The following is a 53,653-nucleotide window of genomic DNA, read 5'->3' on the forward strand; positions in this document are numbered from 1 at the left end:
CCACTTTCGGCTCAGGACGTTGCCCAGGGCCATGCAAGCCGCGCCGGCCAAGCCGGCCGCGATGCCGACCGGGTCAAGCGCGGCGTCCGGTGCCAGCACCAACAACGCCACCCCGCCCATGCCGACGAGCGCGGCGACGACCGACAGCAGGCGAACCGGCGCCCCAAGCAAAGCCGAGGCCAGAAAGACCACGATAAGCGGCTGCACCGACGCCACGGTTGCCGCGACGCCGCCAGGCAGGCGATAGGCGGACACGAACAACAGTGTCAGAAAGATAGAGATATTGAGTGCGCCAAGCACGAAGGCCCGCAGCCACCATATGCCGCGCGGCAGGCGCCTCACCACCGCAAGCAGCAACAGGCCCGCAGGCAAGGCGCGCAGCAGCGCGACTGTCATGGGGGAGAATTCCGGCAAGAACTCGGTGGTGACTATATAGGTGCTCCCCCATACGGCTGGCGCGACCGCCGTGAGCATTAGATCGGAAGCCTTGGTGTTCATGAGATCAGCAGCACCTCGGAGAGCGGCCGGCGGGGCTTGCGAGGCCAGTTTCGGGGCGCGGCACGCCCCACGGGCACCAGCATGGCGGGCACTTCGTCATGGCTCAGCGCGAACTCGCGCGCCACGGCCTGGGCATCGAAGCCTATCATGGGGCCTGAAGCAAGCCCCATTGCCTGCGCCGCATACATGAGCGTGGCGGCGCCAAGCGTTGCCGACCTGATGGCCTCGTCGCGCGCCATCCTGGGATCCGCATAGCGCACGCGCGCATCCTCCTGCCAGCCCGCGACCATGCGCTCGGGCATGTGGCCCGCCTCGACGAAGGGATGCAGGCGCTCCTCGAGCGCCCGATGATCGGGCAACTGTCCACAAATAATGAAAGTGACAGCGGCGTCGGACACCTTTGCCTGATCATAGGCCAGCGCCCGCAGCCGGGCTTTTGATTCCTGTGCACGCACGGCGATGAACCGCCAGTTTTGAAGGTTGTAGGCGCTTGGCGCGCAGGTGGCGAGCCGCACCAGCGCCTCGATGTCGCGGTCTGCCAGTTCGTGCGCGGCGTCGAACCAGTTGGCCGAGAAACGCTGCTCGATCAGGGTAATGGCGGGATTGGTCATTGCTTCCAGTTCCGAATTGAATATGAGTGATGGAGTGATGGGGCATTCGGATGAAAGTGTAGAAAATTTACTAACAGATGATAATATGCCAGTTATTCACATTACTATTTACTTAATAGAAATAATCAATGAGTCGCTACACCGCCTTGCAGATTTTTCGCCATGTGGCGGAGCTGAACAGCTTCGCCCAGGCTGGACGGCTGCTTGGCCTGTCTCCCGCCGCAATCAGCAAGAATATCGCCGAACTGGAGGCCCGCCTTGGCACGCGACTCATCAGTCGCAGCACCCGCCGCATGGCCCTGACCGAGGAAGGCACGCTTTACCTGAGGCATGTAGTGCAGGCGCTGGATGCGCTTTCCGAAGGGGAGCGGGCCTTGTGCGCCATTCGCGGCGGCCCGGCCGGCACCCTGCGGGTGAGCGCCCCCATGACCGTCACCCTGACTCGTCTTTCGACTGCGCTGCCCGGCTTCCTGGCCAGCTATCCGGATCTGAAGCTCGATCTCAATCTTGACGACCGCCGGGTCGATATCGTGCGCGAGGGCTTCGACATGGCCATCCGCGCCAGCGACAATCTGGAGGACTCCAGCCTTGTCGCAAGGAAACTGGCCGTGATGCCGCATATCGTTTGCGCTGCGCCTTCGTACTTCGATGCGCACGGCACGCCGACCACACCATCCGACCTGAAGACGCACAACTGTGTCCGGTTCAGCCTTTCGGGCCACGCGGACTCCTGGCGATTCAGCCAGGGCGGACGCATCGAACACATCGCCATCACTCCCCGATACTCCGTGACGTCGAGCCTGGCTGTTCGCGACGCCTTGCGGGAAGGATTTGGCATCAGCCTGATACCCCGCCCCTATGTCGAAGACGATCTGGCGGCTGGGCGGCTGCTGACGGCGCTGGAAGACTGGCAGACCGTGGATACCACACTCTACGCGGTGTACCCGTCCCGCCAGCACCTCGCACCAAAGATACAGGTCTTTCTGGACTTTCTTGCCGACGCCTTCCGGCGGGCCTGACGCCGACCACACCAGGCGCCCGCGGTCGGCGCGCCTCGAACCCGCCATAACGCGCATTAGGTAAAACCCCCATACCTATCAACGGTCATGCGGCGTACGATTCAAACAAACGTTTGACCCATTCTTAGCCATGGACGCTATCAGCCCCAACCCTCACAAGCCTGCCCGCGCCACCCGAGACATCATCATGGATGCCGCCGAGGCGCTGTTCGCCGAATACGGCCATGACAACACATCCATGCGCCAGATCACCGGCGCGGCCGGCGTCAACCTCTCGGCAGTGAACTACCATTTCGGCTCCAAGGACGGTCTGGTGCAGGCGGTTTTCCAGCGCCGCGTCGCCGCCCTCAACACCGAACGGCTGGCATTGCTCGACGCGCTGGAGGCGCATGCGCAAGGACAGGCGCTCAAGCCCTCCCAAATTGTCGAAGCCTTTTTTGGGCCGTTGGTGCGCCATGCCTGCCGTGTTCCGCCGGGAAGCAGGGCGTTCGTGCCGTTGCTTGAACGCAGCATGTCCGACAACGGCGGCTTTATCCGCGCCGCTATTGTCGATGAGCACTCCGAAGTGCTGGCCCGCTTCAAGGCCGCCCTGCTTCAGGCCCTGCCCGGCGTTCCTGGCAATGAAATCATCTGGCGCTTCCATTTCATGCTGGGCGCCACTTCCTATGCCATCACAGGGTCCGAAGTGCTGCGCGCCGCGCTCGGCATGTGCGATGAAGACCCATTGGGCGTGGAGGCCGATCCGGTCCAGGCGCTTCTCGACCGTCTCATGAGCTTCCTGCTCGGCGGACTGCGCGCGCCCCTGCCGGGCAGGCGCGCAGTAGAACCCTGTGCGCCGCCACATGGCGGTCACGCTGTCTAGGCAACCCTCCAACAAGGTTCCCTCATGCATTCTTTACTTCTTGCTCTCCTCGCCCTCGCCCTGCTGGCCGCCGCCGTGGTCTGCCTTCCTCTCCTGCGCATCGCCTTGCTCAGCCGCCCCCTGTATCGTGTCTACCGGCGCATGCTGCCGCAAATGTCCGACACAGAACGCGATGCACTCGAAGCCGGCACGGTGTGGTGGGAAGGGGAATTGTTTCGAGGCAAGCCCGACTGGTCGCGCCTGCTGGCGCTGCCCAAGCCCACATTGACAGCGGAAGAACAGGCATTTCTGGACAACGAAGTGCAGACTGTATGCGCCATGATCGACGACTGGCGCATCACGCATTCCGACTACGATCTGCCGCCCGAAGTATGGCGGTACATCCGCGACAACCGGTTCCTGAGCCTCATCATCCCGAAGGAGTACGGCGGCCGAGGTTTTTCCGCACTGGCTCACTCCGAGGTGGTCACTCGGCTGTCCACCCGCAATTCGGCCTTGTCGGTGACCGTCATGGTGCCCAACTCCCTGGGGCCGGCGGAGCTATTGCTGCACTATGGCACCGAAGCCCAGAAGAATCACTATCTGCCCCGCCTGGCGCGAGGCGAGGATATCCCCGCATTCGCGCTGACCAGCCCCTGGGCGGGCTCCGATGCCGCCGCCATACCGGATTACGGCGTGGTCTGCAAAGGCAAGTGGGAGGGGCGCGATGTGTTGGGCATGCGCGTCACGTGGGACAAGCGCTACATCACCCTGGCGCCCGTGTGTACGCTGCTCGGGCTGGCCTTCCGGCTGTACGACCCGGATGGCCTGCTGGGCCCAGAGCGCGACGTCGGCATCACCTGCGCGCTCGTGCCGCGCACTCATCCGGGCGTGGAGATCGGGCGGCGGCACCTTCCGCTGGACGCCATGTTCATGAATGGTCCGACGCGGGGCCGCGACGTATTCATGCCGCTCGACTTCATCATCGGGGGCGCCGCCATGGCTGGACAGGGCTGGCGCATGCTCATGGAGTGCCTCGCCGCCGGCCGCTCCATTTCGCTGCCCTCTTCCTATACCGGCATGGCGCAAATGACAATCCGCACCGTCGGCGCATACAGCCGCGTGCGCAGCCAGTTCCGCACACCCATCGGCCGCTTCGAGGGCGTGGAGGAGGCTCTGGCGCGCATGGGCGGCCACGCATATCTGATGAATGCCGCACGCACCATGACCGCCATGGCGGTAGACCAGGGACAGAAGCCTTCAGTCGTGTCGGCCATCGTCAAGTACCATCTCACCGAGCGCGGCCGCAAAGTGGTCAACGACGGCATGGACATTATCGGCGGCAAGGGCATCTGCCTGGGGCCCAGCAATTTCCTGGGCCGCGCCTATCAACAGCTGCCGGTAGGCATTACGGTGGAAGGCGCGAATATCCTCACGCGCAGCCTCATTATTTTTGGCCAAGGCGCCATACGCTGCCACCCCTTTGTTCTTGAAGAAATGCATGCTGCCCAGGATGCCGACAGCCAGCGCGGCCTGCGCAACTTCGATCGCGCCTTCTGGGGCCATGTCCGCTATACGATGGGCAACACGCTAAGGGCATTGGGCCACGGCCTGACGGGTGGACGCCTGGTATCCGCCCCGTCCCAAGCGGCACCCGACATGCAGGTGTACTACCGGCACCTGGGTCGCTATGCCTGCGCATTTTCCGTTCTGGCCGATGCCGCCATGCTGTCCCTGGGCGGTTCGCTGAAAATGCGCGAGCGCCTCTCGGCCCGGCTGGGCGATATTCTGTCCCACCTGTACCTGGCCAGCGCCACGCTGAAACGCTTCGAGGACGAAGGCAGACAAGCCGCCGACGCGCCGCTCGCACACTGGGCCTTGCGTGACGCCCTGGGCACCATACAACTGGCTTTTGACGGCGTGCTGGCCAATCTGCCCCATCGCGGGCTGGCCGTGGCGCTGCGCGTACTGCTTTTCCCGGCCGGCCGGCCCAGGCTGCCCGTCTCCGACAAACTTGACCAGCAGGTCGCCCAACTACTCATCGCACCCAGCGAGACGCGGGACCGGCTTACCGCAAATTGCTACATCCCCGCCGATCCAGGGCAGCCAGTCGCAGTCATCGAGGCGGCCCTGCAAGCGGCCATCGGAGCCGAAGACCTTGACGCCAAGGTGCGGCAGGTGGAAAAAAGCGGCAGGCTGGACGGCAACCCTGACGCCAACGTGCGTGATATCGCCACCGCCGCCCATGCGGCCGGGGCCATCACCGACGCGGAGCTTGCCCGTCTCCAGGCGCGCAATGCGCTACGCGACCGCGTCATTGCCGTCGATGACTTCCCCCGCGACATGTCGCGCCGCAAAAGCGAGACGGACAGCCTAGATCGCCAGGCCGCCTGATACAAAGGATGGAACATGCCATTTGAACCAGTCTATGTCATCGATGGGGCCCGCACCCCATTTCTGAAAGCCCGAAATGCCCCAGGACCATTCCCGGCCTCCGATCTTGCCGTGCAGGCCGGACGCGCCCTGCTGATGCGTCAACGGTTCAATCCGGAGGACCTGAGCGAAGTCATCATAGGCTGCGCCGCTCCGTCTCCCGACGAAACCAATATCGGACGCGTCATTGCCCTGCGGCTTGGCTGCGGCAACCATGTTCCAGGCTGGACGGTCATGCGCAATTGCGCCTCCGGAATGCAAGCGCTCGATTCGGCCATCATGTCCATCCAGACTGGCCGCTCGGATCTTGTTCTGGCTGGCGGCGTGGACGCGCTGTCGCATGCACCGGTCTTGTTCAGCGACGAGATGGTACGCTGGCTCGCCGGATGGAACAGCGCGCGCGGCGTGGGCCAGAAGCTGGCTGCACTTCGGAAACTGCGGCTGAAGCAGTTTGCGCCCGTCATTGGCCTGCTCAAGGGGTTGACCGACCCCATTGCGGGGTTGTCCATGGGCCAGACGGCGGAAAACCTCGCGCATCAGTTCGGCATCAGCCGCTCCGACATGGACGCTTATTCCGCGCGCAGCCACGAACGGGCGCTGGCGGGACGCGCGACGGGCGCATTCGGCGAGATCGTGCCGCTTGTCGACGGAAAGGGCACTCTGTATGCCGAAGACGACGGTGTGCGCGCTGATTCCTCTCCCGAGAAGCTGGCAAAGCTTCGACCCGTCTTCGACAAGCCGTGGGGCAATATCACCGCCGGCAATAGCTCGCAGGTTACAGACGGGGGCGCGCTGCTGGTGCTCGCATCGGCCCGAACCGTGCAGGAGCGGGGGCTCAAGCCCATAGGCCGCATCCTCGACGCCCAATGGGGTGCGCTTGATCCCGCTGTCATGGGACTGGGTCCGGTATTCGCCAGTACGCCCATTCTCGAACGGCACCAGCTCGGCCTGAACGATCTGGATCTTTGGGAGATCAATGAGGCGTTCGCGGCGCAGGTGCTCGGCTGCCTGGCTGCCTGGGAGGATGATGCATGGTGCCGCGAGCATCTGGGCAGGACGGCCATGGGCGCGCTGGATCAGGCCAAGCTGAACGTGGACGGGGGTGCTATCGCACTGGGGCACCCGGTGGGCGCGTCCGGTGCGCGCATCGTACTGCATCTGCTGCAGGCCCTGCGCCAGCGCGATCTCAAGCGCGGCATGGCTGCCATTTGCATCGGTGGCGGCCAGGGCGGCGCCATGCTGGTAGAAACCTGCGAGGAGGCCTGAGGCTATGCAAACACACTTTTCATCACTCGGCCTGGGTAATTTCCTGTGCGAAACCGACGAGCAGGGCATCGCCTGGCTGACGTTCGACTGCCCGGGCATCCCCGTGAACCGCCTGTCCGCACAGGCCCTGCGCGAGTTGAATCTTGTGCTGGACTATTTTGAGCAAACGCCGCCGTCCGCACTGATCATACAGTCCGGCAAAAAGGCCGGTTTCATCGCCGGCGCCGATATCGACGAGTTCTCGCAGCTCGACAGCCGCGACAAGGCGATTGAACTGGTGGAACGGGGCTGGAACACTTTTGGCCGCCTGGCCCGCGTGCGCTATCCCACCCTGGCCCTGATAGACGGGCATTGCATGGGCGGCGGCCTGGAACTGGCACTGGCCTGCCGCTACCGCCTGGCGGTCGATCAGCCCGGCACGGCGCTGTCGCTGCCCGAGGTCATGCTGGGCATTTTTCCCGGCTGGGGCGGCATGCTGCGGCTGCCGCGTCTTATCGGTGCGCCGGCCGCGCTGGACATGATGCTGACGGGCAGGGCCCAGAACGCACGCAAGGCGGCAGCACTGGGGCTGGTCGACGCCCGCGTCCCGCCCAGGCTGTGCCGCCGCGCCGCCGCGATGAAGGTACTCGGCGGCGACAAGCCGCGCCGCGCGGGTGGCCTTCCCGCATTGATGAACCAACCCTTGTTGCGCCCGTTTGTCGCGCGCCAGGCGCAGAAGAAAGTCGACCGCCGCGACCCAGGGCATCATTACCCCGCGCCGCGCGCCATTCTCGAGATCTGGGCTCGCCACGACGGCAATGCGCTCAAGGCGCCAGACCTGATAGACCGTATCATCGGCTCGGACACGGCGCGCAACCTGTTGCGCGTCTTCCGCCTGCAGGAGCGACTCAAGGCGTTCGGAAAGCAGGACAAGGGCGCCAGCGCCTTCCGGCATGTGCATGTCGTGGGCGCGGGTGTCATGGGTGGCGATATCGCAGCCTGGTGCGCACTCAAGGGTTGTACCGTCACGCTCCAGGATCAGGACCGCGAACGCATTGCCGCCGCGCAGGGGCGCGCGGGCGCACTCTTTGGCCGCAAGCTGAAGGACAAGCGCCAGGCGCGTGCGGCCTTCGACCGGCTGATCCCCGATCTGACGGGTGACGGCGTGCGCCACGCCGACGTGGTCATCGAAGCCATCACCGAGAACCCTGACGCCAAGCGGGCACTGTATGCTCAGTTGGAGGAACGCATGAAGAGCGACGCGATCCTGGCCACCAACACATCCAGTCTCTCCCTGGAGACGCTGCGCGAGGGCATGCGCGCGCCGCAGCGTTTCATCGGTCTGCATTTCTTCAATCCGGTCGCCAGCATGCCGCTGGTCGAGATTGTGGAGGCCGACGGCATCGCACCGGAAATCCGGTCGGCCGCCTATGCCTTCGCCGGCTTCATCGGCAAGCTCCCCCTGCCCGTGCAAAGCACGCCGGGTTTCCTGGTCAATGCCGTGCTGGCGCCCTATATGCTCGAAGCGATGCGCTGCGTGGACGAAGGCATCAAGCCCGAAGCCCTGGATGCCGCCATGGAGAAATTCGGTATGCCCATGGGGCCCATCGAGCTTGTGGACACGGTGGGCCTGGATATCGCCCGCGATGCCGGCGCGGCACTGTCCAGCGGGGCGCGGATGCCCGCCTGCCTGGAGTCCCATCTAAGCCGGGGAGAACTTGGCCGCAAGACTGGCCAGGGCTTCTATGCCTGGAAAAACGGCAAGCCCGTCAAGGGCGATCCGGGCACGAGCGCCGCAGGACTGGCACAGCGGCTGGTGACGCCGCTTGTCGACAAGACCCGGGAGCAACTGGAAAAGGGCGTCGTCGCCGATGCGGACCTGGCCGATGCCGGTGTTATCTTCGGCACGGGCTTTGCCCCGTTTACCGGCGGCCCGCTGCACTATGCCGCATCGACTTCTCAGGGCGGCAACGATACCGGCCAGCAAGGCATGGCGTCTTGAATCAATAACTTTATCAATGAACAGCACCGGATCCCGCGCAACCGCTCCAGAGAGGGCGGCAACCTCTGCAGCAAACAACAGGAGATAAGCATGAAAGCAGCACCAGTACGTTCCCTAGGCATCGTTCCGGCGATCATCTTGAGCATGGGGGCCGCGGGGGGAGCCCACGCGGCGGGTTTCCAACTGCTGGAGCAAAGCGCCAGCGGGCTGGGCAACGCCTATGCCGGTTCGGCCGCCATCGCCCAGGATGCCAGTACCATTTTCTACAACCCCGCCGGCATGATCAAGCTCGACGGCATTAACGTGTCTGGCGGCGTCAATGCCATCCGCCCGTCATTCAAGTTCGGCAATGACGGCAGCACGGGACCTGGCGGCCTCTGGCCGGTGGGCACCAACACGGGCGGCGATGCCGGGTCATGGGGCCTGGTACCCAATCTGTACGGCTCTTGGCGCATCAACCCCGACTGGGCGGTCGGATTGGGCATTGGCGCGCCTTTCGGCCTAATGACCGAGTACGACGATGACTGGATTGGCCGGTTTCACTCGACGAAGTTCAGCATTGAAAGCATCAACATCAACCCCTCCGTCGCCTACCGCGTGTCTGACCGGCTATCGATAGGTGCGGGTTTGAACTGGATGCACCTGGATGCCGACTATCGGCGCGCGGCCATGCTCGGGCCCATGGGACCCGAAGGCCGCGCGGGCGTCAAGATGAACGGGGATGGCTGGGGCTGGAACGTGGGTATGTTGTATGACATCACACCGGACACCCGGATCGGGCTGTCGTACCGGTCCGCCGTGAAGATGGATGTAGACGGCGACACCAAGGTCTACGGGCCCGGGCCGGTGGGCGTACTCATGCGGGCCGACGCGGAAACATCGGTAAAACTGCCCGACACCGCCACGCTCAGTTTCACCCATAACCTGAACGACCGCTGGCAACTGCTGGCCGATGTCTCATGGACAGGCTGGAGCAAAATCGAATCGCTCGACATCTACAACAGCGGGCCTGTGCCCGATGATAGCCTGGACCTCAAGTTCCGCGATACCTGGCGCATAGCCCTCGGCGCCAACTATCGCGCCAGCGAAAAATGGACGTTGCGCGGCGGCATTGCGTGGGATCAGTCACCTGTGCGAGATGCCGAGCATCGCCCCACGTCCCTGCCGGACAACGACCGCTACTGGGTGTCGGTGGGCGCGCGCTACAACTTCAGTGAGCGGGCCTCCATCGATGTCGGCTACGCCCATCTGTTTGTGAAGGACACGGACATCAATAACAATGCGGGTCCAAGCAAGGGTACAGTGCGCGGCGACTACAGCTCCAATGCCAACATCGTCGGCGTGCAGGTTTCGTACCGGTTCTGAAGCGCCGAAGCCATGAAGCTGTCCACGCTCAGGCGAATTCCGGTGCGCTGGCGCGCCCGGGCCATGCGCCTGGGCTTCAATATGAACCCGGCCTTCCGTTCCACCGGAGGCCGGGTCGTTCACGTTTCACGCGACCTATGCCACCTGCGCGTGCGGTTGCGGCTCGCGCGGCGCACGCGTAACTTTGTCGGATCACTGTACGGCGGTGCGCTGTTTGCCGTCACCGATGGGCCGCATGTCGCCCTGCTGTTGGCTCGCATGCATCGCGACGTCATTATCTGGGACAAGGCGGCCGCCATCCGCTACCGCCGCCCCGCCTATCGTACGCTCTACGCGGACTTCCATATCAGCGACGAAACGCTGCATGACATCTGCGCCGAACTTGACCGTGACCATGAAACATCACGCAAGTTTCTGGTGGAACTGAAGGATCGTGCGGGCACTGTGTACACTGTGGTCGAGCGCATGGTATATATCGCCGATAAGTCGTACTACAAGCTCAAAAGGGGATAGAAACAATGGAACGCATATGGCTTGAGCACTATCCGCCAGGTGTCCCGGCGGACATCGCCGACGAAGCCGCGCGCTATGAGTCCCTGGTGTCGGTGCTGGAACAAAGCTGCACGGCCTTTGGCGCCAAGACCGCCTATCACAGCATGGGCGCCACCCTTAGCTACGCTGAACTGGACGCGCAATCGATGCGTTTCGCAGCCTGGCTTCAGTCCCGCGGCATAGGCAAGGGCGATAGGGTCGCGCTGATGATGCCCAATCTGCTTCAATATCCCGTATGCCTGTTCGGCATCCTGCGCGCCGGCGCGGTGGCGGTCAACACCAACCCACTGTACACACCCGCGGAGCTTGAGCACCAGATGAACGATTCGGGTGCGCGCTGCATCATCGTCGCGGAGAACTTCGCGCACACTTTGCAGCAGGCGCTGCCCAATATCAAGACACTGGATACCATCGTGGTTACCGCGCTGGGCGACATGCTGGGCCCGGTCAAGGGCATGCTGGCAAATCTGGTGGCGCGCCACGTGAAGAAGGCCGTGCCGCACTATTCGCTTCCCGGCACATTACGCTTTCGGGATGTCATGCGCCAGGCTGAAGACAAGCGCTATGAACGCCCCGTGCTCAACCACGGCGACCTGGCATTTCTCCAGTACACGGGCGGCACCACAGGCGTCGCCAAGGGGTGCATGCTGACCCACGGCAATATGGTGTCCAATGTCTGCCAGGCCCATGCCTGGGTGAAGCCCTACCTCACGGCCGATACCGAGTGCATCATCACGGCCCTGCCGCTCTATCATATCTTCGCACTCACGGCCAACTGCCTGGTCTTCATCGTGCTGGGCGCCACCAACGTGCTCATCCTGAACCCGCGGGATATCAAGTCGGTTATCAAGACCATGAGCCAGCATCGCTTTACGGCGATCACAGGCGTCAACACGCTCTTCAATGCCTTCCTGAATCATCCCGATTTTGCGCGGCTGGACTTTTCCTCGCTCAAGTTGACCCTGGGCGGAGGCATGGCTGTGCAGAAAGTCATTGCCGACCGTTGGCTGGCCGCCACCGGAAAGCCGCTGGCCCAGGCCTATGGCCTGACTGAGACCTCTCCAGCCGTCACCATCAACCCGCTCGACAAAGAGACCTTCACCGGATCCATAGGGCTTCCGGTGCCGTCCACCGATATCGCGTTCCGCGACAACGACGGCAAGGACGTCGCGCGCGGAGAAAGCGGCGAGATCTGCGTCAAGGGACCACAGGTGACGCCAGGCTACTGGAACCGGCCCGAGGAAACCCACAAGACCATAGACGATGACGGTTTCCTGCACACTGGCGACATCGGCTATATGGACGAGCAGGGCTATATTTTCATTCATGACCGCAAGAAGGACATGATTCTGGTATCGGGGTTCAATGTCTATCCGAACGAAGTCGAGGCCGTCGCCATGGAACATCCGGATGTCAAGGAGGTGGCAGCCATTGGCGTACCGGACACCCACTCCGGCGAGGTCGTGAAACTGTTCGTGATACGCAAGAACGATCGCGTAACAGCCGAAGAACTGATTGCCCACTGCCGCAGCGAGCTTACCGGCTACAAGGTACCCAAGTATGTCGAGTTTCGCGACGATTTGCCGCGCAGCAATGTCGGCAAGGTGCTGCGGCGCGAACTCAAGGATGAAGCAAAGCAGGAACAAGGCGGCACGCCGGCCGAGGCCGGGCCGGCATCTGAGGAAGGAGCATCGTCATGAAGGTACCGCGGGCGCTTCATGCCGCTGCCGCGCTGGCTTTTCTTTCGTGTCTGGTCGTAGTATCGCCCGCTCGGGCAGTCACGATTGCGGGCGTGGATGTGCCCGAGAAGGCAGAGGTTGCCGACCAGGCACTCGTGCTGAACGGCGCAGGCCTGCGCCAGCGCTTCGTGTTCGATGTCTATGTGGCTGCCCTTTACGTGCCTGCGCCCAGCCACAATGCCAACGACATCATACGCGGCACGGGCCCGCGCCGCATTGCGCTGACGCTGCTGCGCGACATAGACGGGAGTACGCTCCTGGATGCCCTAAACGAAGGCCTGGGCGAGAACTGCACGCTGGAGGAACTCAACGCGTTGCAGCCGGCGCTGGCTCGCTTTTCCGCCGTCATGGACAAGGCGGGCGACGGCGCAGAGGGCGACACGATCATGCTGGACATCGTACCCGGTGGCGTCGCCGTCTGGGTACGCGGCCAGCCGCTGGGCACTGTGCAAGACCCAGCCTTGGGCCCGGCCCTGCTGCGGGTATGGCTAGGGGAAAAGCCCGCACAGGCTGACCTGAAAGATGCGCTTCTGGGCAAGCTGCAGCCCAACTGAGGCGTCCCGCCAGTTCCGGGGCGGTAGCCACGTAAAAAAGCCCGGAAGCTTGCGCTTTCCGGGCTTTTTTACAGGCGTGCCGTCTTAGATGACGCGAGCCGCTTCGAGCAGGCGCACGACGGTCCAGGACTTGTCGCGGGAGATCGGACGGCCTTCCGCGATTTCCACTGTATCGCCTTCGTTGTACTGGTTGTTTTCATCATGCGCCTTGTAGCGATTGGAACGCACAATGATTTTGCCAAAGATGGGATGCTTGACGCGGCGCTCAACGCGCACGACCACTGTCTTGTCCATCTTGTTGCTGACAACGCGGCCAATCAGCGTACGCTGGCGCTTTGCCGGTTGGGTGGTTTGGGTTTCGCTCATGTTACTTTCCTGCGTTCTCAGTCATGATGGTACGGACACGCGCGATGTCGCGACGCACCTTACCAAGCTGGCTGGTGTTGGAAAGCTGCTGGGTGGCACGCTGCATGCGCAGATTGAAGTGTGCCTTTAGCAGGCTTTCGAGCTCCGTGTTGAGCTCGGCGGCAGATTTGGAACGGAGTTCGCTGGCTTTCATGTCTGGTCTCCTTAAGCGCCGACACGCCGCGACACGAAGGTCGTGGAAATGGGCAGCTTGGCGGCGGCCAGGCGGAAAGCTTCACGTGCAAGCTCTTCGCTTACACCTTCCATTTCGTACAACACCTTGCCGGGTTGGATTTCGGCGACCCAGTATTCGGGATTGCCCTTTCCGTTACCCATACGAACTTCGGCAGGTTTCTGCGAAATGGGTTTGTCCGGAAAGATGCGGATCCAGATACGGCCGCCACGCTTGATGTGACGGTTGATTGCTCGACGGGCGGATTCGATCTGGCGAGCCGTAAGGCGGCCGCGGCCAGTGGCCTTGAGACCGAATTCCCCGAACGATACTTGTGCGCCGCGCGTCGCCAGGCCTGTATTACGGCCTTTTTGCTCCTTGCGGTATTTCCTGCGGGAAGGTTGCAGCATGTTTATTCTCCTTCGGACGCGGCAGGCGCGGCAGCAGCCGGCGCACCTGCGTCTTTGCGCGGGCCGCGGCCACGTCCGCCCGGACGACGGCCTTCAGGGCGATCGCCACGGGGGCGACGCTGGCGACGCTCGTCTTCGCGCGGCGCGGCGGTTTCTGCAGGGTACTCGCCGTTAGGCAGCATGTCGCCCTTGTAGACCCAAACCTTGATGCCAATGATGCCGTAAGTCGTCTGGGCTTCAGAGGTACCGTAGTCGATGTTGGCGCGCAGGGTGTGCAGAGGCACACGGCCTTCGCGATACCATTCGGTACGGGCAATCTCGATGCCGTTCAGACGGCCGGAACTCATGATCTTGATGCCTTGGGCACCAAGACGCATCGCGTTCTGCATGGCGCGCTTCATGGCGCGACGGAACATGATGCGCTTTTCCAGCTGCTGGGCAATTGAATCTGCAATGAGCTGGGCATCGGTTTCCGGCTTGCGGATTTCCTCGATGTTGACGTGCACAGGCACGCCCATGAGGCGCTGCAGGTCGGATTTGAGGTTCTCGATGTCTTCGCCGCGCTTGCCGATCACGACACCAGGGCGGGCCGAGAAAATCGTGATGCGGGCGTTCTTGGCAGGACGTTCGATGACGACGCGGCCAACGGATGCATTCTTGAGCTTCTTCTTGAGATACTCGCGCACACGGATGTCTTCAGTCAGCATGCCGCCGAACTGCTTGTCGTCGGCGTACCAACGCGAGCTCCAGTTACGGTTGACGGCGAGGCGGAACCCAATCGGGTGTATTTTCTGTCCCATTGTGACTCCTTAAGCCCCGACCTTGACCACGATGTGGCAGGTCTGCTTTTCGATACGGTTACCGCGGCCCTTTGCACGGGCGGAGAAACGCTTCATCGACTGCCCCTTGTCCACATAGATGGTCGTGACCTTGAGCTCATCGATATCGGCGCCGTCGTTATGCTCGGCGTTGGCGATGGCGGACTCCAGCGCCTTCTTGAGGATGCCCGCGGCTTTCTTGGGCGTGAACGTCAGGATATTCAGCGCCTGAGCAACGGACTTGCCACGGATGAGATCCGCAACAAGGCGCGTTTTCTGGGCGGAAATATGGACGCCACGGATAATAGCTGTAGTTTCCATCACTTACCTCTTGGACTTTTTGTCCGCGGCATGACCCTTGAAGGTACGGGTCAGCGCGAACTCGCCGAGTTTGTGACCGACCATGTTCTCGTTGATGTACACGGGAACATGCTGGCGGCCATTGTGCACAGCAATCGTCAGCCCAATGAATTCGGGCAGGATGGTGGAACGGCGCGACCAGGTCTTGATCGGCTTTTTGTCTTTGCCTTCGACGGCCGCATCGACCTTCTTGATCAGATGCGCATCGACGAATGGGCCTTTCTTGATCGAACGTGACATGTGTTCGCCCCTTACTTGCGCTTGCGACGCGAGACAATCATATTGTCTGTGCGTTTGTTACGACGGGTGCGATAGCCCTTGGTCGGGGTACCCCATGGGGACACCGGCTCGCGGCCCTCGCCTGTACGGCCTTCACCACCACCGTGCGGGTGATCCACCGGGTTCATGGCGACACCACGAACGGTTGGGCGGATACCACGCCAGCGCATGGCGCCAGCCTTGCCATATTGACGCAAGCTATGATCTTGGTTGCCGACTTCGCCGATGGTTGCACGGCAGTCGATGTGGACGCGGCGGACTTCGCCCGAACGCAGGCGAACCTGCGCGTACGTGCCTTCGCGCGCCAGCAGGACTGCGGAGGCGCCTGCCGAGCGGGCCATCTGCGCGCCCTTGCCAGGCATCATCTCGATGCAATGTATGGTTGCACCGACCGGGATGTTGCGAATGGGCAGCGTATTGCCCGCGCGGATGGGTGCTTCCAGACCGGACAACAGCGTTGCGCCGACCTGAAGGCCGCGCGGTGCAATGATGTAGCGACGCTCGCCGTCGGCATAGCACAGCAGGGCGATATGCGCGGTGCGGTTGGGGTCGTACTCGAGGCGCTCGACCTTGGCCGGGATGCCGTCTTTGTTGCGGCGGAAATCGATGACGCGGTAGTGCTGCTTGTGACCGCCTCCACGATGGCGCACCGTGATGTGGCCGTTGTTGTTGCGACCCGAGCCACGGGCCTGCTTTTCGAGCAGGGCCGCATAGGGGGCGCCTTTGTGCAGGTCAGCGTGCACAACCTTGACCATGCCGCGGCGACCGGCGGACGTTGGCTTGACTTTAACGAGAGCCATTTAGTTCACCTCCGTAAAGTCGAGTTCCTGTCCGTCTTTCAGCGAGACATAGGCCTTGCGCTCGTTGCGGCGACGGCCAATGAAACGGCCAAAACGCTTTTCCTTGCCCTTGGTGTTCAGGACCTGGACGGATTCGACCTCGACCTTGAAGAGGAGCTCGACGGCGGCCTTGATTTCCTGCTTGGTGGCGTCGGGAATGACGCGGAAAGCGACTTGCTGGTTTTTCTCGGCAACGAACGTGGCTTTTTCAGTCACGACCGGCGCCAGGATAACTTTCATGAGACGTGCGGCGTTCATCCCAACATCTCCTCGAGTTGAGCGATAGCCGGCTTGGTGATCAGCACTTTCTTATAGTGGATCAGCGAAAGCGGATCGGCGTAGCGCGGTTCGACCACGGCAACATGCGGCAGGTTGCGGGTGGCGAGATAAACATTTTCGTCGAGCACGTCGGTGATGATGAGCACCGACTCAAGACCCATGCCCTTGAGCTTGCTGGCAGCGAGCTTGGTCTTGGGCGCGTCGAGCGCGAAGGAGTCGACCACGGCGATGCGGTCTTCGCGGGCCAGCTGGGAAAGAATCGCACGGATGCCGGCGCGATACATTTTCTTGTTGACCTTCTGCGAGAAGTTCTCTTCGGGCGAATTGGGGAAAGCGCGACCGCCTCCACGCCAGATGGGCGAGGACGTCATGCCGGCGCGGGCGCGGCCCGTGCCCTTCTGGCGCCATGGCTTCTTGGTGCTGTGCTTGACGGTGTCACGGCCCTTTTGGGCACGATTGCCGCTGCGTGCGTTGGCCTGGAAGGCAACGACAATTTGATGCACCAGCGCTTCGTTGAAGTCGCGGCCGAAAACGGTGTCGGGCGCGGCGACGGTGGCGGATGACTGACCTTGGTCGTTCAGGAGCTTGAGTTCCATGATTAGGCTCCTTTCCTGGCCGACATCTTGATGGCGGGACGCACGACGACGTCGCCATTCTTGTGGCCAGGGACGGCGCCCCTGACCAGCAAAAGGCCACGTTCGGCATCGACACGCACGATGTCGAGGTTTTGCACTGTACGGGTGACGTCACCCAGGTGGCCCGACATTTTCTTGCCGGGGAAGATCCGGCCCGGGTCCTGGGCCTGGCCGATGGAGCCGGGCACGCGGTGCGAGCGCGAATTGCCGTGGCTGGCGCGCTGGGAACCGAAATGGTGACGCTTGATGGTGCCGGCGAAGCCTTTACCGATGGTGGTGCCGGTGACATCGACCTTCTGGCCGGCTTCGAACACGCTTTCGACGGCCACGACGGAACCAGCCGTAAACTCGGCGGCCTTGGTGGGATCGAGGCGGAATTCCTTCAGGATGCTGCCGGCTTCAGCGCCGGCTTTGGCATAGTGCCCTGCCAGGGGTTTGGTCACGCGGGTGGCGCGACGGGTGCCGTAGGCGACCTGAATGGCTGCATAGCCATCGACTTCAGGCGACTTGACCTGGGTAACGCGGTTGTTCGACACGTCCAGCACGGTCACCGGGATGGATTCACCTTCCTCGGTAAAAATGCGGGTCATGCCAACCTTGCGCCCTACGAGGCCCAGCCGATACGCGGCAGGCGTAGGTGTCGGTTTCGACATCGTTTTCTCCATTCCCGACTGCGATTGGTCGGGGCTAATTGATTGCAAACAACAGGCCGTGCGCGCATGAAGGCATCCGCCCACGGGATCTGAAGCAAGCAAGAATCTTTGATTAACCAATAAACTTTTTGGTTAAGCGTAGCACTTTAACATGCTTTGGCCGCCCTTTGCAAATGACGCCGCACATGGCCGGTGTGTTGCACACGCACGCGCGGCGCATGCGCAACACACCGGCCGGCGCATGGCGCAGAACGAAGAAGCGTTCCGCATGCCGGTGCGGGCTAGAACTCCGTCCACTCCTCGTTGCTCTGGGCCGTCTTGCGGGCGAGCGGAGACGTCTGCCCCATGCCCGCCCGGGCAGCCGGGGCGTCGCGGTCAGCCAGATGGCCAGGCGTCAGGGCAGCGCCTGCATCCGGCGCGCCGTCCAGGCAGGCCTCGGCGGCGCCGGCGGCATTCTTTTCGGCGATGGGTGTCGCCGCGCCTGCCAGCGCGGGTTGCCACCCGGCGGGCGCCTGCAGCGCGGGCCGGGCGGCAGCCCGCTCGCTGGGGGGCGCGATGCGAGGCATCGGGGGTGCATCGCCGGTCCCGACCTGGAATGCGCTGACGGCCTGCGCCAGGTCGCCCGCCTGGCGCTCCAGGCTGCCCGTGGCTGCCGCAGCCTGCTCCACCAGCGCGGCGTTCTGGCGCGTGGCATCGTCCATTTGCACAATGGCGCGACTGATCTGCTCGATGCCCACGCTCTGTTCCTCGCTCGCGACCGAGATCTCGCCGACGATGTCTGTTACGCGGGTAACACTCTGGACGACCTCGTCGATGGTAACGCCGGCGTCGTCGACCAGCTTGCCGCCGGCCGCAATCTTGCCCACCGCGTCGTCAATAAGCGCCTTGATCTCCCGCGCCGCCGTCGCACTGCGCTGCGCCAGGGAGCGCACTTCACTCGCAACCACCGCGAAGCCCTTGCCCTGTTCCCCTGCGCGCGCGGCTTCGACCGCAGCGTTCAAGGCGAGAATATTGGTCTGAAAGGCGATGCTGTCGATGACGCCGGTAATGTCTACGATTTTCGCGGCCGACGCGTTGATGGACGCCATAGTTTCAATGACCTGCGCCGTTGCGTGACCGCCGCGGCGCGCCGCCTCGGACGTCGACGCAGCCAGCTGGCTGGCCTGCTTTGCGTTGTCGGCGGTCTGCTTCACCGTGTTGGTGATTTCTTCCATGGCCGACGCAGTCTCAGTCAGGGAGCTTGCCTGCTCGTCCGTGCGCGAGGAAAGATCGCGGTTGCCAGCGGCAATCTGGCTGGATGCGGCCGCAATATCGTGTGCGCCCCTGCGCACCTTGGCCACCATGTTGCGCAAGGTCTCATTCATGGCGTGAAGCGCCCGCAGCAGGTCACCGGTTTCGTCGCGGGTGGCGACCTTGATGTCGGAGGTGAGGTCGGCCTTGGCAATGCGGCGCGCCACAGCCAGCGCCGAGGACAACGGGCGCGTGATGCCGCGCGTAAGCCGCCAGGCGAACAACATGCCGAAAGCGATCGCCAGCACGGCGAGCAGAACCAGCGTGCGCTGGCTGTGCAGGCTGGCCCGCGCCATCGCCTCGGATTGCTCGTCCATGTAGCGCCGCTGCATAACGACCAATTGGCGCACATGCTCCCGATACTGATCGGCTACTGGCACGAACTGCGCCTGGAAGATGTCCTGTGCCTCCTGGATGCGGCCCTCCGTCTTGGCGCGCGTCACTGCATCGCGCGTGCGCAGATAGGCATTGCGCTTTTCCATAATCGTGGCGTACAGCTGTTTCTCGGTTTCAGCCACCAGCAGCGGCTCTATGCGTTTGAGCAAGGCGGCCGATTCCTCCGTGGCCGCCTTCGTCTGCGGCGCAAAGAATGGTCCTAGACTCGGATCGGTGCTTCTGGCCACGGCCATTGTGCGATTGATGCCGTTGGTGAGATTGCGATACCAGTCGCTGATCATCCTTTCCTTGGCCAGCGGCACTTCGCGCAGCGCCTCGTTGTCCCGGGACGTCGATCGCAAGCGTTCCACGCCCAGCGCCGCAATGAGCAGCGTCAGTACGAGCAGCATGCCAAACCCCAGCGCCAGCCGCTGTCCAATCCGCAAATTTCCAAACTTCATCATCTCTCGTATCCTGCTTGAAACAATAGCCGGGCAAAGCATTTCCCGGAACTGCTTCGTTAACGACAGGATCGCGGATGAATTTATGGATCAGGCGCGGCGGCACGCCGCTCCACGAAGCGTGCGACGTAGGCGTTGACGGGATTGCGGCGTATCTGCGCCGGCGTGCCAACCTGCTCGACCTTGCCATCGCGAAGAATGATGACATGCTGGCCCAGGCGCAGCGCCTCGTCGATGTCGTGCGTGATGAAGACGATGGTCTTGTTCAGCCGCTGCTGAAGCGCCAGCAGCTGATCCTGCATGTCGTAACGTATCAGCGGATCCAGCGCGGAGAACGCCTCGTCCATGAGCAGCACCTGCGCGTCGATGGCCAGCGCGCGGGCAAGGCCCACACGCTGCTTCATGCCCCCGGACAGCTCATCAGGGTAGTTCTTCTCATACTCGGCCAGCCCGACGCGCTCGAGCCACTGGCGCGCGCCGTCCCTGGCCTGATCTCTGTTCTCGCCGCGCACGCTCAGGCCAAATGCCACGTTGTCCAGTACATTGATGTGCGGCAACAGGCCGAAATTCTGAAAGACCATGCTGATCTTGTGACGCCGCAGCTCACGCAGCTGGGGCATGCTCAGGGCAAGAATATTCTCGCCATCCACCATGATCTCGCCCGCCGATGGATCGATGAGCCGGTTCAGGTGGCGCACCAGCGTGGATTTTCCCGAGCCCGACAGGCCCATGATGCAGGTGATCCGCCCTGTGGGTATCTGCGCATTCACGCCCGCAAGACCCACGTTGGCGCCCGTCTCCGCCTGCACAGCCGCCTTGTCCCCCCCTTGCCGCAGCAGGGCGAGGGCATCGGCCTCGCGCCGTCCGAATACCTTGTAGACATCGCGGATGTGTATCTTGACGGCGTCGACGGCCGTTTCGGCGGCATCCGGGGCCGCCGTATCCATGGTGTCGCTCATCGGGCGTCCTCCTGTCGCAGCATGGCCTGACGCCGCCGGCGCGGGCGCCCATAGGCCTGGGTGATGCGGTCTATGACGATGGCCAGGATGACGATGGCCACCCCTGCCTGCAATCCGCGGCCCACATCCAGCGTCTGAATGCCGGCCAGCACGTCTTCACCCAGGCCGCGCGCACCGATCATGGACGCCACCACGACCATGGCCAGCGCCATCATGGTGGTCTGGTTGATGCCGGCCATAATGCTGGGCCTGGCCAGCGGCAGCGTGACGCGGGTAAGCATCTGCCATCGGGTGACGCCAAAGGACTGGGCCGCCTCCATCACATTGCGATCGACCTGGCGCAGGCCCAGCACCGTCAGGCGGATGAGTGGCGGCACGGCATAGATGATGGTGGCAAACAGGGCCGGCACTTTGCCAAGACCGAACAGCATCAGGACGGGAATCAGGTACACGAAACTGGGCAGCGTCTGCATGACATCGAGGATGGGTGTGAGAATGCGGCGCAGGATGCGGCTGCCGGCGGCAGCTATGCCGACCGGAACGCCGATGACGATGGAAAATACGGTCGACACCAATACCAGCGCGAACGTCTGCATGAGCTTGTCCCAAAGGCCGACGGCGCCGATCAGATACAGGCACACGACATAGGCGATCGTGGTGACCGGTTTGCGCGTGGCGTGCCATGACAGCAGTGCCACCAGGATGAGAAAGAGCCAGGGGGGTACTGCCTGCATCGCCTGCTCCACAGGCAGCAGCACGGTGGTAAGTATGGTCTCGCTGGCACGGCGGAACTGGTCCCCATAGCGCTTCACCATGGCCACCAGGCGTTCGTTGATAAAAGCGGCCACGGACCAGTTCGGGAAAATACCCGACCAGGCCGGACCGTCTTGGGAAGCGGGCCTGGAATCCGCTGCGCCATCGTCTTGCGGCTGTCCCGCGCCAGGCTGCACGCTTGTGGATTCTGGCTGTGTCGCCGCCTCGCCGGAAGGGCTGGCATCAGCGGCCGGCGTCATGCCCAGGGCCGCATTTGCCCGCGCAACCGCCTCCGCCGGTAGCCACGCGCGCCAGACTTCGGGATGGTCATGCAGGAATCGCCGTGCCATGGCGTCGCCGCTGCGGCGATCTTCCGTCATTTCCAGAATCATGCTGTTGAGCAGCGGCGGCTGGAACTGCAGCTTGCGAAAAAAGGCGATGATGTCCGGATTGTCGCTCGCGAAGCCACGGGAGACGGCCACGGATAAATGCGCAACCAGAAAATCCGATGAACACAGCGTGCCTTCCCCGCTGACGATGGTGTCCCAGCAGGCCTGGTTGAATGGGTCCTGCTCGATTTTGTGGAACTTGTACTTGGCCATCAAGCCCGCAGGCTGCCAGTAATAGAACAGAATGGGCTTGCCTCGGTCATAGGCCGAGCTGATGGCGGAATCCAGCGCGGCTCCCGTACCGGCACGGAAATTGTTGTAATCCTTATCCAGTTCATGGATCTTCAGAAGACGCGTATTGGTTTTTTCACACACCCATCCCGCGGGACAGTTCAGGAAGCGTCCCTTGCCGGGCACCTCCGGATCGCGAAACAACTGCTTGTAGCGCGGCAGGTCTTTCCAGCTGTTCAGGTCCGGCGCCATGGGCTCGATACCGCGCGCCTTATCTCCATGAACAACGTAGTCGGGCACATACCAGCCTTGCTCCGCGCCACCGGCCAGCGTATCGCCCACGACCAGCACATCGCCCGCCTTGACCGCTTTTTCTATGATGGGGGAGCGGCCCGACCACTGTTCGGCAATGATGTCCAGATCCCCTTGCGCAAGGGCAGACTCCGTTGCGGCAGGCGTGCCCGGCACGATTTCGGTTTTGCATTCGAAGGCGGCGCGCAACAGCGCGCTGATAACATGCGTGGTGAATGTGGCGCTTTCCCAGGTCTGGTCCGCCAGCTTCACCACCTGGCCATGATTGCAGCCGCCGGACGCAGGCGCGTCGGCCGCATGCGCCAGCTGGCTTCCGGTGCTCGCCACCAGCAGGATCATGGCACACAGCCACGTTCGAACGCTTGTCATCCTTTTCCCCTTCCAGGCCCCGGTACGGTTGATGTTTCCGATGCCCCGCCTCGGAACAGCAAGCAACAAAATGCAAGCCCTGCAAAGCAAAACGCCATGCATGAGCATGGCGTTCTACGAGCTTGCGCCCAGGGCGCTCCGTTAACAGCTTACTGCAACGCGATTTCCACGTCCACACCTGCGGGCAGGTCCAGCCGCATGAGCGCATCAACGGTCTTGTCGGTGGGATCCACGATATCCATCAGACGCTGGTGCGTACGCATTTCGAACTGGTCACGCGACGTCTTGTTGACGTGCGGCGAACGCAGCACGTCATAACGACGGATGCGAGTCGGGAGCGGAACAGGACCGCGCACCACCGCGCCCGTGCGTTTGGCCGTCTCGACGATCTCGGCCGCGGACTGGTCGATCAGCTTGTAATCGAAAGCTTTCAGACGGATGCGGATTTTCTGGTTTTTCATCGGAATTCCTAACTAAAGAACGAATTGGGCGGGAGCAAGATTGCTCCCGCTGTGTGAGGCTGTGCCTTACTTGCTGATGCTGGCGACGACGCCGGCACCGACCGTGCGACCGCCCTCGCGTATCGCAAAGCGCAGCCCCTCTTCCATCGCGATCGGCGCGATCAGGCTCACCTTCATCGACACGTTATCGCCCGGCAGCACCATCTCCTTGTCCGCGGGCAACTCGATCGTGCCCGTCACATCCGTCGTGCGGAAGTAAAACTGCGGACGGTAGCCCTGGAAGAACGGCGTGTGACGCCCCCCCTCTTCCTTGGACAGAATGTACACCTCGGCAGAAAAGTCCGTGTGCGGCTTGATCGAGCCAGGCTTGGCCAACACCTGACCGCGCTCGACCTCCTCGCGCTTGGTCCCGCGCAGCAAGATCCCAACGTTATCGCCCGCCTCGCCCTGATCGAGCAGCTTGCGGAACATCTCCACGCCCGTGCACGTGGTCTTGGCCGTCTCGCGGATTCCCACGATCTCGATTTCCTCGCCCACCTTGATCAGGCCCCGCTCGATACGCCCTGTCACCACCGTGCCACGGCCAGATATCGAGAACACATCCTCGACCGGCATCAGGAACGTGCCGTCCACCGCTCGCTCGGGCGTCGGAATGTACGTGTCCAGCGCCTCGGCCAGCTGCAGTATCGCCTGCTTGCCCAGCGGGCCCTCATCGCCCTCGAGCGCCAGCTTGGCCGAGCCCTTCACGATCGGCGTGTCATCGCCAGGAAAGTCGTACTTCGAGAGCAGCTCGCGCACTTCCATCTCCACCAGCTCGAGCAGCTCCTCATCGTCCACCATGTCCGCCTTGTTCAGGAACACAATGATGTAAGGCACGCCAACCTGACGCGAGAGCAGGATGTGCTCGCGCGTCTGAGGCATCGGGCCGTCGGCGGCCGACACCACCAGGATCGCCCCGTCCATCTGCGCTGCGCCCGTGATCATGTTCTTCACGTAGTCCGCGTGACCCGGGCAGTCCACGTGCGCGTAGTGGCGCGAGGTCGTCTCGTACTCCACGTGCGAGGTGTTGATCGTGATGCCGCGCGCCTTTTCCTCCGGCGCATTGTCGATCTGGTCGTAACCGCGGGCCGCTCCGCCAAACTCCTTGGACAGCACCGTCGTGATCGCCGCCGTCAGCGTCGTCTTGCCGTGGTCAACGTGACCAATCGTGCCAACGTTCACGTGAGGTTTGGTCCGTTCAAACTTCTCTTTTGCCATGATTTATCCCGTTTATGTTTCCTGGAAAACAAAAAGATTGCCTGCCCGTTCCATCACGGGCAGGCCTGGTTGATTACTTGCTGCGAGCGCTGATGACTTCGTCGGCAACGTTCTTGGGAGCTTCGGCGTAGTGCTTGAACTCCATGGTGTACGTTGCGCGGCCTTGCGTCTGGGAGCGCAGGTTGGTCGAATAGCCAAACATTTCGGCCAGGGGAACCTCGGCCTTGATGATCTTGCCGCCGCCAGGAATGTCGTCCATACCCTGAACCATGCCGCGACGCGAGGACAGGTCGCCCATGACCGTGCCGGCATAGTCTTCCGGCGTTTCGACTTCCACCGCCATCATGGGTTCGAGCAGCACAGGGCTGGCCTTGCGCATGCCGTCCTTGAAGGCCATGGAGGCAGCCATGCGGAACGCGTTTTCGTTGGAGTCCACATCGTGGTAGGAACCAAAGAACAGCGTTACCTTGACATCCACAACCGGGTAACCGGCAACCACGCCCGCGGGCAGGGTTTCCTGGATGCCCTTGTCGACAGCCGGAATATACTCGCGCGGCACCACGCCGCCCTTGATGGCGTCCACGAATTCGTAGCCGCCGCCGGGGGGCAGGGGTTCGAGCTTGAGGACCACGTGGCCGTACTGGCCGCGGCCACCGGACTGCTTGACGAACTTGCCTTCGATTTCGTCGCAGGTCTTGCGTATGGTTTCGCGGTAGGCCACCTGGGGCTTGCCCACATTGGCTTCGACGCCGAACTCGCGGCGCATGCGGTCCACCAGCACTTCGAGGTGCAGTTCGCCCATGCCGGAGATGATGGTCTGGCCTGACTCTTCGTCGCTGCGCACGCGGAAGGAAGGATCTTCCTGTGCGAGACGCGAGAGGGCAACACCCATTTTCTCTTGGTCGGCCTTGGTCTTGGGCTCGACAGCCTGCGAAATGACGGGCTCGGGGAACTCCATGCGCTCAAGCAGGATGTGCTGGCCGACGTCGCACAGGGTTTCGCCCGTGGTGACGTCTTTCAGGCCCACGACGGCGGCGATGTCGCCAGCGAGCACTTCCTTGATCTCGGCACGGTTGTTCGCATGCATCTGCAGGATGCGGCCGATACGCTCTTTCTTGCCCTTGATGGGGTTGTAGACGGTTTCACCCGACTGCAGCACGCCCGAATACACGCGCACGAACGTGAGCTGGCCCACAAAGGGGTCGCTCATGAGCTTGAATGCAAGCGCAGAGAACTTGGCGTCGTCGGAAGCGGGCAGGCTGATTTCGTTGCCGTCGTCGTCCACGCCCTGGACCGGGGGGATATCCACCGGAGAGGGCAGGTAGTCGATGACCGCGTCGAGCATGCGTTGCACGCCCTTGTTCTTGAAGGCGGTGCCACACATCATCGGCTGGATTTCACCGGCAATGGTGCGCAGGCGCAGGCCTTCGTTGATCTCGGCTTCGGTAAGCTCACCGGACTCCAGGTATTTGTCCATGAGCTTTTCGTTGGCTTCGGCAGCCGACTCGACCAGCTTCTCGCGCCATTCGTTGGCATCGTCCGCCAGCTCGGCGGGAATGTCGACATAGTCGAACTTGGTGCCCTGGGTTGATTCGTCCCAGATGATGCCTTTCATTTTGACCAGATCGACGACACCCTTGAAGGAGTCTTCGGCGCCAATGGGAATGACGATCGGCACCGGGTTGGCTTTCAAGCGCGTCTTGAGCTGATCGTACACCTTGAAGAAGTTCGCGCCGGTGCGGTCCATCTTGTTGACGAACGCAAGGCGGGGCACCCCGTACTTGTTGGCCTGGCGCCAAACGGTTTCAGACTGGGGCTGCACGCCACCCACGGCGCAATACACCATGCAGGCGCCGTCCAGCACGCGCATGGAACGCTCGACTTCGATGGTGAAGTCCACGTGTCCCGGGGTGTCGATGATGTTGATGCGATGCTCGGGGCGATCGCCCGCCATGCCACGCCAGAAGGCCGTGGTTGCCGCCGACGTGATGGTGATGCCGCGCTCTTGCTCCTGCTCCATCCAGTCCATGGTGGCAGAGCCCTCATGGGTTTCGCCAATTTTGTGATTGACGCCCGTGTAGAACAGGATACGTTCGGTTGTAGTGGTCTTCCCTGCATCGATATGCGCAGAAATACCAATGTTGCGGTAGCGCTCGATTGGGGTTTTGCGGGCCATGATCTATGTCCTTAGTTTACCAACGGAAATGGCTGAAAGCCTTGTTGGCCTCTGCCATCTTGTGCGTGTCTTCGCGTTTCTTCATCGCGCCGCCACGACCTTCGGCAGCGTCCATGAGCTCGCCGGCCAGGCGCAGATCCATCGATTTCTCGCCGCGCTTCTTGGCTGCTTCGCGCACCCAGCGCATGGCGAGGGCCAGGCGGCGCACAGGGCGCACTTCGACCGGCACTTGATAGTTCGCGCCACCAACGCGGCGGCTTTTCACTTCGACGATAGGCTTGACGTTGTTGATCGCGGTGTTGAACACCTCGATCGGCTCCTTGCCGGTTTTTGCCTGGATCTGGTCAAACGCGCCGTAAACAATACGTTCGGCGACAGCTTTCTTGCCAGACAGCATGACAACGTTCATGAATTTGGCCAGCTCAACGCTGCCAAACTTGGGGTCGGGGAGAATCTCACGCTTGGGGACTTCGCGACGACGAGGCATTTTTTGACTTCCTTGTGACTGTTCAGTTGAACCGCCGTTCCGGCGGCCACGACCACCCATGGGGATGGCCACTTACATGCCATGGCCGGACCATGGCTGCACTGATACGACCGGCTTGAGGCCGGACTGAAAAACTACGCTTTCTTGGGGCGCTTGGCGCCGTACTTGGAACGCGCCTGCTTGCGATCCTTGACGCCTTGCAGGTCGAGCGAGCCGCGCACGATGTGATAGCGCACACCCGGCAGATCCTTGACCCGGCCGCCACGTACCAGGACCACGGAGTGTTCCTGGAGGTTGTGGCCTTCGCCGCCGATGTATGAAATGACTTCAAAACCGTTGGTAAGGCGAACCTTGGCGACCTTGCGCAGGGCGGAGTTCGGCTTCTTGGGGGTGGTGGTATACACGCGAGTGCAGACACCGCGGCGCTGCGGGCAGTTTTCGAGCGCCGGGCTCTTGCTGCTGACTGCGCTGACTTCGCGCGGCTTGCGCACGAGTTGGCTAATGGTAGGCATGACCTTTACGCATCCTGTGACTTGTGTTGCGGACGGCTTGCACAATACCGCCCCCACAGATGACTACGTAAAGAGCGGTGTTGCAGCAAAGCTGATTAAGACTTGGCACAAACCCGACTGGGGTTTGCACGCCTGCCTTGCGATACTACTTGTGTTACCTTAATGGCTGTTTGGCAAGGAGCCTATTAAAGCAAGCTCGCCATATTAGCATGTTGCCGCGACAAGAGCAAGACACCCCTGTCATTCCGACGCTGGCCCGCACGCGGAGGCGCATGCGCTCGACAGGCTAGGCGGGCTCACGTAACATAAGCTTTCATATCCTACTAATATCAAAAAGAATAAGTGTTTTTGCCCCATGCTTATCGCCTCCCTGGAAGATGACGTTGCTCAAGGCCAGCTTATCCAGTCGGTGCTAGAGCAGGCCGGACATCAGTGCACGCTGTTCACGACGGCGCAGGCCATGCTGGCGGCGCTGGCACGCACGCATTCGTTCGAACTGCTCATACTCGACTGGGAAATGCCCGACCTCTCCGGTCTGGATGTCCTGCGTTGGGTTCGCACCAACCTGGGGCAGGGCATGCCCGTCATGTTCGTAACCAGCCGCACGCGGGAGGAAGACCTCGTCACGGGCCTGCAGGCGGGCGCGGACGACTACATGGTCAAGCCCATACGCACCGGCGAACTGGTCGCGCGCGTATCGGCCCTTCAGCGGCGGCTCGCGCCCGCGTCGTCCATGGAGACCTCCTTTTCCTGCGCCGCCTATACCATCGAGCCCGCGCAGGCCGTCATTTCGCTCAACGGCCAGGCCATCGAGCTCGCCCCCAAGGAATACGAGCTGGCAGTGCTGTTTTTTCGCAACCCCGGCAGGCTGTTCTCGCGCGACGTACTCAGCAATAACGTATGGAACCGCGAAATACCGGCCACGTCCCGCACCCTGGATACCCATCTTTCCAACATACGCAGAAAGCTTCAACTCCGCCCCGAAAACGGCGTTCGTCTGGTTTCTTCCTACGCGCTGGGCTACCGCCTGGAACTTTTGGCCGATACCCAGGAAGCGATGCACTCATGAATACCACACAGCACACCGGGCGACGCGCGCTCGCCTGCCTTCTGGCGGCCTGCGCGCTGGCCATCCTGCCCTTCGCATCGCCAGCCAAGCCGGCGGGTGCCGAGGGCGATAATTTCATCTATCAGGTCGAGGCGGGCGACACGCTGCTGGCGCTGGCCGAACGCTATACAGGCAAGTCCGCCAACTGGCAGGCGCTTCAATCGCTGAACCATATCGGCGACCCCACCCGGCTGCCCATTGCGCTTGAACTCAAGATTCCGTTTTCCCTGATTCCGGAGGATCCCTCGCAGGCGCGGGTCAGTCACGTATCCGGAGAGGCAAGACTGGACGGCGAACCGCTGCGGCAGGGCGATCTTGCGTCCGAGGGCAATGTAATCCGTACCGGCGCCCGCGGCTACGTAACGCTGGCGCTGAGCGACGGCAGCAAGATATCGGTTCCGGCCAATTCCGCCCTCCATCTGAAGCGTCTGCGCGTATTCAGAGGCACCGGACTTACCGACTCCATCTTCAGCATGCAGGATGGCGGGCTGGAATCGGAGGTTTCACCCGAACATACCGGCGTGGGGCGTTTTGAAGTCCAGACACCCGTCAGCATCACCGGCGTGCGCGGCACGCGCCTGCGTGTTCGCGTCGCATCCGATGGATCCCAAAGCGAAGTGATTCAAGGCCGGGCCCGACTGAACACCAGCCAAGCAGGCAGGGCAATGCTGCGTGCGGGGCAGGGCGCCGCCACCAGCGCGTCGGGCGAGTTGCTGGGTGTGAGGCAACTGCTGCCCGCCCCCCAGGTCAGCGATCCGAAGCGTGGGGGCGGCGGATGGCAGGCCCATATAACGCCGATGCCGGACGCCGTCGCGTATCTGGTCCGGGTGGCCGGCGATTCGCAAGGCACCCAGCTTTATTCGAGCCAGCGCGTCCGCGGCCCTGACATCTCCTTCAGCGCGCCCGGAACGGGCCATTACTATGCACGGGTGCGCGCCATCGATGCCAACGGCATCATGGGCGAAGACGCGGTCCTGCCCTTCGAGGGGCTGGCCGCGCTTCGGACATCATTCGGCCTGACTGTGGCCACCGGCTTCCAGACGCCCGTCTTGCTGGGCTACTAAACCATGCGCCGCGCCGAGCGAGCCGACTTCTGGGGCAGCCTGGAGCGGCGCATTCATGCCGAATGGCTGCTCGTCACGGCCTCCATGCTGCTGTTTACGGCTTGCCTGAGCCTGCTCGGCGGCCCCGCCGGCCTGACGCGGGTTGATCACACCTTCTATGACCGCATTCTGGCGACTACGGCATCCTCGGCACCGCAGCCCGATATCGTCATTATCGCAATCGACGACGGCAGCATCGCGGAGCTCGGCTATTGGCCCTGGCGCCGCGCCGTGCACGCGCGGCTGCTTGGGCAGCTGGGCCAGGCCCGTGTCGTGGGTTTCGACATCCTGCTCAGCGACAAGAATCCCGCCTATCCCACCGACGACGCCACGCTGGCCCGCGCAATAAGGGCGAATGGCCGGACGGTTCTGCCATTCATGATCGCCCATGGCAACCAGCGCATCGTTCCGCCGCTTCCCAGGCTCGCCGACGCGGCCGCCGCCATGGGATATATCAATGTCTATGCGGATGGCGACGGCGTCGTGCGATCGCTGAAGCTGCGACAGCCGCTCGGCGACGACGGCGAGGCGCAGCATTTCCTGCTGGCCATGCTGCAGGTGGCGCATATTCCCGCGCGGCTTGGCGCGGCCAGGACTGACGACAGCGCGCTGCTCATACCCTACGGCCGGCAGCCCTCCCGATACACCGTCTATCCTTATGCCAGGGTGCTGGAAGGCGATGTTCCCGCTTCCGCCTTCAAGGACAAACTCGTTCTCGTCGGCTCCTGGGGGTCGGGCCTTGGAGACGCCTTCCCCACACCGGTCACGAGCGCGCACGGCGGCATGGCGGGCGTGGAGATCATGGCCAATGGCCTGCAGGCAGCCGTCGCGGGCAGCTGGATACGAACAACCGCGCCGTGGCTGGCCGCCGCGCTGGCCTGTCTTCCGGTGCTGCTGGTGTGCCTGCTGTTCCGGCGGCGGTCGCCACGGCGCTCCTTCATCGTCGTGCTAGCCACCCTCTTGCTGGTCGGCATGGCGGCCATACTCCTGCTGTGGCTTGCCAGGACGTGGATACCCGTCACGGCAAGCCTTATCGGCGTGGTGCTGTCCTTTCCTGTCTGGAGCTGGCGGAGCCAGGAAGCCTCGCTGCAACATATCGATCGCGAGCTGCGCACGCTCAGGCATGATCGCGCGGCGCTGGGCGAGAACGCCTCCCCAAAGCGCTCCGCCGTCAAGGACGCGTCGCTGCCAGCCCGCATCACCCAACTGCATGGCGCCATCGAACAACTGCGCCTGGCGCACGAGCGGCGCGAGGAAACACTGCGCTTTCTGTCACATGACATGCGGTCGCCGCAGAATTCCATCCTGGCCCTGATAGAGCTGCAGCAGCACGCCAATACCGCGCTGGAGCAGACTATTTTTCTGCACCGCGTGCAGTCGTATGCGCATCGAACGCTAGGGCTGGTCGATGGTTTCGTCAACCTGGCTCGGGCGCGCGCCAAACAGCTGCATTACGAGGCAGTGGATCTGGTGGATCTGATGGCACAGTGCATGGACGAATTCTGGGCCCAGGCGCGCCAACGCCGCATTGCACTGCGATACGACGCGCATCCCGAACAGGCCTGGACCTGGGGCGACGCATCACTGCTGCACCGATCGGTCATGAATCTGCTCGACAATGCCATCAAATACAGCCCCGACGATACCGAAGTGACATGCCGTATCGAAGCCCATGGCGGTATGTGGCAGGCAAGCGTGCGCGACCAGGGCAGGGGATTCAGCGCCGAGCAGGCAGCCACGCTGTTCGAGGCTTTCTCACGCGTCGATGAACAGGCCGACGGAAATCCCTCGGGGGTGGGCCTGGGGCTGGCCTTCGTGAAGACCGTCATCGAACGCCATGGCGGCAGGATAGAGGTTTCAGGAGCAGTGGGCGAGGGCGCGCAGTTCACCCTCTGCCTGCCCGCCGAACCCGGCGGCATACCGCGCGAGTGACTGTGTGACGGTTTCACCGCAGGGCGGCGTAGCGCACCGCCCTAGCCGCCCATCATCGTACGCGGCAGCCACAGCGCGATGCCCGGCACCAGCAGGATGAGCACCAGCACCGCACCCATCAGCAGCATATAGGGCAGGGACCCTCGAATGATGGGGCCAAGCTTCGAGCCGGTAATGGCCTTGATGGTGAACAGATTCATGCCCACAGGCGGCGTGATCAACGCAATTTCCAGGTTGATGACCAGCAGGACGCCGTACCAGATGGGATCGATGCCCAGATGAATCATGGCGGGCAGGATGACCGGCGTGGTGACCAGAATAATGGAGATGGACTCCAGGAACATGCCCAGCACCACGATCAGCAACATCATCACCACCACGAAGCCCATGGCGCCCATGTCCATGGCGGCCAACGATTCGACAATCTGCTGAGGCACCCGCATCTTGGTCAGCACATGACTGAACACCGCGGCGCCCGCCAGAATCATGAACAGCATCGCCGACAGCCGGCAGGCATCCTGCGCGCTGGCCCAGATTTCGCGCCAGCCGACCGTGCGATAAATCACGATGGTCACGAACAGCGCAAGCCAAACGCCAGCGGCGGCGGCTTCGGTGGCGGTGAACACGCCCAGATACATCCCGCCCAGCACGAATACCGGCAGGGCAATGGACCAGACCGATTTGCGCAAGGCCTGCAGCATCTCGCGCCCGCTTGCGCGCGCATCGCGCTTTACCGCCTCGCCTTCGGTTGCACAACGGAAAACGGCCCAGGCCATGAACACCAGCGCCATGACCAGCCCCGGCACGATACCGGCAATGAACAGGCCGCCTATGGAGGTATCGGTCGTGATGCCGTAGAGAATCATCGGCCCCGACGGTGGTATGAGTATGCCAAGCGTGCCGCCCGCCGCCACCACACCGTATGCGATGCGCGGTGAATAGCCGTAACGCAGCATCTGGGGAATGGCCACGGCGCCTATGGTCAGCGCGGTGGCCACACTGGAGCCCGAGATGGCGGCGAACACGGTACACGCCATGATGGTGGCCACGGCCAGGCCGCCAGGCAAATGGCGCGTGAACGTATAGGCCGCGTCATACAGATCGTCCACCACCTTGCCGCGTATCATGACATGGGCCATGAAAGCAAAGAGCGGAATGGCCACCAGCAGATACTGGTTCAGTTCGCCGAATATGATGCTGACGACCGAGCCCAGGTTGCCCTGCACCAGCAGCAAAAGACCGCCACCATACAACGTCAGGCCGGCGAAGATGGGAATACCGGTGAAAAGCAGCGCTAGCAGCGCCACGAGCATGAATGCCGCAATCATGGCTCACCCGCCTTCGCTTCCTGCGCCGCAGCAGGCCGTGCCAACGCGCGCCACAGCAGTTCGACGGCCACCAGCGCCAGCAACAGGCCGCCCAGGGGCAGGAAAAGCTGCAGCATCCATACAGGCATTTCAAGGTGGCCTTCCGTCAGCAGCCCTATCGTGCGCGAAAGCGTGACCGCCTTCCAGCCGTTGACGATCAATAGTGCGGCCACCATCAGAACCGATAGACAGGACCATACCGAAGCCCACGTCGCAAGTCTGGGCGGCAGCGCGCCGACCAGCACGTCGACGCCAATGTGGCCGTTTCTGCGCAGCACATCGGGCGCGGCCAGCATTACGAGGGCCGTCAGCGTGCTGGCCACAATCTCGTCGTTGCCGACTATGGGCGATGAAAACACGTAACGCAGCAGCACGGCGCATCCAATCAGCAGAAGGTCGGCCAGCACCAGAATGCTGGCCAGGCCCAGCGCGGCTCTGCATGCGAGCGCAACAAAGCGCGCGTATGCACGCAGGCGGGCGCCATCATGCCCGAGCTCGGGCAGGGCTTGGTCTTGCGACATGGGCAACCCCGTTACATGGCCTTGATGAGATCAATAAGCTTCTGCCCGTCATCGCCGGATGACTTCAGGAAAGCCTCCCGTACCGCCGGCTGCATCACCGCCTCGAAGGCCTGGGCCTGTTCCGATGTGAGCACGACAGCGTCCATGCCCGCATCCGTCAGTTTCTTCATGTCGTCGGGATTGACGCCCTCATGTGTGATAAGCGAGGACTGCACCGCCTTGTCGGCAGCGCGCGTGATGCCCGCCCGCACGTCCTCGGGCAGGCCGTCCCACCATGCCGGATTCACCACAAGGTTGTCGAACACAAGAAAAATCGGCGTGGCCGCGCCGTACTTCTGGACCTCATAGTATTTGCGCGAGCTGGCCGCCTGCACACCCGTGAGAGCCGCATCGACTACCCGGGTCTGCAGCGCCTGGTAGACTTCCGAGCCCGACATCGAAACCGGCACGGCGCCCATGGCAATCAGGCCGGCGTCAAACAGCTTGTTCAGTCCGCGTATCTTCACGTCCTTGAACTTGGACGGGTCGTCAAGAAGCTGTGTCGAGGATGTGAATATCAGATCATTCGTATCGACGATCCAGCCGATGTTGCGCACACCCTTGTCCAGCATCTTCTGATCCAGCAACTTGGCGGCTTCGGAGCCGATAAAGGCCTTCTGTTTTGCCGGCGAACTCATCAGGAAGGGTATCTGCGTAACAGCCATCTCCGGCAGGCTCCCGCCCCATTGAATGGACAGGATAATGGCCGCCTCCAGCTGTCCGCTGGCAACGGCGGCATGATGCTGCTTGGGCTTGAACAACTGCGCGGCGCCGAACAGCTGCACCTGCACCTTGCCATCGGTTTCCTTGGCCACGTCCTTGGCAAACTGCGCCAGCCGCTTGGCCGTGTGATGCGAAGGGGGAAACTGATGGCTGATACGCATGGTGTACTCCGCCGCCTGCGCCAGGCTTGCGGACAATGCCAGCGCGATAGCGCCGGCCAACAATCTTCCGATGATGCTCATGTCGTCCTCCTGATGATTTTCATTCGTTCAGTCTTTGTTGTTGACCGGCTCTGTCGTCAAGCCGGTACGCGCGATACCCGCCATGCGGCGGTTTTTGGCAGCCCCGAACGGGCGAGGGCGCCATAAAGCGTTTCATCGGGCATGGCCCGGGCCACGATGCGGCGCGCATCCGCCAAGGCTTCGATGTTGATACCTGTGTCGAAGCCCATTGTTTCGCACAGGAATACCAGATCCTCGAATACCACGTTGCCGGTGGCGCCAGGCGCGAATGGACAGCCGCCCAGACCGCCCAGGGATCCATCAAGAATGCGCACCCCCTCGTTCAGGGCGGCCGCGGCATTGGCAATGGCCAAGCCGCGCGTGTCGTGAAAATGCATGGCCAGCGGGATATCGCCCACGCTGCGCGGCAATGCCGACGCCAGCGCGGCCACCTCGCGCGGTCCTGCATACCCCACCGTATCGGCCAAGGCGATCACATCGGCGCCCGCGCGCGCGCAAGCTTCCGCCAGACGCAGCACCTCGCCGGCATCCACCTCGCCCTCAATCGAGCAGCCGAAAGCCATGGCAATGCCTGCGGTCAGCACGGGCGCATCAGGCCCGGCCGCATCGCGCATGGCGGCAATGCGTGCCAGCAGCGCCAGGGCCTCGCCGCGGCTGCGCCGCGTGTTGGCCTGGCTATGGCCTTCCGTGGCCGACAGCACGAATATCATCTCGTCCACGCCGGTACGCAGCGCATCCTCCGCACCGCGCTCATTCAATGTCAGCGCGGCGGCACGCGCGCCGGGCAAGGCCTTGACGGCAGCCACCATGTCGCCCACATCGGCAAACTGCGGAAAGCCGCGAGCGGGCAGAAAAGAGCCGATCTCGAATACCCGCACACCTGCCGCATGCTCGTGCATCAGCCATTGCCGCTTTGCATCGGTATCGGGGAACCGGCGCACCAACTGGAGGCCATCGCGCAGTCCCACCTCGCGCAGCGTAAGCCGTCCAGGGGGGAAGAGGGCGGCAACGCGCGATGTGTGCAGCGCAGTCATGGCGCAACCGCCCGCTCGCCGCACGCGCCGGCGATCGCCGCATCGTCCATGCCCAGCGCGGCAAGCACTTCTTCGGTATCCTGGCCGGGCGCCGGCACATCGCCGCCGCCCGTCAGCATGTCGCCGTCCACTTCGAAGGGCAAGGAGGGTGCGCGAAAGCGCGTTCCATCCGCACACTGCGATGTGGCCATGCCGCCAGGCCGCATGACATGCGGATCCTGGTACATATCGCAAGGCTTGGCAATGGGCGAGAAAGGAATGCCGTGCGCTTCGAACTGCCGCCCCAGCGCATCGGCGTCCAGCGCGGCAATTTTTTCAGCCACCAGGGGAATGGTCCAGCTGCGGGCTTCGATCTGATCCATACGCGTGGCAAGGCGCGAATCGGCCAGAAAGTCCGTCAGACCCAATAGCGTGCATACGGTTTTCCACTGTCCCTCGGTTACCGCGCCGACAAAAATCTGGCGCCCGTTCCGATCGGTGAAAATGTCGTAGATGGGCCAGGAGAACTCGCGCTCCGGCATGGGAGGCGGATTCTTGCCTTCAAGCTCGAACTGCACCATATGCTGCGCAACCAGCAGCAGGCAGTTTTCGAACAGGCCGACACGCATTTCCCGTCCTCGTCCTGTCTTTCCCCGCTCCAGCAACGCGGCCAGAACCGAAAACGCGGCAAACAGCCCACCCATGATGTCATTGGCCGAGGAGCCCACACGCAAGGGGGTGCCCGTGGGGCCTGTCATATAGGCCAGACCCGTCATCATCTGCACGACTTCATCCAGCGCCGTACGGTTCTGATAAGGGCCCGACAGAAAACCCTTGCATGACGCAACGATAAGCCCGGGAAACTGCTTGCGCAGATGTTCGGGATCCGCCCCCGCCTTGGCCAGCGCCGAGTCGCGGAAGTTTTCGACGAACACATCGGCGGTTTCGAGCAGACGGTTGAGCGCCGCACGGCCCGACTCTGTGGCCAGGTCGAGCTGCACGGATTTCTTGCCACGGTTGAACAGCGGAAACATGGGCCGGCCCATGCCGGTGAGCCAGCGGGTCTTGTCTCCACCCGGTGGCTCGACCTTGATGACCTCCGCGCCCAGAAACCCCAGAAACATGCCGCAGGACGGGCCCATGATCATATGGCTCATCTCGACGACGCGCAGGCCCGCAAGCGGTAAAAAAGCCTGATCCATTCGTTGACTCCCTTGATGCTGCAGGCAGATTAGCATTGATTCAAGGATCAGAAAATTATATTGTTTTAACTATTGCATTCTATAAAATAGAATGCATGGATATTCGACAGCTACAAACCTTCGTCGCCATCTATGAATCCGGCGGCATTTCCCGTGCGGCCGAGCGCGAGCGCACTGCCCCCTCGGTGCTCAGCCACCACCTGGCCAATCTCGAGGCGCAGTTTCCGCGCCCGCTGTTCCTGCGCAACCCGCGCGGTCTGTTGCCCACCGAATACGGGCAGCGCCTTTACGCCCATGCGGTGCAGATTCTGCGCGCATTGCAGCATGCGCGCGAAGATATGTACAACATGGCAGGCGAGATAAGCGGCCAGGTCGCCATCGGCATGGCCTATACCGCGCTGCAATCCATAGGGCGCCATCTGATGCGCATCGTGCTTGAGGCGCATCCAGGTATTTCGCTTGTTCTGTCCGAGACGCTGTCCGGCAGCACCATCTCGCAGCTCATGGACGCCCATGTCGACCTGGCGCTGGCCTACAACCCGACACAGGACGCACGCATCAAAACCACCCCGCTGGTCGAAGAGCGCATGATATGCATAGGCAAGAAACATGTCATTGGCGACACCACCGAACCCATCAGCGTCAAGACGCTTCTGACACTGCCCTTCGTGCTGCTGCGCCGCGGCACCATGGGCCGTTCCGTCATGGACGATCCGCGCCTGCGGAAACAGTTCGAGCAGCGCGCGCGGCTGCAGGCCGACAATGTGAACGCGGTCAGCCTGTTCGTGGAGGAGGGACACGGCTGCGTGATTGGCACGAAATCCTACCTGCGCCGCCAGATCCAGTCCGGCGACGTGTCATACCGCTATATCGTCAAGCCGACAATGCTGCGCACATTGCATCTGTGCGAGCACGTCGACAAGCCGCCTTCGCGCGCGGTGGAACTGATGCGCAATCTGATGCTGTATTTAATCGCAAGCGAAGTGCAGTCAGGCAACTGGGAGTGCGAGCGCGTGCTGTTCGACGCTGCTCGTTGGCAGCGCCAGGGGCGGCAGCAATAGAAATGCCGCCCGCCGGGCATCCTCTGCTGGCAGGCCCGATACCCGAGTCTGGCGTTTGTTTTGCGGTTTCACGCCGCCTCGGCGCGCAGCGCCGCCCGCGTCCGGCAACACGTTGAAGTGCGCACCAAAGGCGAGCCATGTGGCGCCGACGTCACGGTGAAATAAAAAGGGCCCTGCAGTACATCGCAGGACCCTTTTCGCGGACATGGCCTCGGAATTATTCTTCCGTGGATGTTCCTTCGCTGTCGGCGGCAGGCTCGCCTTCGTGGGTTTCCACGGTTTCGGCGGGCGCCTCCTCGAACGGATTGGCCATCGCACGCGCGGCCTGGCGCTCGGCCGCCTCGTGGGCTTCCTTCTCCTTGCGTGCCATGTGATACGACATGCCCGTACCGGCCGGAATCAGGCGGCCCACAATGACGTTCTCCTTCAGCCCGCGCAGATCGTCGCGCTTGCCCATGATGGCAGCCTCGGTGAGCACGCGCGTGGTTTCCTGGAAGGATGCGGCCGAAATGAACGAATCGGTCGACAGGGAAGCCTTGGTGATGCCCAGCAATACGTTGTCGTATGTGGCGGGAATCTTGCCCTCGGCTTCCATGCGGTCGTTTTCGTTCAACAGTTCGGAACGCTCGACCTGCTCGCCCGTGATGAAGTTGGTGTCGCCCGGATCAACGATGTTCACCCGACGCAGCATCTGGCGCACGATCACTTCAATGTGCTTGTCGTTGATCTTCACGCCCTGCAGGCGGTAAACGTCCTGCACTTCGTTCACGATGTAGCTGGCCAGCTTCTCGATGCCCTGCAGGCGCAGGATATCGTGAGGATCGGCCGGACCATCGACGATCATTTCGCCCTTGTTCACCACTTGGCCGTCGTGCACCAGCACCTGCTTTTCCTTGGGTATCAGGAACTCGTGGTTGACGCCATCCATGTCGGTGATAACCAGACGCTGCTTGCCCTTGGTGTCCTTGCCAAACGAGACCGTGCCCGTGACATCGGCCAGCATGCCGGCATCCTTGGGCGAACGGGCTTCGAACAGCTCGGCCACACGAGGCAGACCGCCGGTAATATCGCGGGTTTTTTGCGATTCCTGAGGAATACGCGCCAGCACCTCACCGATATTGACCTGCTGTCCGTCGCGAACGGTAATCAGCGCGCCCACCGGGAAGGAGATGGCCACCGCATGGTCGGTGCCCGCGATCTTGACCTCTTCGCCCGCGTCGTTAAGCAGACGGATCTGCGGACGCATCATGGTCTTGCCGCTGCGGGTCTTGGGTGTGATTACCACCAACGTGGACAGGCCCGTAACCTCGTCAAGCTGCTTGACAACGGTAACGCCTTCCTCGATGTTCTCGAAGCGGACAGTGCCCGAGTACTCGGACACGATGGGGCGCGTAAGCGGATCCCAGCTTGCCAGGCGCGTACCGGCCTTGATCGCATCGCCATCGCCCACGGCAATGGTTGCACCGTAGGGGATCTTGTGACGCTCGCGCTCGCGGCGGTTGTCGTCAAAGATGACGATCTCGCCCGAACGCGAGATGGCCACGCGTTCGCCCTTGGCATTGGTGACATAGCGCAGGCCGATGGCAAAGGCCACCGTGCCGGCCGACTTGGTTTCCACCGAGCTGGCCATTGCCGAGCGCGATGCCGCGCCACCGATGTGGAAGGTCCGCATCGTCAGCTGCGTACCAGGCTCGCCGATGGACTGGGCAGCAATGACGCCCACTGCCTCGCCACGGTTGACCATGGTGCCACGGCCCAGGTCACGCCCATAGCAGTGCGCGCACAAGCCATAGCGTGTTTCGCAGGTAAGCGGCGTGCGAATCTTGACTTCATCCACACCTATGCTGTCGATAAGGTCGACCACGTCTTCGTCCAGCAGCGTGCCGGCCGCAACCGCGGTTTCCTGGGTATCGGGATTGACGATGTCAACGGCAGCCACACGGCCCAGAATGCGGTCGCGCAACGGTTCGATGACTTCGCCGCCCTCGACCAAGGCCTTCATGGAATAGCCTCGCGTGGTACCGCAATCGGCTTCGGTGATCGCCAGATCCTGGGTGACATCGACCAGACGGCGTGTCAGGTAGCCCGAGTTGGCGGTCTTCAGCGCCGTATCGGCCAGACCCTTCCGCGCACCGTGCGTGGAAATGAAGTACTGCAGCACGTTCAGGCCTTCGCGGAAGTTCGCGGTAATGGGCGTCTCGATGATGGAGCCGTCGGGCTTGGCCATCAGGCCGCGCATACCTGCGAGCTGGCGTATCTGGGCGGCGGAACCCCGCGCGCCGGAGTCCGCCATCATGTAGATGGAGTTGAACGATTCCTGACGCACTTCCTCGCCATGACGATTCACCACCGGCTCGGTGGCCAGCTGCTCCATCATGGACTTGCCCACTTTGTCGCTGGCCTTGCCCCAGATGTCGACTACGTTGTTATAGCGCTCCTGGGAAGTCACCAGACCGGACGAGTACTGCTTGTCGATCTCCTTGACCTCTTTGCTGGCCTGGGCAAGGATGTCTTCCTTGGCCGTCGGGACCAACATGTCGCCCATGGCGATGGAAATGCCGGCGCGCGTAGCCAGGCGGAAGCCCGATTGCATGAGCTTGTCCGCGAAAATGACCGTGGCGCGCAGGCCGCAGCGGCGGAACGACTGATTGATCAGGCGCGAGATTTCCTTTTTCTTCAGCGGGCGGTTGAGCACCGAGAAGGGCAAGCCTTTGGGCAGGATCTCCGACAGCAGGGCGCGGCCTACCGTGGTTTCAAAACGCTTGAGCACAGGCTGCCATTCGCCCTGTTCGTCCTTCTCGTACTCATTCAGGCGAACGGTGATGCGCGTCTGCAGTTCCACCTCGCCGTTGTCGTATGCGCGCTGCACTTCCGACACATCGGTCATGAACAGGCCTTCGCCCTTGCCGTTGATGCGCTCGCGCGTGGTGTAGTACAGGCCCAGCACGATATCCTGCGAGGGCACGATGGACGGTTCGCCGTTGGCGGGGAACAGCACGTTGTTCGATGCCAGCATGAGCGTGCGGGCCTCGACCTGCGCCTCCAGCGAAAGGGGCACGTGAACAGCCATCTGGTCGCCATCGAAGTCGGCGTTGAAAGCCGCGCAGACCAACGGATGCAGCTGGATGGCCTTGCCTTCGATCAGCATGGGCTCGAAAGCCTGGATGCCAAGGCGGTGCAAGGTCGGCGCACGGTTCAGCATGACCGGATGCTCGCGGATGACCTCTTCGAGGATATCCCACACGACCGGCTCCTGGCTTTCCACCAGTTTCTTCGCGGCCTTGATGGTCGTGGCCAGACCCATCATCTCCAGGCGATTGAAGATGAAAGGCTTGAACAGCTCGAGCGCCATCAGCTTGGGCAGGCCGCACTGGTGCAGCTTGAGCTGCGGACCCACCGTAATAACGGAACGACCCGAGTAGTCGACCCGCTTGCCCAGCAGGTTTTGGCGGAAGCGACCACTCTTGCCCTTGATCATATCGGCCAATGACTTGAGCTGGCGCTTGTTGGCGCCGGTCATGGCCTTGCCTCGCCGGCCGTTGTCAAGCAGCGAATCCACCGACTCCTGCAACATGCGTTTTTCGTTGCGCAGGATGATGTCGGGCGCCTTCAGCTCAAGCAGACGCTTGAGACGGTTGTTGCGGTTGATGACGCGGCGATAGAGGTCGTTGAGGTCGGATGTGGCGAAGCGGCCGCCATCCAGCGGCACCAGCGGACGCAGATCCGGCGGCAGCACCGGAAGCACTTCCATAACCATCCACTCGGGCTTGATGCCGGATTTCTGGAAGCCTTCCAACACCTTGAGGCGCTTGGAAATCTTCTTGATCTTGGCATCAGAGGACGTGGCCTTGAGCTCGGCGCGCAGCGTTTCGACATCGCGATCGATGTCTATGGTGCGCAGCAGTTCCCGCACGGCTTCCGCGCCCATCAAGGCGTGGAAGTCGTCGCCGTACTCCTCGGTCTTGGCCAGGTAGTCGTCGTCCGACATGATCTGGCCGCGCTTGAGCGGCGTCATGCCGGGCTCGATGATGCACCATGCTTCAAAGTACAGCACACGCTCGATATCGCGCAGCGTCATGTCGAGCACCATGCCCAGGCGGGATGGCAGGCTCTTGAGGAACCAGATGTGCGCAACCGGGCTGGCCAGCTCGATATGACCCATGCGCTCGCGGCGCACCTTGGCCACGGTGACTTCCACGCCGCATTTTTCGCAGATCACGCCGCGGTGCTTCAGGCGCTTGTATTTGCCGCAAAGGCACTCGTAATCCTTGATGGGGCCAAAGATCTTGGCGCAGAACAGGCCATCGCGCTCGGGCTTGAAGGTGCGGTAGTTAATGGTTTCGGGCTTGCGCACTTCACCATAGGACCACGAGCGCACCTTTTCCGGCGATGCTATGCCGATCTTGATGGCATCGAATTGCTCGTCTTGCGAGACTTGCTTGAATAGATCGAGTAGCGCTTTCATTATTTACGCTCCAAATCCATGTCCAGGGACAAGGACCTAATTTCTTTCACCAGAACGTTGAACGACTCGGGCATGCCGGCATCGATGACATGGTCGCCCTTGACGATGTTCTCGTATACCTTGGTGCGGCCCGAGATGTCATCAGACTTGACCGTGAGCATCTCTTGCAGCGTGTACGAGGCGCCGTAGGCTTCCAGCGCCCACACTTCCATTTCGCCGAAGCGCTGGCCGCCGAACTGCGCCTTGCCGCCCAGCGGTTGCTGCGTAACCAACGAGTATGGGCCGGTGGACCGTGCGTGCATCTTTTCGTCGACCAGGTGATGCAACTTGAGGTAGTGCATATAGCCTATGGTAACGGGGCGCTCGAACTGTTCGCCGGTACGTCCATCGAACAGCCATGCCTGGGTGCGGTTGGGCGTAAGCTTGAGCTTGTCGGCGATGTCGTCCGGATAAGCCAGCTTCAGCATGGCTTCGATTTCCTCTTCGGTCGCCCCGTCGAAGACCGGGGTGGCCAGCGGAACGCCATTCTTGAGGTTGCGCGCCATTTCCAGTACTTCGTCGTCCGAGAGTTCGGCAACGCGTGCCCCCGCGCCGGTGCTGTTGTACACCTTTTCGAGATAGGCGCGCAGCTGCTTGACCTGCACGTTCTGTTCTTCGCGCAGCATATCGGCGATGCGATAACCCACGCCCTTGGCGGCCCAGCCCAAGTGAACCTCAAGCACCTGGCCCACGTTCATCCGGGAAGGCACGCCCAGCGGGTTCAGGACGATGTCGGCAGGTGTGCCGTCGGCCATGTGGGGCATATCTTCCACGGGTGTAATCCGCGATACCACGCCCTTGTTGCCGTGACGGCCGGCCATTTTGTCGCCAGGCTGCAGGCGGCGCTTGACGGCCAGGTACACCTTGATCATCTTGAGTACGCCCGGCGGCAGTTCGTCGCCCTGCGTAAGCTTCTTGCGCTTTTCCTCAAAAGCCAGGTCGAACTGATGGCGCTTCTGCTCAAGCGATTCCTTGGCCTGCTCAAGCACAATCGCGTGCTCTTCGTCGGCCAAGCGAATGTCGAACCATTGCCAGCGGTCCAGATCTGCCAGGTAGTCCTGGGCCAGCGCCGTGCCTTTGGCCAGTTTGCGCGGGCCGCCGTTGACGGTCTTGCCGACCAGGAACTTGCCGATACGGTCGAAGGTGTCGTCCTCGACGATACGCAATTGGTCGTTGAGGTCTTGGCGATAACGGCGCAGTTCATCGTCGATGATGGACTGCGCGCGTTTGTCGCGCTCGATGCCTTCGCGTGTGAACACCTGTACGTCGATGACGGTGCCCACCATGCCCGACGGCACCCGCAGCGACGTATCCTTCACGTCGGAGGCCTTCTCGCCGAAGATGGCGCGCAGCAGCTTTTCTTCGGGGGTCAGCTGCGTCTCACCCTTGGGCGTGACCTTGCCAACCAGTACGTCGTCGGCACGCACTTCGGCGCCGATGTAGACGATACCGGAGTCATCCAGGCGATTCAGCTGCGTTTCCGCAAGATTGCTGATATCGCGCGTGATTTCCTCGGGGCCAAGCTTGGTGTCGCGGGCCACCACCGTGAGTTCTTCGATGTGGATGGACGTATAGCGGTCGTCAGCCACGATCTTCTCGGAAATCAGGATGGAGTCCTCGAAGTTGTAGCCGTTCCAGGGCATGAACGCGATGAGCATGTTCTGCCCCAAGGCCAGTTCACCCAGGTCCGTCGATGCACCGTCGGCCAACACATCCCCGCGCGCCACATGATCGCCGCGCTTGACGATGGGCCGCTGATTGATATTGGTGTTCTGGTTGGAACGGGTGTACTTGATGAGGTTGTAGATATCGACGCCCACTTCGCCGGCAACGTTCTCGTCGTCATTGACGCGAATCACGATACGCTCGGCATCGATATGATCCACAATGCCGCCACGCACTGCCTGGACAGTGGTGCCCGAGTCGACCGCAACGGTGCGCTCGATGCCGGTGCCCACCAGCGGCTTTTCGGGACGCAGGCAAGGCACGGCCTGGCGCTGCATGTTGGCGCCCATGAGCGCGCGGTTGGCGTCGTCATGCTCAAGGAAGGGTATGAGCGATGCCGCCACAGACACGATCTGCGAAGGCGCCACGTCCATGTAATGCACGTTTGCCGGCGCGGTAAGCATGGTTTCGCCAGACTGACGGCATGCCACCAGGTCGTCCATGAAACGGCCATCCGCATCCAGGCGCGCATTGGCCTGTGCGATGACATAATTGCTTTCCTCGATGGCCGACAGATAATCGATCTGCTCACTGACCTTGCCGTCTATGATCTTGCGATAGGGCGTTTCAAGAAAGCCGTACTCGTTCAGCCGCGCATAAAGCGCCATGGAGTTGATGAGGCCGATGTTCGGACCTTCCGGGGTCTCGATCGGGCACACGCGGCCATAGTGCGTCGGATGCACGTCACGCACCTCGAAGCCGGCGCGCTCGCGGGTCAAGCCGCCAGGTCCCAGGGCGGAAACACGGCGTTTGTGCGTGATTTCCGACAGGGGGTTGGTCTGATCCATGAACTGCGAAAGCTGGCTCGAACCGAAGAACTCCTTGATGGCGGCCGAAATCGGCTTGGAGTTGATCAGATCGTGCGGCATGAGGTTCTCGGTTTCCGCCTGACCCAGACGCTCCTTGACGGCGCGCTCGACACGCACCAGGCCGGCACGGAACTGATTCTCGGCCAGCTCGCCCACGCAACGCACGCGGCGGTTGCCCAGGTGATCGATGTCGTCGATCTGGCCGCGACCGTTGCGCAGCTCCACCAACACCTTGATGGTTTCAAGAATGTCTTCGTTGGTGAGCGTCATGGGACCGCCGGCGTCTTCGCCACGGCCCAGACGGCTGTTTACCTTCATACGGCCTACACGCGAGAGGTCGTAGGCTTCCTCGCTGTAGAACAGGCGCTGGAACAAGGCCTCGACGGCATCCTCGGTGGGCGGCTCGCCGGGGCGCATCATGCGGTAGATGGCAACGCGCGCAGCCATCTGGTCGGCGGTTTCGTCCGTGCGCAGGGTTTGCGAGATATATGCGCCGCGGTCGAGTTCATTGACGTACAGGGTCTGAATCTCGCGAATGCCTGCGCCGCGGATCTCTGCCAGAATGGATTCCGTGATTTCGTCGTTCGCATTGGCGATGACTTCACCGGTGTCAGGATTGACCACGTTCTTGGCCAGTACCCGGCCAATCAGGAAGTCCTCGGGCACGGACAGATGCTCAACCTTGGCAGTGCCCAGGTCGCGCAGATGCTTGGCATTGATGCGCTTGTCTTTCTCGACAATGACGTTGCCCGCCTTGTCCTTGATGTCGAAGCGCGCGACTTCGCCCTTCCAGCGCTCAGGCACGAACTCGAGCATGCCGCCTTCCTTGAGGATTTCGATCTGGTCGAAGTCCGAGAAATAGGCCAGGATGGCCTCGGGCGTCATGCCAATGGCCTTGAGCAGAATGGTGACCGGCATTTTACGGCGGCGGTCCACACGGAAGAACAGTATGTCCTTGGGATCGAACTCAAAATCCAGCCAGGATCCGCGGTAGGGAATGACCCGGGCGGAAAACAGCAGCTTGCCCGAGCTGTGCGTCTTGCCGCGATCATGCTCGAAGAACACGCCGGGCGAACGATGCAGCTGGGAAACAATGACCCGCTCGGTGCCATTGATCACGAAGGAGCCGGTGTTCGTCATGAGCGGAATCTCGCCCATGTAGACTTCCTGTTCCTTGACCTCCTTGACCGTGGGCTTGCTGACCTCGCGATCCATGAGCACGAGGCGCACCTTGGCGCGCAGCGGCGAGGCATAGGTCAGCCCGCGCAGCTGGCACTCCTTGACGTCGAACACCGGCTCGCCGAGAACGTAGCTAACGAACTCAAGGCGCGCCATCTGATTGTGACTGACAATAGGGAAAATCGAGCTGAAGGCCGCTTGCAGGCCTTCATCTTTTCGCTTGGAAGGTGTAGTATCCGCCTGCAAAAAAGTTTTGTAAGATTGCAGCTGCGTCGCCAACAGGTAGGGAACGTCCTGGACGTCTTCCCGTTTAGCGAAACTCTTGCGTATGCGCTTTTTTTCGGTATACGAATAAGGCATGAGCACTCCGACTCGAGGGTTACATAGGCCGTCAACCACGGCCCTGGTTTACGACTCCGGAAAACCCGACTCGGGCAGGTAACCCATTGTGAATCAGGGGTTTTCTGGAAACGCAAAAGCCCGGGAAGGCTTCAGCGCTTCCCGGGCAGGCATGAAAAGTCTTACTTGAGCTCGACTTTCGCACCCGCTTCTTCAAGCTTCTTCTGGGCCGCTTCGGCATCAGCCTTGGCCAGGCCTTCCTTGACAGGCTTGGGAGCGCCATCGACCAGATCCTTGGCTTCCTTCAGGCCCAGGCCGGTGATTTCGCGAACAGCCTTGATCACGCTGACCTTGTTGGCGCCGATTTCGGCCAGAACAACGGTGAACTCGGTTTGCTCTTCAGCGGCGCCACCAGCGGCACCACCGGCGGCCGGGGCGGCCACAGCGACAGCGGCGGCGGCAGCCGACACGCCAAACTTTTCTTCCATTTCCTTGATCAGCTCGGACAGCTCGAGAACGGTCATGCCGGCGATGGCGTCAAGGATTTCAGCTTTTGTTGCCATTTTAAGAACTCCAGATATATGTAAATGCCAGGGTTGGGTGTCGCTCGGTAGAACGAAGCTTTCCGCTTAGGCGGCTTCCTTCTGGTCGCGCACAGCCGCGAGGCCGCGAACGAACTTGGTCGGAACTTCGTTGAGCGTACGCACAAATTGCGCGATGGGGGCTTGCATGGTACCCAGCAGTTTCGAGAGCAACTCCTCGCGGGAGGGCATGGTGGCCAAAGCCTTCACACCATCCGTGGTGAGCAGGCTGTTGGGCAATGCCCCGCCTTGAATCACCAGCTTGTCGTTGGTCTTGGCGAAACCGGCAAGTACTTTTGCTGCCGCAACCGGATCGTCGCTGATGCCATAGATCAGCGGACCGGTCAGTTGGGGGGTGAGCTCCTCGAAGGGAGTGCCCGCCACGGCGCGGCGAACCAGCGTGTTCTTGAGAACACGGAGGTACACGCCCGACTCGCGCGCAGTTTTGCGCAATACGGTTACAGAGGCGACGTCCAGACCACGGTACTCGGCGATAATGATCGATTGAGCCTTTGCGACTTGCGCGCCGACTTCCTCGATGACTACCGCTTTCTCTTGACGATTGAGACTCACGGTTTGAACACTCCATCAAACGACGCTCGGGAGGGTCCCTTGCGTCAACCGAATGCGGCGCACCTGGTCGAGTTCTTCGGTACTACAAGAATTCTTCCATGGCCGCCGTCTGCGCTGGAACCAGGTGTTGAGGCCTGGAATTAAGCGGCCGTGCATGGACTGCAAATCATGCCCGGCTGCTCCAGCGGTCTTTGACAGCTATGCCCGGAAAAACCGGGCACGGCCCAAAGTTCTGTGCTGAACGGCTATTTTCAGGCCGCCAGCGAAGCAATTTCCACGCGCGCACCGCCGCCCATGGTGGACGATACGGCGAGCTTGCGCAGATATACACCCTTTGCCGCAGCGGGACGCGCCTTATTCAGGGCATCGACCAGAGCGGCCAGGTTGGTTTGCAGTTGTTCGACCTCGAACGAAGCGCGGCCGATGGTGGCATGGATGATGCCGGCCTTGTCGGTGCGATACTGCACCTGGCCCGCCTTGGCGTTCTTGACCGCCGTGACGACATCGGGCGTGACCGTGCCCACCTTGGGGTTGGGCATGAGGCCACGTGGGCCGAGGATCTGGCCCAGCGCACCCACGACGCGCATGGCATCGGGTGAGGCAATGACCACGTCGAAGTCCAGTTGACCGCCCTTGATGGACTCGGCCAGGTCTTCCATGCCAACGATGTCGGCGCCGGCAGCCTTGGCGGCCTCGGCCTTTTCACCTTGGGTGAAGACGGCGACGCGGACCGACTTGCCCGTGCCGGCGGGCAGAACGACCGAGCCACGCACGATCTGGTCGGACTTCTTGGGATCCACACCCAACTGCACCGCTACGTCGATGGACTCATCGAACTTGGCGGTGGCGGTCTCCTTGACCAGCGTCAGGGCTTCGGAAACAGGATAGAACTTGCTGCGATCGATTTTGGCGGCAATGGCGGCCGCGCGCTTGCTCAACTTGGCCATGCTTACACCCCTTCAACCGTGATGCCCATGCTGCGGGCAGTACCAGCCACCGTGCGAACCGCGGCGTCCAGATCAGCCGCCGTGAGGTCGGGCTGCTTGGTCTTGGCGATTTCTTCGGCCTGGGCGCGCGTAAGCGTACCCACCTTGTCCAGGTGCGGACGAGCCGAGCCTTTCTGCACACCGCTGGCCTTCTTGATGAGGATGGTGGCCGGCGGCGTCTTCATGATGAAGGTGAAGCTCTTGTCCGCGTAGGCCGTGATGACCACAGGAATTGGCAGGCCGGGTTCGACGCCTTGTGTCTTGGCGTTGAAAGCCTTGCAGAATTCCATGATGTTCAGACCGCGCTGGCCCAGGGCCGGCCCGATCGGGGGGGAAGGATTTGCCTTACCAGCTGGAACTTGCAGCTTGATAAAGCCAACGATTTTCTTCGCCATGCTTTACTCCTTGCGGGTACGAACGCCGGCCTGCAAATGCGGACGGCTCCCCGGGGTTGGAAAATTCAGGTCTTTTCGACCTGACCAAAATCGAGTTCCACAGGGGTTGCGCGGCCGAAAATCGTGACCGATACGCGCACCTTGCTTTTCTCGTAGTTGACGTCTTCAACGTTGCCGTTGAAGTCGGCAAAAGGACCTTCCTTGACGCGAACCATTTCGCCCACTTCAAAGAGGATCTTGGGTTTGGGTTTCTCGACGCCTTCTTCCATCGCCGAGAGGATTTTTTCGACTTCCTTGTCGGAAATTGGCGCAGGCCGATTGCCTGAGCCGCCCAGGAAACCGGTGACCCGGTTCGTGTTCTTGACCAGATGCCAGGTTTCGTCGGTGAGGTCCATCTCGACCAGTACGTAGCCCGGGAAAATCCGTCGTTCGGTAATGGACTTCCTGCCGCCCTTGACTTCGACGACTTCCTCGGAAGGCACCAGGATGCGTCCGAATGAGGTCTGCAACCCGGCGCGCTCTATGCGCTCAAGGAGCGCCTTGTGCACGCTTTTTTCCATGCCGGAATAAACGTGGACGACATACCAACGCTTGCTCATGTGTGCCCTTTATTTCCAGCCCAGAAGCACGCCATAAATGACCCACTCGAGGAACTTATCGGCCAGCCAGAGAAACGCCCCCATGGCGACGACAAAGGCAAATACTATGCCCGTCATCTGGGTGGTTTCCTTGCGCGTGGGCCATATTACCCGCTTGACCTCATTGTAGGAGTCGCGCCCGAAACTGATGGTGCGGCGACCGGGCTCGCTGAACCACGCGATAATGGCCGCAATGACGAGACCCGCCAGGAAAATACCGACGCGTGCGACGGTAGGCTGGTTGTCCAGCATCGAATATGCGACGATGCCCGCTGCGATAACGAGCACCGCAAGACCGAGCTTGATCCGATCTGCGACACTGGTAACGGTTTCTACGTTGCTATTGGCCATATTCCGGCAGTTGACGCCGCCAAGGCGGCTGCGATGTGACTGAATGCCTGGCAGGGGCAGTAGGAATCGAACCTACAACCTTCGGTTTTGGAGACCGACGCTCTGCCAATTGAGCTATACCCCTAGACTCTGAAAGCGATGAGCCTTGCGGTGTCATCGCTCTTGCTGCTTTTTACTGCTTGCCGCTGTTGCGGCAGGCCGGCAGGAAACCGCCGGCCGTACTGCCAATTACTTGCTGATGCTGGCGACGACGCCGGCACCGACCGTGCGACCGCCCTCGCGTATCGCAAAGCGCAGCCCCTCTTCCATCGCGATCGGCGCGATCAGGCTCACCTTCATCGACACGTTATCGCCCGGCAGCACCATCTCCTTGTCCGCGGGCAACTCGATCGTGCCCGTCACATCCGTCGTGCGGAAGTAAAACTGCGGACGGTAGCCCTGGAAGAACGGCGTGTGACGCCCCCCCTCTTCCTTGGACAGAATGTACACCTCGGCAGAAAAGTCCGTGTGCGGCTTGATCGAGCCAGGCTTGGCCAACACCTGACCGCGCTCGACCTCCTCGCGCTTGGTCCCGCGCAGCAAGATCCCAACGTTATCGCCCGCCTCGCCCTGATCGAGCAGCTTGCGGAACATCTCCACGCCCGTGCACGTGGTCTTGGCCGTCTCGCGGATTCCCACGATCTCGATTTCCTCGCCCACCTTGATCAGGCCCCGCTCGATACGCCCTGTCACCACCGTGCCACGGCCAGATATCGAGAACACATCCTCGACCGGCATCAGGAACGTGCCGTCCACCGCTCGCTCGGGCGTCGGAATGTACGTGTCCAGCGCCTCGGCCAGCTGCAGTATCGCCTGCTTGCCCAGCGGGCCCTCATCGCCCTCGAGCGCCAGCTTGGCCGAGCCCTTCACGATCGGCGTGTCATCGCCAGGAAAGTCGTACTTCGAGAGCAGCTCGCGCACTTCCATCTCCACCAGCTCGAGCAGCTCCTCATCGTCCACCATGTCCGCCTTGTTCAGGAACACAATGATGTAAGGCACGCCAACCTGACGCGAGAGCAGGATGTGCTCGCGCGTCTGAGGCATCGGGCCGTCGGCGGCCGACACCACCAGGATCGCCCCGTCCATCTGCGCTGCGCCCGTGATCATGTTCTTCACGTAGTCCGCGTGACCCGGGCAGTCCACGTGCGCGTAGTGGCGCGAGGTCGTCTCGTACTCCACGTGCGAGGTGTTGATCGTGATGCCGCGCGCCTTTTCCTCCGGCGCATTGTCGATCTGGTCGTAACCGCGGGCCGCTCCGCCAAACTCCTTGGACAGCACCGTCGTGATCGCCGCCGTCAGCGTCGTCTTGCCGTGGTCAACGTGACCAATCGTGCCAACGTTCACGTGAGGTTTGGTCCGTTCAAACTTCTCTTTTGCCATGACTGACTCCTGACGATGGAATGGTGCTGCTACTAATATTAGATAGAAAAGAGTATGGTGCCCATGACGCGGATCGAACGCGTGACCTCTCCCTTACCAAGGGAGTGCTCTACCACTGAGCCACATGGGCATCTGCTTTGTTGCTTCCCGCCCATAGAGGCGAAACCCAAAAACCTTGTGGAGCGGGTGAAGGGAATCGAACCCTCGTCATCAGCTTGGAAGGCTGTTGCTCTACCATTGAGCTACACCCGCGTAGGATTCCTCACCCGCAAGCTGCCGGCAGCTGACCGGCATGCAATATTTCCGCGGTGGTGGTGGGAGTTGGATTCGAACCAACGTAGGCGCAAGGCCAACAGATTTACAGTCTGCCCCCTTTAACCACTCGGGCATCCCACCAAAACCGAACTCCGAATTATGCAATGATTTTTTTTCATTGTCAAACCAGGTCCGGAGCCGTGACAGCGGGGAGCGGCGCGGTCCAAGAGGGCTGAAGCCGGCGCCCAGCCGGCTAGAAAAAGCTCAGCCCAATGGACACGATGATTCCTGTCACCAATAGCTGGATGAGGCAGTATCCCATGATGTCCTTGGCCTTCAGGCCCGCAATGGCCAGTACGGGAAGCGCCCAGAACGGCTGCAGCAGGTTGGTCCATGCGTCGCCCCAGGCCACGGCCATGGCCACGCGAGGCATGTCCGCACCCAGCGCCTGTGCGCTGGCGATGACCACCGGGCTCTGGACCGCCCATTGGCCGCCGCCCGACGGAATGAAGATATTCACGATGCCAGCGCTCATGAAGGTCCAGAAGGGCAGGCTGGCCGCGCTTGCCAGGGATGTCATCCAGCCCGACAGACTTGCCGCCAACCCCGAGTGCATGATGATTGCCATGATGCCCGCATAGAACGGAAACTGTATGACGATGCCCGCCGCGCCCTTGATGGCATCGTTCAGACTGTCGAGCAGGTTGCGCGCATTGCCGTGCAGCACAATGGCGAGGAAGAGAAATGTGAAGTTAATGACATTCAGATTCAGGCCGCCCTGGCGGATGACATAGTAATTGAACAAATAGGCCAGACCACAGAAGCCGATCAACATGGCCAGCAGGCGGCTGTTTTCCAGACGCGCCGCCGGACGGTCGTCCTGTTCGTGCTCGACAGCGCCATCATCGAGGACTGCGCGGTCCACATAGACGCTATCTTTCTCATCCGGCATCATCAAGCGATTCACCAGCGGCACCACAACGAACATGGCCAGAACAATGACCAGGTTGAAGGTGGAGAAGATGGTATCGGACGTGGAAATGAGCCCGATCTTGTCCTGCTGGAAGTGGCCCTCCGTGGCGATCGTCAACGGAATGGATCCGGCCAATCCACCGTGCCAGACGACAAAGCCGGAATATGCGCTGGCAACCAGAAGGCGATAGTCCACTTTGATGCTGCGCGCCAGCTGCTTGGCGAACAAGGCGCTTACAACCAGGCCAAACCCCCAGTTCAGCCAATTTGCCGCCAGGGCAACCACCGTAACCAGGACAATGGCGGAGCCCGGACTGCCCGCCAGCCGCGACAACGTCTCCAGAATGCGGCGAACCGCCGGCGTGCTCGCCATCATATAGCCAGCAACCAGCACCAACACCATCTGCATCGTGAAAGACAGCAAGCCCCAGAACCCGTCCCCCCACATGGTGACGACCTCCATGGGTGTTCTGTGCTCAATAGATACGGCGGCGACGCCGGCGATCAAGGTCAACAGCACGACAAAGATATAGGGATCGGGCAGATAGCGCTCCACCAGCTTGACCGAATAGCGGGACAAGGCCTTGAACATCCAGAACTCCAAAAGATATGGCCGCGCGAAAGCAGCGCAGAGGCTGTCCGTGCGGAAGTGAAAGTGTGTGCGGGGTAGCGGAAAGGAACCGCAAGCAATGGGATGGACGCCCCCCACTCGTAACGGCATCAATGTGCCAAAGTAGAGGTGTTAGCCACCACTTCAACCGAGAGAGGCGTCCACTATGAAGATTACAACCGTTGGCATTGACCTGGCAAAAAATGTGTTCCAAGTTCACGGTGTGGACGAGCACGGCAAGGCCGTACTCAGGAAACAGATAAAG

Annotated in this window: 48 protein-coding genes and 4 tRNA genes (1 of these 52 only partly in view); 13 read left to right on the forward strand and 39 right to left on the reverse strand. The window is 61.9% G+C overall.

The features are described 5' to 3' along the window. A protein-coding gene (locus tag ERD78_RS12570) for a DMT family transporter (protein WP_129969623.1) crosses the window boundary here: on the reverse strand, positions 1-498 show its 5' portion. The gene continues 405 nt to the left of window position 1, outside the view; 498 of the gene's 903 nt are visible here — the first part of the coding sequence; it begins with the start codon at positions 496-498; the stop codon falls past the left edge of the window. Continuing rightward, complete coding sequence (locus tag ERD78_RS12575; protein WP_129969624.1) at positions 495-1,109, reverse strand: nitroreductase family protein; 615 nt, start codon at positions 1,107-1,109, stop codon at positions 495-497. Before ERD78_RS12575 ends, ERD78_RS12570 begins: the two co-directional genes overlap by 4 nt. A 128-nt stretch (positions 1,110-1,237) precedes the next feature. Between ERD78_RS12575 and ERD78_RS12580 the strand changes: the two genes are divergently transcribed. From ERD78_RS12580 to ERD78_RS12620, 9 genes are all read left to right on the forward strand, one after another. Continuing rightward, on the forward strand, positions 1,238-2,128 hold the full coding sequence (locus tag ERD78_RS12580; protein WP_129969625.1) for a LysR family transcriptional regulator: 891 nt from the start codon (positions 1,238-1,240) through the stop codon (positions 2,126-2,128). A gap of 130 nt (positions 2,129-2,258) precedes the next feature. Then, positions 2,259-2,990 (forward strand): TetR/AcrR family transcriptional regulator, encoded by a 732-nt coding sequence (locus tag ERD78_RS12585; RefSeq protein WP_129969626.1) that lies wholly within the window; start codon positions 2,259-2,261, stop codon positions 2,988-2,990. A 24-nt stretch (positions 2,991-3,014) separates the two neighbouring features. Next, positions 3,015-5,363, forward strand: coding sequence for an acyl-CoA dehydrogenase (locus ERD78_RS12590; RefSeq protein WP_129969627.1), 2,349 nt, complete (start codon positions 3,015-3,017; stop codon positions 5,361-5,363). A 15-nt stretch (positions 5,364-5,378) separates the two neighbouring features. Beyond that, positions 5,379-6,668, forward strand: a complete 1,290-nt coding sequence (locus ERD78_RS12595) for an acetyl-CoA C-acetyltransferase (RefSeq protein ID WP_129969628.1) — start codon at positions 5,379-5,381, stop codon at positions 6,666-6,668. A 4-nt stretch (positions 6,669-6,672) separates the two neighbouring features. Continuing rightward, positions 6,673-8,649, forward strand: a complete 1,977-nt coding sequence (locus ERD78_RS12600) for a 3-hydroxyacyl-CoA dehydrogenase NAD-binding domain-containing protein (protein ID WP_129969629.1) — start codon at positions 6,673-6,675, stop codon at positions 8,647-8,649. A 90-nt stretch (positions 8,650-8,739) separates the two neighbouring features. Next, complete coding sequence (locus tag ERD78_RS12605) at positions 8,740-10,014, forward strand: OmpP1/FadL family transporter (RefSeq protein ID WP_129969630.1); 1,275 nt, start codon at positions 8,740-8,742, stop codon at positions 10,012-10,014. Between the two features lie 12 nt (positions 10,015-10,026). Next, positions 10,027-10,527 (forward strand): DUF4442 domain-containing protein, encoded by a 501-nt coding sequence (locus ERD78_RS12610; protein WP_129969631.1) that lies wholly within the window; start codon positions 10,027-10,029, stop codon positions 10,525-10,527. Positions 10,528-10,532: 5 nt separating this feature from the next. Further along, a complete protein-coding gene (locus ERD78_RS12615) occupies positions 10,533-12,266 on the forward strand; it encodes an AMP-binding protein (RefSeq protein ID WP_129969632.1) in 1,734 nt (577 codons plus the stop codon). Then, a complete protein-coding gene (locus ERD78_RS12620) occupies positions 12,263-12,859 on the forward strand; it encodes a chalcone isomerase family protein (RefSeq protein WP_129969633.1) in 597 nt (198 codons plus the stop codon). The genes ERD78_RS12615 and ERD78_RS12620 overlap by 4 nt, the downstream gene beginning before the upstream one ends. Before the next feature lie 84 nt (positions 12,860-12,943). On the opposite strand, the gene rpsQ is transcribed toward ERD78_RS12620, so the two are convergent. The 18 genes from rpsQ to rpsL all read right to left on the reverse strand — a co-directional run bounded on the left by rpsQ (position 12,944) and on the right by rpsL (position 27,741). Further along, entirely contained in the window at positions 12,944-13,225 is a 282-nt protein-coding gene (gene rpsQ / locus ERD78_RS12625; RefSeq protein ID WP_129969634.1) for a 30S ribosomal protein S17, read from the reverse strand. A 1-nt stretch (position 13,226) separates the two neighbouring features. Continuing rightward, positions 13,227-13,418, reverse strand: coding sequence for a 50S ribosomal protein L29 (gene rpmC / locus ERD78_RS12630; RefSeq protein WP_129969635.1), 192 nt, complete (start codon positions 13,416-13,418; stop codon positions 13,227-13,229). An 11-nt stretch (positions 13,419-13,429) separates the two neighbouring features. Beyond that, positions 13,430-13,846, reverse strand: coding sequence for a 50S ribosomal protein L16 (gene rplP, locus ERD78_RS12635; RefSeq protein ID WP_129969636.1), 417 nt, complete (start codon positions 13,844-13,846; stop codon positions 13,430-13,432). 2 nt (positions 13,847-13,848) lie between these two features. After that, positions 13,849-14,646 (reverse strand): 30S ribosomal protein S3, encoded by a 798-nt coding sequence (rpsC, locus tag ERD78_RS12640; protein ID WP_129969637.1) that lies wholly within the window; start codon positions 14,644-14,646, stop codon positions 13,849-13,851. 9 nt (positions 14,647-14,655) lie between these two features. Further along, positions 14,656-14,985, reverse strand: coding sequence for a 50S ribosomal protein L22 (gene rplV, locus ERD78_RS12645; protein ID WP_129969638.1), 330 nt, complete (start codon positions 14,983-14,985; stop codon positions 14,656-14,658). Between the two features lie 3 nt (positions 14,986-14,988). After that, positions 14,989-15,264, reverse strand: a complete 276-nt coding sequence (gene rpsS / locus ERD78_RS12650) for a 30S ribosomal protein S19 (protein WP_088602178.1) — start codon at positions 15,262-15,264, stop codon at positions 14,989-14,991. A gap of 11 nt (positions 15,265-15,275) precedes the next feature. Next, positions 15,276-16,103, reverse strand: coding sequence for a 50S ribosomal protein L2 (gene rplB / locus ERD78_RS12655; RefSeq protein ID WP_129969639.1), 828 nt, complete (start codon positions 16,101-16,103; stop codon positions 15,276-15,278). Further along, the gene (rplW, locus tag ERD78_RS12660; RefSeq protein WP_129969640.1) at positions 16,104-16,400 is read right to left on the reverse strand and encodes a 50S ribosomal protein L23; all 297 of its coding nucleotides are present in this window, start codon (positions 16,398-16,400) and stop codon (positions 16,104-16,106) included. Further along, positions 16,397-17,017: a 50S ribosomal protein L4 gene (gene rplD, locus ERD78_RS12665; protein ID WP_129969641.1), complete on the reverse strand. Its 621-nt coding sequence runs from the start codon at positions 17,015-17,017 to the stop codon at positions 16,397-16,399. The genes rplW and rplD overlap by 4 nt, the downstream gene beginning before the upstream one ends. 2 nt (positions 17,018-17,019) lie before the next feature. After that, positions 17,020-17,709 carry a 50S ribosomal protein L3 gene (rplC, locus tag ERD78_RS12670; RefSeq protein WP_167668924.1) on the reverse strand — a complete coding sequence of 230 codons (690 nt, stop codon included), beginning with the start codon at positions 17,707-17,709 and terminating at the stop codon, positions 17,020-17,022. 281 nt (positions 17,710-17,990) lie between these two features. After that, on the reverse strand, positions 17,991-19,838 hold the full coding sequence (locus ERD78_RS12675; protein WP_129969643.1) for a methyl-accepting chemotaxis protein: 1,848 nt from the start codon (positions 19,836-19,838) through the stop codon (positions 17,991-17,993). A gap of 80 nt (positions 19,839-19,918) precedes the next feature. Beyond that, entirely contained in the window at positions 19,919-20,794 is an 876-nt protein-coding gene (locus tag ERD78_RS12680) for a betaine/proline/choline family ABC transporter ATP-binding protein (protein WP_245152456.1), read from the reverse strand. Then, entirely contained in the window at positions 20,791-22,848 is a 2,058-nt protein-coding gene (locus ERD78_RS20240) for a glycine betaine ABC transporter substrate-binding protein (RefSeq protein ID WP_129969644.1), read from the reverse strand. Before ERD78_RS20240 ends, ERD78_RS12680 begins: the two co-directional genes overlap by 4 nt. A 149-nt stretch (positions 22,849-22,997) precedes the next feature. Beyond that, entirely contained in the window at positions 22,998-23,309 is a 312-nt protein-coding gene (gene rpsJ, locus ERD78_RS12690) for a 30S ribosomal protein S10 (protein WP_013743964.1), read from the reverse strand. 66 nt (positions 23,310-23,375) lie between these two features. Next, positions 23,376-24,566, reverse strand: coding sequence for an elongation factor Tu (tuf, locus tag ERD78_RS12695; RefSeq protein ID WP_129969645.1), 1,191 nt, complete (start codon positions 24,564-24,566; stop codon positions 23,376-23,378). 73 nt (positions 24,567-24,639) lie between these two features. Further along, complete coding sequence (gene fusA, locus ERD78_RS12700) at positions 24,640-26,742, reverse strand: elongation factor G (RefSeq protein WP_129969646.1); 2,103 nt, start codon at positions 26,740-26,742, stop codon at positions 24,640-24,642. A gap of 16 nt (positions 26,743-26,758) precedes the next feature. Further along, positions 26,759-27,229 carry a 30S ribosomal protein S7 gene (rpsG, locus tag ERD78_RS12705; protein ID WP_129969647.1) on the reverse strand — a complete coding sequence of 157 codons (471 nt, stop codon included), beginning with the start codon at positions 27,227-27,229 and terminating at the stop codon, positions 26,759-26,761. A gap of 134 nt (positions 27,230-27,363) precedes the next feature. Next, positions 27,364-27,741 (reverse strand): 30S ribosomal protein S12, encoded by a 378-nt coding sequence (rpsL, locus tag ERD78_RS12710; RefSeq protein WP_129969648.1) that lies wholly within the window; start codon positions 27,739-27,741, stop codon positions 27,364-27,366. A 355-nt stretch (positions 27,742-28,096) separates the two neighbouring features. Here rpsL and ERD78_RS12715 point away from each other — a divergent pair, with 355 nt between their 5' ends. Genes ERD78_RS12715 through ERD78_RS12725 form a run of 3 tightly spaced genes read left to right on the forward strand, consistent with a single transcriptional unit; the run spans position 28,097 to position 31,884 of the window. Continuing rightward, positions 28,097-28,810, forward strand: coding sequence for a response regulator transcription factor (locus ERD78_RS12715; protein WP_129969649.1), 714 nt, complete (start codon positions 28,097-28,099; stop codon positions 28,808-28,810). Then, entirely contained in the window at positions 28,807-29,913 is a 1,107-nt protein-coding gene (locus ERD78_RS12720; protein WP_129969650.1) for a FecR family protein, read from the forward strand. Before ERD78_RS12715 ends, ERD78_RS12720 begins: the two co-directional genes overlap by 4 nt. A 3-nt stretch (positions 29,914-29,916) precedes the next feature. Then, a complete protein-coding gene (locus ERD78_RS12725) occupies positions 29,917-31,884 on the forward strand; it encodes a CHASE2 domain-containing protein (protein ID WP_129969651.1) in 1,968 nt (655 codons plus the stop codon). 41 nt (positions 31,885-31,925) lie between these two features. Here the strand turns inward: ERD78_RS12725 and ERD78_RS12730 are convergent, their stop codons facing one another. The 5 genes from ERD78_RS12730 to ERD78_RS12750 are packed head-to-tail and all read right to left on the reverse strand — an operon-like array spanning position 31,926 to position 36,991. Then, positions 31,926-33,212, reverse strand: coding sequence for a TRAP transporter large permease (locus tag ERD78_RS12730; RefSeq protein WP_129969652.1), 1,287 nt, complete (start codon positions 33,210-33,212; stop codon positions 31,926-31,928). After that, positions 33,209-33,772: a TRAP transporter small permease gene (locus ERD78_RS12735; protein WP_129969653.1), complete on the reverse strand. Its 564-nt coding sequence runs from the start codon at positions 33,770-33,772 to the stop codon at positions 33,209-33,211. The genes ERD78_RS12730 and ERD78_RS12735 overlap by 4 nt, the downstream gene beginning before the upstream one ends. 11 nt (positions 33,773-33,783) lie before the next feature. Next, complete coding sequence (locus ERD78_RS12740; protein WP_129969654.1) at positions 33,784-34,776, reverse strand: TRAP transporter substrate-binding protein; 993 nt, start codon at positions 34,774-34,776, stop codon at positions 33,784-33,786. A 56-nt stretch (positions 34,777-34,832) separates the two neighbouring features. Further along, positions 34,833-35,810, reverse strand: a complete 978-nt coding sequence (locus ERD78_RS12745; RefSeq protein ID WP_129969655.1) for a beta/alpha barrel domain-containing protein — start codon at positions 35,808-35,810, stop codon at positions 34,833-34,835. Continuing rightward, positions 35,807-36,991, reverse strand: coding sequence for a CaiB/BaiF CoA transferase family protein (locus ERD78_RS12750; protein ID WP_129969656.1), 1,185 nt, complete (start codon positions 36,989-36,991; stop codon positions 35,807-35,809). Before ERD78_RS12750 ends, ERD78_RS12745 begins: the two co-directional genes overlap by 4 nt. A 95-nt stretch (positions 36,992-37,086) precedes the next feature. On the opposite strand from ERD78_RS12750, the gene ERD78_RS12755 reads away from it, so the two are divergent. Next, positions 37,087-38,052 carry a LysR family transcriptional regulator gene (locus tag ERD78_RS12755; RefSeq protein ID WP_129969657.1) on the forward strand — a complete coding sequence of 322 codons (966 nt, stop codon included), beginning with the start codon at positions 37,087-37,089 and terminating at the stop codon, positions 38,050-38,052. 217 nt (positions 38,053-38,269) lie between these two features. On the opposite strand, the gene rpoC is transcribed toward ERD78_RS12755, so the two are convergent. The 14 genes from rpoC to ERD78_RS12825 all read right to left on the reverse strand — a co-directional run bounded on the left by rpoC (position 38,270) and on the right by ERD78_RS12825 (position 53,370). After that, positions 38,270-42,517 carry a DNA-directed RNA polymerase subunit beta' gene (gene rpoC / locus ERD78_RS12760; RefSeq protein WP_129969658.1) on the reverse strand — a complete coding sequence of 1,416 codons (4,248 nt, stop codon included), beginning with the start codon at positions 42,515-42,517 and terminating at the stop codon, positions 38,270-38,272. Continuing rightward, positions 42,517-46,629 (reverse strand): DNA-directed RNA polymerase subunit beta, encoded by a 4,113-nt coding sequence (gene rpoB / locus ERD78_RS12765; RefSeq protein ID WP_129969659.1) that lies wholly within the window; start codon positions 46,627-46,629, stop codon positions 42,517-42,519. Before rpoB ends, rpoC begins: the two co-directional genes overlap by 1 nt. A gap of 161 nt (positions 46,630-46,790) precedes the next feature. After that, a complete protein-coding gene (rplL, locus tag ERD78_RS12770; protein ID WP_129969660.1) occupies positions 46,791-47,171 on the reverse strand; it encodes a 50S ribosomal protein L7/L12 in 381 nt (126 codons plus the stop codon). Between the two features lie 66 nt (positions 47,172-47,237). Beyond that, positions 47,238-47,762 (reverse strand): 50S ribosomal protein L10, encoded by a 525-nt coding sequence (gene rplJ / locus ERD78_RS12775; protein ID WP_129969661.1) that lies wholly within the window; start codon positions 47,760-47,762, stop codon positions 47,238-47,240. Positions 47,763-48,013: 251 nt separating this feature from the next. Beyond that, positions 48,014-48,709 carry a 50S ribosomal protein L1 gene (rplA, locus tag ERD78_RS12780; protein ID WP_129969662.1) on the reverse strand — a complete coding sequence of 232 codons (696 nt, stop codon included), beginning with the start codon at positions 48,707-48,709 and terminating at the stop codon, positions 48,014-48,016. 2 nt (positions 48,710-48,711) lie between these two features. Continuing rightward, entirely contained in the window at positions 48,712-49,143 is a 432-nt protein-coding gene (rplK, locus tag ERD78_RS12785; protein WP_129969663.1) for a 50S ribosomal protein L11, read from the reverse strand. 65 nt (positions 49,144-49,208) lie between these two features. After that, positions 49,209-49,742, reverse strand: coding sequence for a transcription termination/antitermination protein NusG (gene nusG, locus ERD78_RS12790; protein ID WP_129969664.1), 534 nt, complete (start codon positions 49,740-49,742; stop codon positions 49,209-49,211). Between the two features lie 9 nt (positions 49,743-49,751). Continuing rightward, positions 49,752-50,132: a preprotein translocase subunit SecE gene (gene secE, locus ERD78_RS12795; RefSeq protein ID WP_129969665.1), complete on the reverse strand. Its 381-nt coding sequence runs from the start codon at positions 50,130-50,132 to the stop codon at positions 49,752-49,754. A gap of 48 nt (positions 50,133-50,180) precedes the next feature. After that, positions 50,181-50,256, reverse strand: a tRNA-Trp gene (locus ERD78_RS12800). Positions 50,257-50,360: 104 nt separating this feature from the next. Then, positions 50,361-51,551, reverse strand: a complete 1,191-nt coding sequence (gene tuf, locus ERD78_RS12805; protein ID WP_129969645.1) for an elongation factor Tu — start codon at positions 51,549-51,551, stop codon at positions 50,361-50,363. 55 nt (positions 51,552-51,606) lie between these two features. Further along, a tRNA-Thr gene (locus ERD78_RS12810) sits at positions 51,607-51,681 on the reverse strand. 48 nt (positions 51,682-51,729) lie between these two features. Beyond that, a tRNA-Gly gene (locus tag ERD78_RS12815) sits at positions 51,730-51,803 on the reverse strand. Between the two features lie 57 nt (positions 51,804-51,860). After that, positions 51,861-51,947 (reverse strand) — tRNA-Tyr (locus ERD78_RS12820). Between the two features lie 112 nt (positions 51,948-52,059). Next, positions 52,060-53,370 (reverse strand): short-chain fatty acid transporter, encoded by a 1,311-nt coding sequence (locus ERD78_RS12825; RefSeq protein WP_129969666.1) that lies wholly within the window; start codon positions 53,368-53,370, stop codon positions 52,060-52,062. Positions 53,371-53,653: the final 283 nt, after the last annotated feature.

This window comes from Allopusillimonas soli, assembly GCF_004153445.1.
GTDB classification, from domain to species: Bacteria; Pseudomonadota; Gammaproteobacteria; order Burkholderiales; family Burkholderiaceae_B; genus Allopusillimonas; species Allopusillimonas soli.

Coding starts and splice junctions, on each gene's coding strand:
- ERD78_RS12580 (WP_129969625.1), top strand. CDS start 1,238: ATGAGTCGCTACACCGCCTTGCAGATTTTTCGCCATGTGGCGGAGCTG.
- nusG (WP_129969664.1), bottom strand. CDS start 49,742: ATGAGCAAGCGTTGGTATGTCGTCCACGTTTATTCCGGCATGGAAAAA.
- ERD78_RS12725 (WP_129969651.1), top strand. CDS start 29,917: ATGCGCCGCGCCGAGCGAGCCGACTTCTGGGGCAGCCTGGAGCGGCGC.
- rplP (WP_129969636.1), bottom strand. CDS start 13,846: ATGCTGCAACCTTCCCGCAGGAAATACCGCAAGGAGCAAAAAGGCCGT.
- rplV (WP_129969638.1), bottom strand. CDS start 14,985: ATGGAAACTACAGCTATTATCCGTGGCGTCCATATTTCCGCCCAGAAA.
- fusA (WP_129969646.1), bottom strand. CDS start 26,742: ATGGCCCGCAAAACCCCAATCGAGCGCTACCGCAACATTGGTATTTCT.
- rplW (WP_129969640.1), bottom strand. CDS start 16,400: ATGAACGCCGCACGTCTCATGAAAGTTATCCTGGCGCCGGTCGTGACT.
- ERD78_RS12740 (WP_129969654.1), bottom strand. CDS start 34,776: ATGAGCATCATCGGAAGATTGTTGGCCGGCGCTATCGCGCTGGCATTG.
- ERD78_RS12720 (WP_129969650.1), top strand. CDS start 28,807: ATGAATACCACACAGCACACCGGGCGACGCGCGCTCGCCTGCCTTCTG.
- ERD78_RS12595 (WP_129969628.1), top strand. CDS start 5,379: ATGCCATTTGAACCAGTCTATGTCATCGATGGGGCCCGCACCCCATTT.
- ERD78_RS12675 (WP_129969643.1), bottom strand. CDS start 19,838: ATGATGAAGTTTGGAAATTTGCGGATTGGACAGCGGCTGGCGCTGGGG.
- ERD78_RS12750 (WP_129969656.1), bottom strand. CDS start 36,991: ATGGATCAGGCTTTTTTACCGCTTGCGGGCCTGCGCGTCGTCGAGATG.
- rpsJ (WP_013743964.1), bottom strand. CDS start 23,309: ATGAAAAACCAGAAAATCCGCATCCGTCTGAAAGCTTTCGATTACAAG.
- ERD78_RS12600 (WP_129969629.1), top strand. CDS start 6,673: ATGCAAACACACTTTTCATCACTCGGCCTGGGTAATTTCCTGTGCGAA.
- rplD (WP_129969641.1), bottom strand. CDS start 17,017: ATGGAACTCAAGCTCCTGAACGACCAAGGTCAGTCATCCGCCACCGTC.
- ERD78_RS12735 (WP_129969653.1), bottom strand. CDS start 33,772: ATGTCGCAAGACCAAGCCCTGCCCGAGCTCGGGCATGATGGCGCCCGC.
- ERD78_RS12615 (WP_129969632.1), top strand. CDS start 10,533: ATGGAACGCATATGGCTTGAGCACTATCCGCCAGGTGTCCCGGCGGAC.
- rpsS (WP_088602178.1), bottom strand. CDS start 15,264: ATGTCACGTTCGATCAAGAAAGGCCCATTCGTCGATGCGCATCTGATC.
- ERD78_RS12825 (WP_129969666.1), bottom strand. CDS start 53,370: ATGTTCAAGGCCTTGTCCCGCTATTCGGTCAAGCTGGTGGAGCGCTAT.
- secE (WP_129969665.1), bottom strand. CDS start 50,132: ATGGCCAATAGCAACGTAGAAACCGTTACCAGTGTCGCAGATCGGATC.
- rplA (WP_129969662.1), bottom strand. CDS start 48,709: ATGGCCAAGTTGAGCAAGCGCGCGGCCGCCATTGCCGCCAAAATCGAT.
- ERD78_RS12755 (WP_129969657.1), top strand. CDS start 37,087: ATGGATATTCGACAGCTACAAACCTTCGTCGCCATCTATGAATCCGGC.
- rpsQ (WP_129969634.1), bottom strand. CDS start 13,225: ATGAGCGAAACCCAAACCACCCAACCGGCAAAGCGCCAGCGTACGCTG.
- tuf (WP_129969645.1), bottom strand. CDS start 24,566: ATGGCAAAAGAGAAGTTTGAACGGACCAAACCTCACGTGAACGTTGGC.
- rplK (WP_129969663.1), bottom strand. CDS start 49,143: ATGGCGAAGAAAATCGTTGGCTTTATCAAGCTGCAAGTTCCAGCTGGT.
- rpsL (WP_129969648.1), bottom strand. CDS start 27,741: ATGCCTACCATTAGCCAACTCGTGCGCAAGCCGCGCGAAGTCAGCGCA.
- rplC (WP_167668924.1), bottom strand. CDS start 17,709: ATGTCGAAACCGACACCTACGCCTGCCGCGTATCGGCTGGGCCTCGTA.
- ERD78_RS12590 (WP_129969627.1), top strand. CDS start 3,015: ATGCATTCTTTACTTCTTGCTCTCCTCGCCCTCGCCCTGCTGGCCGCC.
- ERD78_RS12680 (WP_245152456.1), bottom strand. CDS start 20,794: ATGAGCGACACCATGGATACGGCGGCCCCGGATGCCGCCGAAACGGCC.
- ERD78_RS12585 (WP_129969626.1), top strand. CDS start 2,259: ATGGACGCTATCAGCCCCAACCCTCACAAGCCTGCCCGCGCCACCCGA.
- ERD78_RS12620 (WP_129969633.1), top strand. CDS start 12,263: ATGAAGGTACCGCGGGCGCTTCATGCCGCTGCCGCGCTGGCTTTTCTT.
- ERD78_RS12575 (WP_129969624.1), bottom strand. CDS start 1,109: ATGACCAATCCCGCCATTACCCTGATCGAGCAGCGTTTCTCGGCCAAC.
- rpmC (WP_129969635.1), bottom strand. CDS start 13,418: ATGAAAGCCAGCGAACTCCGTTCCAAATCTGCCGCCGAGCTCAACACG.
- rplL (WP_129969660.1), bottom strand. CDS start 47,171: ATGGCAACAAAAGCTGAAATCCTTGACGCCATCGCCGGCATGACCGTT.
- rpoC (WP_129969658.1), bottom strand. CDS start 42,517: ATGAAAGCGCTACTCGATCTATTCAAGCAAGTCTCGCAAGACGAGCAA.
- tuf (WP_129969645.1), bottom strand. CDS start 51,551: ATGGCAAAAGAGAAGTTTGAACGGACCAAACCTCACGTGAACGTTGGC.
- rpsC (WP_129969637.1), bottom strand. CDS start 14,646: ATGGGACAGAAAATACACCCGATTGGGTTCCGCCTCGCCGTCAACCGT.
- ERD78_RS20240 (WP_129969644.1), bottom strand. CDS start 22,848: ATGACAAGCGTTCGAACGTGGCTGTGTGCCATGATCCTGCTGGTGGCG.
- rpsG (WP_129969647.1), bottom strand. CDS start 27,229: ATGCCTCGTCGTCGCGAAGTCCCCAAGCGTGAGATTCTCCCCGACCCC.
- ERD78_RS12745 (WP_129969655.1), bottom strand. CDS start 35,810: ATGACTGCGCTGCACACATCGCGCGTTGCCGCCCTCTTCCCCCCTGGA.
- ERD78_RS12730 (WP_129969652.1), bottom strand. CDS start 33,212: ATGATTGCGGCATTCATGCTCGTGGCGCTGCTAGCGCTGCTTTTCACC.
- ERD78_RS12715 (WP_129969649.1), top strand. CDS start 28,097: ATGCTTATCGCCTCCCTGGAAGATGACGTTGCTCAAGGCCAGCTTATC.
- rpoB (WP_129969659.1), bottom strand. CDS start 46,629: ATGCCTTATTCGTATACCGAAAAAAAGCGCATACGCAAGAGTTTCGCT.
- ERD78_RS12605 (WP_129969630.1), top strand. CDS start 8,740: ATGAAAGCAGCACCAGTACGTTCCCTAGGCATCGTTCCGGCGATCATC.
- rplB (WP_129969639.1), bottom strand. CDS start 16,103: ATGGCTCTCGTTAAAGTCAAGCCAACGTCCGCCGGTCGCCGCGGCATG.
- ERD78_RS12610 (WP_129969631.1), top strand. CDS start 10,027: ATGAAGCTGTCCACGCTCAGGCGAATTCCGGTGCGCTGGCGCGCCCGG.